This is a genomic window from Pseudomonas sp. Y39-6 (assembly GCF_023651955.1).
Lineage (GTDB): Bacteria > Pseudomonadota > Gammaproteobacteria > Pseudomonadales > Pseudomonadaceae > Aquipseudomonas > Aquipseudomonas veronii.
The window spans coordinates 970,682-1,026,108 of the sequence record NZ_CP069594.1; the positions used below are offsets into that span (position 1 = coordinate 970,682).

The window sequence follows — 55,427 nt, forward strand, 5'->3', positions numbered from 1 at the left end:
GTTATCCTGAACGAAAACGGCTAAACGTCCGCTGCTCTTCAAGGCAGTTATCGCGCCAGAGCCAGTAGCGGATGTCGGATCGGGTGAAATTTGGATGACTTTTTCATTAGGGTAGAGGCGTGCAAAGGCCTGGTCATATGCTCTTTGGTAAGCAAGTTCTTTATCAATACGCTGTCGTTCGGCCTGCACCTGCATTTCTGCGTAGCGTCGACGCTCTTCAGCCGATTTGGCTTCGATGCCAAGTGCGGTCAACGGATCCAGGCCTGGCGAATAGATCCCGCGAGGGCCATCCATCACTGTTTTATAGCGGGTCCACTCTTGGGGGGTTAACCCCCACTCGCGGGCGAGTTCTGTTTGGCTGGCACCTTGAGAGGGATTCTGGATGCCGAGTTCGTTGAATTGAGTGTTTGTAGTTGACGCAGCGCGATCAGGAGCAGCATGGCAGCCAAAGGCAAAAGCAAAGATAGCCAAGCCACTAGTGAACCGCGAGATACTCGGGGATCTCAGCTTTTTTGAGATGTAAGTTGGGGAATACATAAATAGGTCCTATTGAGCCACGGTTACGGTTTGCGGTGTCCCTGCCACGTCAAAGCGTGCGGATCTACCTTCCAGAGTGTTGAGGCGCCAGGCGGTGCCCGCCACGGCGTCACCAGGTCGGATTAGGTAGATCTGGTTTAACTGTGTGCTGCCAGGCGGGGCTACGGACAAAAAGCGTTCACCGCCCCGGTACTCGATGCCTATCACTGTGAAGGGTGGCGTTTTCGGCGTAACGACGCTGGTACTGGGCTTCTGAGTGGGATGTGGTTTGCGGGCTATTGTTTTGGGCTTGGAGGGAGCTGCTGCAGGTTGCTTGATCTGGGATTGGCTTAGTTCGTGAACACGGCTATCGAGTGTTTCGACGCTGGCTTTGAGTACTACCAGTTCCCCAGTAGACGCGGCATTTAGCGAGAGTTCCTTGGCTGTTTCGGTCGCTTGCTTAGCGTAGGCCTGCGCTGCGTCGATGCGGTTCGACAATGCCTGCTGACCGGAGCGGAAGTCCTCGTTGGTCACCAGGTGCTTACGGTCTACCGTGTCCAGCCGCTCGTCGACTTTGCCCAGCCGTGCGAGCAGTGCATCGAGTGAGTCCTTATCGGCGGTCGCAGCCAGGCCGTTGCTGAGCTGAGAGAGCTGATAGTGCTGATAGCCCAGCATTCCAGCCAGAACTACTAGACAGAAGCTGAGTATTACAGTGGTTCGAGTAGGGCTTGGTAGTTTCATGGGGGTCCTCGCGCAAAAGCGAGGACACCTTCTCAAACCGGTCCATCAGGTGCAGCAGGAAATAGGTTTTACAGCTCCTACGGTTTTTAGAGTTTTCCTCCTGGCCTGCATGCAAGATGTACCAACAGGTAAATTGAGAGAAAAACCTGATGAGTCAAACCTATTTTATGACCCCGCTGAACAATCCTCTCAACTGCTCGTTACCAGCATCGACGAGATGGTTGTCATCGAAATACAGTGGAATGCCATCCTTGGATCCCATGCAATTTCCATTAGGGCACAGGTATGGGGTCGGATCCACTACGGTCGCGTTGCAACGTTTTGCCGCTGCTTTGATCGCGGTAATTGCAATATCTCGCATCAAAAGTATTTGATCTGAGAGTGTGTAGGGGGGAGCAGATTCTGACATCAGACGTCGGCTACAAGGGCCGTCGATTTTTCAGCCCTTGCTTTTCCAGGGGCAAAAAAAACCGCCCTGGCCGAAGCCAGAACGGTTTTTCCCTCAGTTCAAACCCTTACAGCAGTTCGTCCCAATGGTCCCGCAGAAGTTCATAGAGGCGATAAGCCCCCAATCCGTTCCGAACGAGACCCCAAGCACGCTTAATAAACTTAAACATACTTTTGGCCCTCCGTAGGTTGGGCCAAACCTCCAACAGCTTATCCGGCTTACCACTGTCTTCGGGAGTACACGCGAATGTATCCACCAAGGCGGCCGAGTGTGAACCCCTCAGCAACACCGGTACGGCTCTCACCCCGTCTTGAAAGGCATAGAAAACCGTTTCTGCACCGGCCACACCTAGCGAATACCTCACCTGTAGAGGTCTCGTCTGAGGGCATAGTAGCGTAATTTTGCGAGCGCGAAAGGCCCAAAAGCCAGCATTTATCTGGCAACCTGGCGCACCGCGAATAACGGCCCTGAGAAATTTTATAAAACGTTAATTCCCATGGGCTGTGGCTCCCTGTGCCGAAACGCGACAAACGCACTGGAGGCGCATCAGGCGACGAATAACGCGGTTTGTCTGTATTTCTGCAATTGCGCAAATGCACAAGCGTGCGTAATATGAATCTCACGCGAATGTATCCACTGAGGTAAAGCAAGCACTGGCCTCACCAGCGCCTGCAACGAAAAAACCGCCTACTCAAGGCGGTTTTTTTTCGTCTGGACCTTTCCCCGTTATGCGTAACGCCGTCGAGGTAGCCGGATGCAGATCACCCTGGACCTTTCCCCCTTCGAAGTGCAAACCCTGCAGGACTTCCGCCAGATGCATGCCGAGTACCAGCGCACCGCGTCGAGCACGCCGGAACTGGAGCTGACCCGCCGCTACAGTGCGCTCAGCACGGCCGCGCAGATCCTGGCCGGAGCCCTGGACAAAGCCGCCCGCGCCCAAGGCGTGTAGTCACAGCCTCCAAGGTGAAGCCGCGCAGGCCTACCGCGTCGGCAAACCGCCCTACCGCTGTCGGGCTCGCCCAGGTACGCAACGGTTTACGCCGGGAGCGTATCGGCATTAGGCGCGCCGTTGGCCCGCCCAGGCGAATCGATAGCGTCTACTTAGCATCATTCCCGGTAACCCGGCCCACCACCGCCTCCCGGATGGCGTGCTGGCTCACCAGGGCTTTCAGCGTGTCCGACTGGATGGCCTCGCCGATCATGGCGCCAGTTTCTGGCGGCGCTCAGTGGCGGCCACGTCGACCGCAATAAACAGCGTCTCGATGGTGGCCGGGGTCAGTGCACGCGCCGCCTCCACGCCTTCCACAAAGCCTTCCGCGCGTTCCTGGGTCAGCTCCAGGGCGTGCAGATCCTCGACACGCTCCAGGCGCGCCAGGTGGTTGGCCAACTTCGTTCGGATCAGATCCGGCAGGCTGATCCCGCTCAGCGAAAATATACCGCTCACAGCTTCACCGGGTGCAGTTCGCGCAGCAGCTCGGCCAGCTCGCGCCAAGGGTATTGCGTGAAGTCGCTCGCCTGCGGGCAGCCGGCGACGTGGCGAAACGGTTCGTCCGCGCTGCGCGCCGGTTGTCCGGCACTGCACCCGGCGCAATACACCGCGTTACCGTCCAGCACCCATTTTGTGGACCAGGCATTCAGGCTGTCATCGAGCCGGTACAGGGCCACGTTACGGTCACGCGCGCTCATGGCACGCCGACCATGGCGGCCAGGGTTGCGGGGAGTTGCCCATGGATATACAGGCGCAGAACCTCGGCGTCGGCCGCGCTGATTTCTTCCATCATTCTCAGGGTCAACAGCACGCCTTCCAGCTGGTACACGTAGCGCGCGGCCACACCTTCGTCGGCAGCCTGGCGCATTAGGTGCAATTGCCCTTCGATCAATTCGTAGTGACCTGGGCGTAACTGCACACCGCTCAGCTCAAAGCGCCGCGATGCATCACCGTCATCGGTGAAGCTGTAGTGTTCTGAACCTGCCAGGCCGGTATCAATCATGGGGAAACTCCTTTTCGAGTGAGGCGTGTCAGTGCGTAAAACAACTGTAGGGGGTGTCGGTATACCAGTCCAGGGGGTGGAGGCTTCCGTGGGCACAAAAAAGGCCACCCGGAGGTGGCCTTGAGGTCATACAGCGATCAATTGTCTAGCAAGTGCCATCTCGACCGAATCCCCATCCTGGTTCAACGAATCGAGACCTGACTCCGGTACGTCTCCCGACGTGCTCTGAGCCACCGCGATCTTTTTGGCCATCAACTGCAAGCAGGTAATCTGCGAGCTTTGTGCGTAGCCAAAAAAAACTACCCGTACCGGATGTTTCTGCCCGATCCTCCATGACCGTCGTGCCGCCTGCTGCAGGGTATAGACGTTGTACCCGGTTTGCATGAACGCAATGGTCGGGAAGTCGAGCAGATCCAGTCCGGTTTTAACCAGCTCCGGGTTGGTGATCAGCACGTCGACGCCGCGATCAACCTGATCGAGGATCCAGTCCTCGCGCCTGGCCGTGTCGACCGAGGCTCGAAGGACTGCCACTTTTAAGCCTGCTTGTTCCAACAGCCGCTTGAGTCTGCTGGTGGTGTCTCTCGTCCCGGTGTACACGGAGTAAGCCAAAACCTTCCGATTTTGTGCTTTCTCCGATAGGCACAGGTCCAACAGCGCCTTCTCCTTAGGCATCAGTTCCTCGTCTGCGAAAATCGAAGGAACAAATGCCAGGGTTTCCTTGGAGCGGGGGTGTTTGACCACCTCAGGTCGGAAACAGCAGTCAGGCCATGCCAGCAGCACGTTGAGTACCACCCCCAAAAGCGTGGTATCCCGGCGAGCAAGTGCTTGGCGAAGTTCAGCAGCCAATGTTCCGGCTAGCTTCTGGTAGGCAGATGCCTGATCCAGTGCCATGGGCACGTCGACCAGTTCCTCCTGATAGTCGGGCAAGATGTTTCCACCGATGTCTTTGAGTTTCAGAAAGACGGTGAACGGCAATACGAAACGGTGAATCCCTTTCGGGCCAAAACCCGGAGCTTTCACCGTACGCACTGAGAGTTTTTTCCCCTTGGCGGTTTTGTGCGACTGGTTGTCCCGCTCGCTGTAAATATCCTTCAGCACTCCATGGTCGCGCATGAACGACATGGCGGCAGGCGCCATGCTGCCGCGCGAGTTTGGTCGGTAACCGTCCTCAATCATGCGGCGAGTGAGGATGCGGAACAGTAGGTAGAACAGATCGTCGGCATATCCCCCCATGAGTGTGCCCGTCAGCAGCACGGTTTTACGTGACTTTGCTGCCAGTACCCCCATGGCTTGACCCTGGGCAGAGCCGCTGTTCTTGTACTCGTGCCCTTCGTCCACCACCAGCAGGTCAAAATATCCATCAGGCAAATAGCGCTTGATGAATTCCGTGGGTTGATAGCCGCCTTCACCAAAGCCAAACTCAATGTTGGCCATGGCACGTTCCATGCGTTTGGCCTGCCGGTCGCTGAAGATGAAGTTGCCCTTGGCGTCCATTAGGTTGATGAATTCGCTGACGTTATCGATCAGCATCGAGGCGAGAAAATCCTCCCCGAAGTCATTCAGCAATCTGTCTGCACGTATTGGGCCGATGGTCGGAATTCGGCACATCGACTTCAGTATGGTTGCCCGGCGCGTTCCGTTTTCGGCCTTGCCTGGACGCATCAGCGTCCAGAGTTGGCCATGACATTGAGGGCAGCTTTGACGGCGTTCCTCTCGGTGAAACTCTTCGACAGTGATCCGGTTGCCTTCTAGATCCTCCAGAAGGTGGCCGCAGTCTGGGCAGCCTGCAAAGCGGTGTCCGCCGGCAGAGCGACGTTGCCAACACGCCGGACGCCAGTGAAACCCCATCCGCATACGCACGCGCCCTAGGATGAAGAACTCTTGCCGACCATCGTAGGGATCTCCCAGTTGATCACGCAGTTTGAGCAGCTTGACCAGGGTATCGGGGCCGTTGAGCACCCAAACGCGAGCATCTGGAATGGTTTCAAGGATCTCTCGCCGCCATTTGTAGACCAGGTGAGGAGGTGAAACCACCATGGTGCGACGGTAGCCAGCGCCGTGCATGACGGCCGCAACAGCAATGGCCATCATGGTTTTACCTGTGCCCATTTCGGCATTGATGACGGCGGCCTGCTCGTTGCGGTCCAGCAGCAATGCGGTTACGGCCTGGACAACCTCGGCTTGCGCCGGGAACGGTTGGCGTTTGAGTGTGTTCATGACCCGTTGACGGGTTTCGTTGATGTTGCCAGCGTAAACCGGTGGGTTAGAGCGGTTGAGCGAATCCAGCAACTCATCACCGAACTCGTCGATGAATTCGGTAAGGCCGATGGTCAACGGTGGGCATGCGGTGTGTGATAGGTCGTTCATGTTTGTTTCTCCGTTAGGAGTGAAACAGGGCATGCACGACACCCCGACGGGTATTGTGAATACCCTGCGGGTTGATTGATGAGGAAGTCAGTAGTCCGAAGGCAGCAACACTGTCGTGCAGCTCCGGTCCGCCTCCGTGATGATCCACAACCGTGTTTCATCGCCGGCGTCGACGTTGTAGCTGGAGAACAAACGCTCCCCCGTGGTCAAGGCGCGTTTATTGCTGTTGCAGTCTTCTTCGGGCAGTTCTCCCCAATCACCGGAGAAATGTCGTCGTAAGTAAGGGCTTGGGTCGAGATGTCCGTGCTCTACCAGGTAGTGCACCGACTGGGTCATAACTAAGCGTCCGGGTTCAAATATCATCCGGGGTGCTTGGTTAGGAGCAGGTAATGCTTCTGGTTCTACAAGCCCAGTCTGTGAATCCGCCGACGAACTGATGGTGATGACCTTGCCGAAGTTGGTAGAGCCTGGCGTCATGTCCCATGCCCGAATGATGGGCACGAAACGATCTGTCAGAATCCGTACCTCGGACACGTTGCCATCTTGGTCCTCGGTGAACTCGGTCTTGCGGACCTTATCTTTGTAGGTATCGCCCTTGAGAACCAATACACGACCGGTCTTGGATGTCACCACGCCGGATATCGCGCCGGCAGCCAAGGCCAACGCTAAGTGCCAACGCGAGAGTTCCCTTACGGGAGGGCGTGGCTGTGCGCCGGTTTGACCAAAATGCAGTGTGAAGTCAGGCCACATGCCACGAAGGCGTTTGACCTCATCGCAGAGCTGCTCAGGTTCAAGACTGATACGGTAGAAGTGTTCCAGGTCGGTGGATGCCGGGAGAACCCTGTAGGGCTCCCATGGCCAACTGGTTGGTAACGCTTCGGCACTCAATGTGCCGGCGCCGATCGCCTGAAGGCGTGCGCGTACGTATTTGACCTCTTGCGGTCGAGCCAGGTCCTGGCGGCGGATTCGTATACCGAAGATCACCACCTGCTTGAAGGTTGGATCAGTGGCATTGTAGATCCGCAGTTCAGTGAAGTGATTGCATAACCAACCGCACAGCTCATCGTCCAGCACGTAGTGCGGAATAATCAGTACCATGATCCCGCCGTACTGCAGCAGTGGAAGCGCCCGTTGATAGAACATCTTCTCCAGACGCCGACGGCCGTTACCTTGGTACTGTGAGGCACCTGCATGGTCAGCGACCAGGTCACCGTAGGGCGGGTTGAGCCAGAGCAAGCCAAAGGCCTGTCGGCTGATCATGGTGTCCATCAGATCGCTATGCAGCACACGATCCAGCAATGTCTTGCAGTGATTGGCACGTTCCTGGTCATACTCGACTGCGTAGGTTTCTACGCGGTCACGCCCGAGCGCATGAGCTGTTTCAGCCAGTGCAACACCCTCACCAGCACAGGGATCAAAGATCCGTATCTTGCCGGTTGGAGAGGGGGCCAACGCCTGCAGGGTCCGTTCCAGCGTCGTTTCGTCAGTGGGGTAGTAGCCATTGCGAGCGAAGTTGCGCGCCAAGCGTGGGAACATCAAGGCCATGATGAGGCTCCTGGATCAAGGCTCAAAAGTGAGCGTGGGTTGAGAGTTGCCCTTGGCGAATGAGATCGCCCAAAGCAGGTTCGAGGACATCGAGTTGCAACGACAAACGCCATGCCGCAACAGCGCCGGATGTTCCGGGCAAGAGCTGCAACATGTCGTGTTGAGTGAGCCAGTCCATCACCGGCTTCTGCCAATGCGGCAGTAGCGGTAAAGGGCAGGTGTCCTGGATCAACGGCCAAAGCCTTTGATGAGGTGACTGCCCGTTCTCAAGAAGGGCATAGGCGAAGTGGTTGGCTCGATCCGGTTGCACGCAGCGTCGGTCGAACAACCAGAGGTGAATCAAGCTACCGAACAACGTCCCGCGCATTTGCCGCGTGGTGCGCTTTTCCAACAGATCGATGTTGGGAAAAACAGGGAGACTTCGGCCGTCCACAACGATGTGAAACTGACTCAGACCATCCTCGGCAGCGCCGAGGGTCAGCCTGGCCAGAAACTCCTGCAGTGCCGTATCGCGACCCCATGCAGAGAGAAAAACTAGGTTGCGTTGCTCGTCACACGCGCAAGCGTCGACGAATAGGTCATTGCACTCCTCGATTGGGAAGAGTGGGGTAGGGCTGGGCATGGGAACCTCCATTGTGAAGAGGGAACCCGCCCGGAGGGGCGGTGAGCCCCTCGGGGGTGTTAGCAGTGAGTGTTATTGCTTGGGAAACAGCACTCCGTCTGATTTGAAGGTTTTATCGTTCGGGTCGAACGAAACCGTCTCGTTATGAAACAGAGGGCTGTGCCCAGTCAGAAAGATTTTTCCCAGGTACTGGGAGCGGAGTGCCACGGCGGCATCAGCTTGTTCTGCCGTCATGTCGAGTTCTTCTATAAAGAAGTCCCACAGCTCTCCATCCGTCGATACTTCGTTGTTGGCAAGTTGATCGTCGATATTGTTCAGAACTGCTGCGGTCAGGTTGCTGAAAATTGGGTTCATATAATGCTCCGTAAATGCAAAGGAGCGTCCATGAGGGAGCCCCTCAAGGGTGGGTGTTGGACCAATCAGAAATTGGAGAGCGTCCAGACTTGTAATTTGAAATCCAGCACGTAGCCGAGCTCGCCTAGGCGAGTGCATTGCTGGCGTAAGCGCTGACGGTCGACGGTGGTGTCAAGCTTGACTGTATCGCTCAGGGGCCAGATCGTGCCGAACAGGTCGGCGTCTTGTTCGGCACCGCTGGCCGAGCTAGGAGGAGGCATCCCAAAGGGGGCATCCTCTGTTGCAGACGGTTCGCCAGTTCTGCTTGCCCCCTTAGACGACGCCAGTTTTTTACGCTGCTGGAGAGGCTTTGGCAGAGCTGAAGATGACTCTTCGTCAATGGGGTCCTGCTCACTCGCAGAGAGTGTGGCAGCGTCTTCCGCTGTCAACTTGTCCACATCGTCCAGGCTCATGCTTTCGAGCTTTGCACGAATTTCGACCACTAGCCGACCCGATGTTGAGTAGTACGAAGGGCGAATTTCTGTAATAAGGAAGTCGCCTCGGTATTTACCTTCGCTGTACTGATCGAGGATCGCGTCTTTGATGACAAACTCACCGATGGAAGTTGAAAGCCGTCCGACGTTGAAGTCGCCATTACGGCCGCTGATGGTGCGGATGGCCAGTTGGCCTGGAATGTTGATCATGTGCAGCTCCACACTGCTATGAATAAAAAAGCCCGACAAATGTCGGGCTTGGGGTAGTGCTGTGAATTCAGAGGGGGTTATGGGCAAGAAGTGTTCATTTCTTCTTTAAGTGAGATGTAGAGGTAGAAAACGCCAGGCGGCGATTCAATACGGTCAAGTTTCAGGTCCAACCAGACTCGATCTGAGCTGTTACCGTCAGGCGGCAGTCGATAGAGGCCGAAATGGATCAGATCGCTGTCAGGTTGCAAATGCAGCTCTCGATAGGCCTCAAGGACAACATCGCCCAGTCGGTTACTGATAGCACTTGCATCCTGTCGGTTTTCAATATGCACCGCTTCTTGCCAGGCCCTAGGGGTCAGTACGACCGGTAGCTTGAGCAAATCAGACGATACGAGATGAGTAGGATTATTCATGGTCAGCTCCAGGTGTGAAAACCACCTGGCCCATTCGGGAGGTGGTTTCCCTTTGGGTGTGTAGGTCTGTATAAAAGTGATTATTTAGCCAGGCCAACGGCTCAGAATACGTCGTCTCGGTTAAGTGGCGGGTCCAAATGAAAGGCACCCGAAGGGTGCCTTGCAACAGAGTGAATCAAGATGCCCTACGCTGCTGCTTAGCAGGCGTTGGTTGGGGTTTTTCCTCCGCAACTGGCTCAATTGCTTCTTCGCTTTCGAGTGGTGCTTCAGATTGCGCTTCGCCTTGTTCAGCAACTGGTTCTACTTCACGAGGCTTGGCTTCATAAACGGTTTGGCCGTCGACCTTGATCCAACCGATAAACAGAAGTCGTCCTTTGAGGCTTGCTCCAGGTTGACCCTTTTTATCGCCTTTCTCATAGGTAAAAGCATCGGTCCAGATATCGCCGATACGGAAGCTCACAAGGACCTTCTTTCCTGCTTCAACGGCCGCATGGCTGCGACGAATCAGCTTTTCAGCTTCGGCGCCGACAATGTTGCAGTCGATGTAGGAGTACTCGGCTTCATCTGTAGAACCGCGCAGTGCCGCAACGGTGACCGCCATGAATGGCTTACCTTTGCCGCGAGGTTTCACTTCACGGATACGGTTGAGGTAACCGATACCAGTGGTGTGAAGATCGAAGAATTTTGCTTCGTTGGTTTGAGTAGTGCTCATGATGATTCTCCAATTTCGAAATAACAGAAAGCGGAGAAACACTTCGCCCTTGGGGGAAAGTATTCCCCGCGAGGGTGGTAGAGCTAAAGGGTTCGTCTAGTGTAGGAACTTCAACGAAGCAATCACTACACCAACAGCAGCTGACAACATAAAACCCATGCGGATCGTGATCCTGGAATCGAGTTGCGCGATTCGTGTATCAAGATGGGCAATTTCGGTTTTGAGTTCAGCAGTTGCAGCTGTGAGATCCGCTTTGGTAGCCAAACGTGAAAGCATGTCGGTCTCCAAAGCTTCAATGACAGCGTTAGCTTTCTGTTCCGGGACGTTGATCGAGATCAGCGCTTGGTAGAGAGCCAGTTCAGTTTTCATCAGACCTCCAAAAATTGAGAGGCCTGCCCTGACGGGGTAGGCCCGTCATGGGTGAGAAAGGTGCTTCCATCGACTGAGTCGACTGATCGCGCTACCGGAAGCTATGGCGATCTTGGGAAAGGATCAATGCGGTAAACCGCATCGTAGTCTCTCGGATCCAGACTACTTGGGCATGTTGCTGACGACGTCAGCGATACATGTGCAGATCATGAAAATACGAATGTCGCTTGTCAAGCCCCTCCCGTAAAAACTCTCAGGAAACCTTCCCGATGGGAAGGCTCCTTACAGAAAGAGTAGGACTGGTTTAGCACGTTGCAGGCGTCAATGCGTGCGCAGGTATCTTCTTACGCGATCTGCGAGCGGGCTTTTCGGCCACTCGTGTGTTAGCCGCGTACCAGAAGTTCAGATCGACACCTTTACGAGCTAATGCCGGCACATGATCCAGCTCATGCACCAGGCGATCAGGTACGCAGGGTGGTGGAAGCAATGGAGCTGCTTTGGGGTAGAAAGCAGTAGGCGCAGCGCTGGTTTTTTTCACCGCACGCAGAAACTGCCGCGTGATAGTGCCGAGCGCGAAACCGAGGTTATAAGCGAGTTTGGACATGGTCATTCTCCTGCAGGTTAAATGCGGAGAACACACTGGCCCTGTTGGGGAAGTGATTCCCCGCGAGGTGAGTTGCATAAGGTGCTTCTATCGACAGATGCCGACCGACCGCGCTACCAGAAGCTCAGCGGTCTTGGGCGGATCAGACACCAACATCGTGTCGCAGTCTTAAAGATCCTGACTGCCTGGGCATGATGCTGACGACGTCAGCAAAACACGCTCATATCATCGAAGGGGGAAAGTGATGTGTCAAGCGGGAGGGGTAATTCGGGGAGGGCAAAAGCAGATTTAACTTAACAGGAGAAGCTACCGAGAGCAGCTGGGTCAACAGTTACCCTCGGTTGTAGATAAGACACGTCTTTCAGAAAAAAATACCACCTGTGAGAGATTGAGGCGTCATCGATCCCTGGGCTGTGATCTGAACGTCTCATTTCCTACACCTGGCCGATTATCGTGGCTGAGGCCAGCAAACATAAGGCACGCATCCGCGCACAAAGGGAGCCCTGCGTTTCGCCGGCGGGCCACCGGCAGGGAAAAGTGGCTACCAATGGGTAGCCTGATCATCCTTTGCAAGATGATCAGGCTACCCATTGTGTGAGCTTTAAAAAGTATGGGCCACAACACCAGTGTGGCCCTTAGACTACGGTGCTTCGAACCTCAACAAAGCCCTATGTGCCTATGAACTCGCAATTCACGAGTTAGACGGCTGCGTGTCTGGCTTGAACAGGGAGACACAGGGAGAGCTTTGAACCAGGTCCGCACGCCCTTCCCGGAGCTATGCGTGCTTTGGGGTTGGTGATGAAGCAAGCTGCATCACCGGGCGCTACTGATGACCGCCAGTAGCCAACGGGGTGGAAACATTGTTGCGTGCATTATGTTGATAGGCCTGGGGATATGCAACATAGCGACCGCTGAACGGTGATTTGGTCAGTTGACCGCGACGATTGCACCCTCGGGCACAGCAGATGGAATGGAAATCCCGGTCGCTCCGGCTTTGGGGGAAACAAGAATCCCTGCGCGGTTCACTCCGACGGTTGTCGACTGGGTCAGGTCGACCAGCGACGAGGGCATGCCCGATGGCGCGACCCCGTTAAAATACGTATAGGATCTACCAGTCAATATGTAAGACCCAACACCTAGAGGTTTGTTAAACCACGCAGGCAGGTTGAGCAACGAGTCGCCAGGAACCCCACTGAAGCCTGGGTTGGACTGAGCAAATGCAGCTGTTGCGGATCGATAAATCAGAAAGTTGCGGCTCAATGAGTCGAGTGATGCGTAGTCGGAGACGCGCTGGGCCTCATGTTGGTTATCTAGAAAAATGCCTGTACCAATGATAAGTATCGTGAGTACTAGCCATTGCATTGTCATAGTCTGGTCTCTATCAGATTTTGGACTGCCATAGCTAGCTCAAGACCTATGACAGAGATAAGCCATGCTTGGCGGCGTACAGGGCGATGAAAACTCCAAACAGACAAAACGCCAGAAAACAATATTTGGAGATACGTTTAAGAGTGGCTAAGTTAGTAGTGGGATTAATGAGCTCTGATGTCTTGATGCATTTAACCAAATAGCGTTCAGGTGAGGCCGGATTTATTTTATAAGTGTAATCGCCCACTTCGAATACCTCTTTTCCCTCCAGAGCTCGACGCCATAGAGGAGTTGAACAAATCCTACTTCGGGTTTCGAGCCATGCATGTAATTCTTCACGACTATACTCGATTCCATTCTCCAGTCTTTCCGACATCGTCCTATCCAAGTCAAAAAATTCAAGTGGTGGCATTTTGCCGCTTTTGTGATTTTCATTCAAGTTCCTTGAACAAAAATTCCGAACCTCGATGTACATGAAATTACCTTTACGGTGAGATGGCTCGTGTACAGCTACTTAAAGCAGCTCCAGTAAAAAAGACCCGGCCAAGTTAGCCGTGAGGTAGAGAGATACCAGCCGCTCGTATTTCTAAAAATGTAACCTGCCTCGCTATCACCAACGCCAAAGGCGCCAGTTAGAGAACATGATTTCCAGGTGGTATCTCCGAGGGAACAGGTCACACTTCCTCTGTAGGGGGCCTGGCATGTTCCCTGGATGAGTTGAAACTCCCATCCCCCCGGTTTTTTCCACTTACCCTCTCCACAGAATAAAGGTCCATTTGCATCTCTGGCCCACATGCCGTTGGGAGAGCAATCGTTTCCTTCCACTGCGGCGCCATCGAGCTGTAGATACTCTCCAACTTGAGTACGTCCGCTCGATGAGAGTTTTCCGGCGCGTATCTCACCACCGGTTGAGAAGTTTTTGTTTCCATATACTTGGACCCAGTCTGGGCTGTTCTGGTATATGCCTCCTCCCCACTTCTCGCTGTACCACCCTGTGTCACCACGTGTTCTAAACCAGCCACCGGTATAGGTATCACCGGTAATGTTGGCGGTTACTGCGTTGACGTTGGCGGTAGCGGTGACATTACGGGCTGTAACGTCCCCCCCAGTGGCGACGTTCCCTGAGGCAGTAAGGCTTCCCACGTTGTTAATGTTGTGATTACCCATCCCGAGGTCAGTATTCATTGCGTTGTATTCAGGATGATTGGGCACGGCGTTTCGATATAGGTAGTCATTTGCCAAAGCACCGTCCATGAGGAAGAGGGCGCTTGCTGTGTGCCCTGGACCGGGGGCGATGGCGTAGTTACTAAGTGCTACTTGCCATCCTCCACGTACACCCTGAACAATGTTCGGATTAGTTGTTGAAATGAAGCCACCAGGGCCGCCGAGGTTTTCAGCGATGGCGCGAATACCCATTTCAGGAATCGTCTGCCCACCTGTGGTGACGACGATCACCTCCAGCTGGTTGGGATTGGGCTTTCGGGCGAGGCCGAGAATGGTCTGCCCGAATGAATTGGTGGAGCTAAAACCTGCAGGAAGATAGTGGGTGTTGATTAACATCGGAACGGTAATTTGCACCGGCACGGTCGCTGTAGCGTTGTTCAATACGGCGTTGAAATTGTCCTTCAGGTATTTTGCTTGTGCTTCAGAGATGGTTCTCTGCTGGTCAGCAGCAATGCGGTAATCCTGAGCGTCCATTTGCCTAATTTGCCAAATAATCGCCATGGTTACGACGACGGAAAACACGATCAATCCGAACGCCATGTCCAGGCTCAGAAAGCCACGTTGCTTTCTTTTACTGGTCATTCCAGAGGCTCCTAGATGATTGGGCGGCAATATCTTGATCAAGCAAGGTGATCTTTCCTGCATGGACTTTTTCACGAATGCCTGGACCGTCATCACCGGTGAACAACAGGCTCTGCAGTGTCAGTCGACTGCTCCCATCAGCAGCTTTCGACAAAGACTGATGAATGACAGCTACTAGGCCCCTGGAAAGCAGCTCGCGAGCGTTTTTCAGCAGTGGCTGAGCCATGGCTGGTATCCGCTCAATGGCTTGAATGACGCTGCCGGCATGGCCCGTGCAGATAATCAGGTGGCCGTTGATTGAGGCCTGGATGACTTGTGCCGCCGTCGCGCTGTCGCGAATTTCTCCGACAAACAGCAAATCAGCTCTTGTGCGTAGTGCCAGGATCAACGCTTCCTCGTAGCCTCCCAGGCGGCGAGAAACAGGAACTTGAATGCAGCGCCCTTCACCGTGTCTTCCGTTCAGATACGGTTCTGGAGGATCCTCTACCGCCACACAAATGCCGCCCCAAGCTTCAAGGCGAGCCTTAACCAAAGAGGCAGCGCTCGAGGTTTTACCTGTGCCCATTTCGCCGCAAATGAAGATAAGTCCGCGTACTGTGTCACTCATCAATGCGTCCTGGAGATAATCGGGTAGACCCAACATATCCAAGGGGCGAATCTGAACCGATGACTTACTTAGAACGAATACGGGCTTTCCATTCAAGTCCAGTAATTGGGTAACGCGCAGGACTACGCCATCTTCAATCAAAGCGAATTCCGGGTCCTGGGTAGCCGCGTGTTTTTCCTCACACTGCAGCCGCAAGCGCTCAAGGTCTGCTCGCCATTCAGCCGGAGCTTCAACCCTTCGCGCTTGCCCTGGGAGACCTTTGGCGTCGGCAAATCCGTCGCCCAGGTACAGGTCGACGAATTCAGCTTCAGAGATCACGCTCACACTGGACTCCTTAGTACGAGGTCCAGGCGATTGTATTGGCGTCTGAAGAGCAGCTGGTCGCAGCGGCCACTGCAGTGATTTCGCCGGCAATAGCAGTACCACCGTTGATCGCCGTCGTCGTCTGTTTGTCCTTGGCCATGTTAGAAGCGAGGGTGATGCAGGCATTCTTCGGGAGGTTGGATTCCGTGATGGTGAAGGTCATGCCGTTGCTCACCACGGTCACAGCGCCGTTCCAGCGGTTGGACAAGGTAGTGCCGTTGATGCTCATGCCGCCGGTAGCTTCGAGGTTGATCAAGGATGGCGCTAAGTTGGTGCCGGCAGTGGCGTAACCCGTGGTGCTTTTCAGCCTTTTGGTATTGCTCAGCAACGTGCCGAGATTGCTCTGTTCAATAGTGACGTCTGAGCTACCGAATGTTCTGTATCCCATAAACACGATGAAACCGAGCGCCACCGCGATCAGCATGAGCCAGAACATCCCGTCCAGAGAAAGGAATCCACCTTGGTTTTTGGGGGTCTTTAATGGCATTTCCGGTACCTCATTTGAGTTTGAGTTAAAGCGTTTCAGTGACTTTGCCGGCCAATTGGAAGATCCCGATCACCACCAGAATCATCATGATCCCCATGGCCATGGAGGACACACCGATGAGAGATTTGGCGATGGCCTCGACCCGCTGAAGTGTTTGTTCCAGCCAGCGGTTGGAGAACCGTTCCATCGACTCGGCGAAGCCTTTGCGTATGGCGAGTACTTCGAGAAAGTGCATGGCCATCGGGTCGGGAAATTGGTGACCCGCGAGCTTCAGTGCAGTGCCGAAGTTTTTGCCGGCACTGACGCCGTAATGAATGGCAGTCAGTCGCTCCTTCAACCATGGGGAGGCATTGCGCTGAAGAGAGGTAAGCGCATCGAGCTGGTTGATGCCTGAGCGCAACATCACTGCCATGTTGAGCAAAAAGATGGACCCGTGAAGCGCCTTGTAGACCGACCAAGGGGGTAGACGCTCGGCGCGGACTCTCAGGATTTGGAGCAGCTTGTTCAACTTCAGCTTCCACGACGGGCTGGCAGCCGTGATCTGAAGTCCGCAAAACACCGGTAGGGTGATGATCGATAAGAGGATGAATATGACCACCGCGATCAGGGTCACCAGTCCGTAGTGCGTCACGAAGTTCGATAGGGCGTAGAGAAAAGCCGGTACACCCGTCCAAGCCTCGGGGTTAGACCGACGTGTCATGGCGGGCACCATCCAAACCGCAATCACATACAGCAGCGCCGCCATGACGCTCCACACCACGGAGGGGAACACGGTGGCCGAGGCTACGAGTTTGCTGATCCGTTGGCGTACTTCAATAATCCTCACGCAGTCCCGAAAAGCCTGCACCAGGTTGCCCGTGTCTTCCCCGGAAGCGATCAGTGAATTTTCGTCATAGGGAACCCAGCCTTCGCAGGAAATGCTAAGGGATTTCCCGCCCTTCACCGATTGTGCGATATCCCTGCAGGCAAGAGAGACTGGATGCAATTTCTGGCCGTTATCGCTGAACGCTCTGGCGACCGTGTGCAGTGCGTCCTCAAGCGAGACACCATCCTCAAGGATGCCCATCAGGCTCTCGTAGAACTGGATTCTTTCGTTTTTGCCGAACTGCTTGGCGTAGAAGGTCTCCGCCCAGCCATTTAGCATTCCTCTGACGTCACTGAGCATGAGCGAGCTCCAGGGTTTGTCGATCAAAGTCCAGCGGTCCTACCATCATTTCCGCATGACGTGGATCTACCAGTCCTTGTTTGAGCTTGATGATCGTGTGAGCAGTTTTGGTGATGCCGCCCATTTCCTTAACCCAATGGCGACGTGCTGCACTTGCACCCTGTTCATTGAAAACGCGCATGAACTTGAGGTCGGTGAGCAGAGTTTCCGCAACCACAGTGCGGCCAATGACGCCACGGCGTTTGCAGTGTGGGCACCCAGGGCCTTTGAGATAGGTCAGATCGATCGCCTGCAGGTCGCGCAAGCGCTGTGTCAGCGCAGCATTGAGCTGGTCCAGATGAGCAACTGCAGGTACTCGACAGTGAGGACATAGCACAGGCAGCAGTGACTGATTCACGACGCTCGTCATCAAGGCCGGGTCGGTGACTAGGTAGCGGTCTACGCCCATGTCTATCAGCCGCTGTAGGGCTGCTACGGCGTTGTTAGTGTGCAGTGTCGAAAGTACCAAGTGCCCGGTCATTCCCCCACGGAACGCCGCTTGAGCTGACGCAAGATCCCGGATCTCCCCGTACATCAGGATGTCGGGGTCCAGTCGCATGGTATTGGTGATACCTTCGTTCCAAGTTTCGCCCGCACCCAGTGGTGACTGGTTGGCCAGGATTGGATATTCAGGAGGGTCCTCCATCGTCAAAATGTGTTTTGTGCCACCACATTCCTGATAAAGCAGGTTCAGATTGACCTGTTGGGACTTGGACTTCCCGGAGCCTGTGGGGCCGGTTATCAGGTTTACTCCATAAGGCATGCTACGAATGCGGCTGAATGCCTCGATTTGCTGGGGAAGAAAACCGAGGTCCTCCAGTGTCATTTTGTTTTTGTCGTCGTACAGCAGGCGGAGAACCATGAGAGGGCCATCAACGAGCGGCCGTGTGGCGACCCGGGCGCCGAACAGGCCGAGTTGTTCGACATAGGCTCGTTTAACCCTGGCGTCCTGGCTCACTTGCGGTTGGTAGTGCTCTTTCGCTACGTCACACATGCTGTTGTAGAGCGAAGAGCAGAGCTCCATGCCAACTTTGCTCTGATGCTGCTCTGCCTCCCACAAGAGCCCATCGATGCGAAAGAAGATCCGAGTGATGTCGTGGCCCACCACAAAATGAACGTCGCTTGCATTATTCCGATGGGCTTCTCCAAGCAGTTGCACCACCTGGGCCTGGCGTTTTGTTTCGGTGGCCGACAGGGCTTTACCATTAGCATCGTCATTAGCCTGGTAGAGCGCCTTGATTGTGCTCATGGAGCAGATCTTGACTTCAAAAGGATGATTTTCGTGCTCTAGCTGATCCTCGAATGCCATGACATAGGCATCCGTTTGGTGTTGGGCTGACACGTACAAAATCCCGTCGCTAGTCAGCGCACACAGTTGACGCAATTCCGGTTTCAGCTCAAACGGCCCTCCAGCAGCGGTCAGCAATGTTTCGTGAGATATCAGAATTTCCGTAATGGGTTCTTCGGCGCCAAGCTCAATTACTTTGGGATTTCCAGCCGGGGTCGTCATAGCACAGTCTTCTCAATGTTGGCCTGGGAACAATCCGGGCAGCACGGGGACAGCCCCGGTGTTGCTAGGCGCGGGGTAACTGGCGTTGCCTGGAACGACTGGAGGCGTATTGGAAAAACCGAGGGGATAGCGCTTGCCGTTTCGCTCAAGTGTCACGTTGTCGAAGGTGAGGATTGCCACACGGTAGCCCCCAGGCAGTTCCCGTGAGGAGGCATCAGCGTCGATCTCAACCCCGCCGCTGTAGAGCAGGGTGGCGCGCAGACGCTTTGCTGAGCCGAAGACGGCTTTGACAACAGGTAACTCAGGCTGTGCATCAGCGCTGCGGGTCGAGGCTGAAGTCGGTTGCGTAAAGTTGCCTTGTGAAAAAAGCAAAGGCGAAGACTGCGACGTTGCGCTGTGGTCTTCACCGTTAATGGATCTTTCGGCTTTGGCCTTTTCGGCCTTGGCGTTCAACAAAATCGTCTGGCTTTGAATGATGGCCAGCTCGCCGACGTTTACCCCGGAAGGCGTGTTTTCGCTCGCCCAACAGATGGGGGCGCCGAAGGCAAGAATTGAACACCACAAGCGCAGCGTCTTATTTCGCATAAAGGTCACCTATTACTGACCAGACAAGGTGGCCAGCCTCATATTTGGTTTCGATTTCACGCAGCCGAAGCCCCTGAGTTGGTGCGCCGGATAAAGAGTCCAATGGGGTAATCCCGGTGCTGTAGCGCAGCTCAAACAGCTTCCATTGAGGAGGTGGCGGCGGTGGAGCAGGCTGACCAGGAATGGCCGGTTGAACGGGCACAACGACCGGTACTTCTTTAAGGACTGGTTTTTGGTTGAAGCTATGCAACCAGGAAGACAAATTCGCCAGCATCACGATTGCTTCTTTGAGTGGCTCATCACCAGATGCCGGCAACGAAATGTCGAGCTTCAACGTGGCCGAATTACCCTCGTCAAAGAACGCCGGCCGATCAGAATAGTGGCCTTGAGTGGCCTGTATCAGTTCGTCGGCGGTGCTATTGCCCGAACGTGTGTAAGAGGACAGGACCTGTACGCCATCGCACACGGCACTCGTGAACAGCCATCCCTTAATAGACAGGGGCGATTGATAAATACCGCTGCTACAACCCCCTAAAAAATCTTCAACAGAGGGACGTTTGGCCCAGGGATGTTCAAGCGCTTGGGGAGGTTGTTCCACACCCGATTCTTTTTGCAGCCTGGCCAACTCAGCTAGACGTTGTTGTTCAGCCTGGAACGCTGCCTCCTTGGCTATTTGCGCCTGATGGCTCTGCCATTGCGCCCAGCCAATGACGCCGACTGCGATCAGCGCTGCAAGAATCGAGAGCTGCACCAGTTCGGTCTTGGAGAGTCCAAATACGAGCGGTCGAAGTCGATATTCACGTTTCAGTTTCTCGGGTTGAAGCAGATCCTCGAGGTCCAGAGGATGCCCGCCCATCTCAAACTCAGGAGGCAGGTACTCATGGCTGAATTGAATGCCGCGACTGCGTTGTTGCACGACCCTGCGCTGCACCTCGGCGCCTGTACCGATCATGTCACAGCCTGAAATCACACCACCTTGATACACCGCAACCAAGGCGTATTGGTCAAGATCCGGGGCCGTCCGCCACGCAGCAATCCACGAGTCGCCCAACTGTCCAGCCAGAGTCGCTGCAAGCGAATACATGCCTTTGGTGACGCTGTCGCTGTGCGCCACAAAACCTGCCTGAATGATCGCCGGTGTCCTGCGGATTGCAACGATGTCCAGTTGGTGTTCACGGCCATACTGGCGCGCTTCTTTCATGTGACCGGTGACGCTGCCAAGCGGATGCCAGCGCAGTCCAGTCACAAACGATTTCCCTCTGTGCTGCAAGACCTGGACGCGCGCAGAGCGTGTGCTTTTCGTTATTTCCGCGACCATGGTTTACCCCTTAAAACCTGCGCAATTCAGCACTGGGCTAGGACAAGAACCCCATGGATCGTTGGCAGCAGGTGTATTCAGGGTACTAGGGCTTACGCTGTCGCTATCGACAACGGGTGTAATCAGTACGACCAATACGTTGTGGTCTGTACTGCGAATTCGACTGCCACCCAAACCGAAGAACCCTGGGTCATCTACACCGGACTTGGTCGCGTTTTCGCTGTTCTCCTCGAAGCCGGTCAATACCAGTGTTTGACCGCTGCGAAGTCGAACTTTGGGAGAGAGGTTCCTGGTGTCGTAATCGGTTGTCTGAACGCTGGAGCCATTGCTGTTGAAGGGGGTGAAAGTGGGTTTGCTGCTCATGCTCAAAGTGATCATCAGCAGCAGGTTGTCTTGGTCGATAATCCGAGGAAGCAACATCATGTTGAAACCGCTGGTGATCGTCGCGGGATTTAGTGATGTGGACGATCCGACGGAGGCCGTTGTGGTTGTGGAACTCGATGCGATATAGCTTTTTACGTTGCCGACCTGGATAGGGGCAGGCTGTAAATTCAAAGTTGTGACTGAGGGAGAACGGACGTTTGAGACGCGGTACTGTTCAGAAAGCGCTTTAATAATCAGATTGGAGCCGGCCCAGGGGGACTTTGAAGTATCTAAAATACTGAACGAGCCCGAGACCGCGCCGGTGCTAATTCCTGTTGTGGCATTTTTGAGGGAAAAGCCCCACTTGTTGCTCAGGTTGGTAAAGACCGCCTTCCAGTCCAGCCCAGTCTGATCTTTGTCGGTTAGGGTCACTTCGAAGACTTTGACATTGAACAGCACCTGACGTGTGATGCTGCGGTTGATTGAGTTCAAGTATTTGGCGACGTTTGAAAGGACTTCTGGTCGATCACTCACCGTCAGGGAGCCAGTGGATCGAGAAAGGAACATACGACCTTGCGGTTGCAGGCTCAGCATCGCCTCGACGTTTTTTTCAATGTCCCCGATCAGTGATGTCTTGATGGTGACGGTGGTGCTCTGGTTGCTGCCGGACTCACCCGAGGCACCTGTTGACGAGGATCCTCCACCTCCACCGGAGCTGCTTCCACTGCCTGTGGTGGTCAGCAAGCCTGACTTCACTGTGCTTTCAATGACCTGGTCATCGCCAAATGCCCAAACATCGAACGTCTTGGTGTCGAAGTAAGTGATATGTACGCTGCGGTCGTCGGAGGAATAGCTCCACGCTAAGCCCAACTGGGCGGTCGCTTGATTCAGCAACCCTGACAGTTTGCCGCTGTATTTGATGGGAAATGTGCGGAGAGCAATCTGTCCGATCATATTCATGGAGCGGGCATTGGTAGGCACGTTGCCAATGACGCCTGCAGGCATGAAGTTGGACAGGTTGTCGGGTTGATTCAAACCTGGGGAAGCACTGGGGCCCGAGCTACCTTGCGTCGTACTGGACAGGACGCTTGGATCGATGGCATCAGGCGCTACGATGACCGGAACGCCGCATTCGCTGGTGATGTAACGCGCGATCTCTGTGATGCCAACGGAATACGAAGGACGATAGGTGATGTCGCAATCCATGGTCAGCGGTAAACCGCGCTTGGCGACCATCGGTTGTTTTGAAACCCAGGGTTTGTCGCTGAACACCACCGTAGCGCGCGCGGGCTCTTGCTGCTGATTTCTCAGAAACCGGCTGTATTGAGAGGCTGTCGCAGCGTCATTTTCAGCTCGGCTGGCCGATTCATTCACACGCTGCAGCGAACAGGAACTCACCAGCGCGACCATAAGTGACAAGGCTGTGCCTTTGATCCAGAGACGAGCAGTCATCATTTGTTCCTCTCTGTAATCAAAATCAGCCGCTGTGATGAGTTACTGTCGACCACATCGACCAGAAAGGACCGTGGAGCCGAGTCGTACAGAGGGAAAATCGACCCAATGGCTTCTTGGAAACTGCCCTCAAATCGAAGTGGAGCGTCAATTGAGTAATCCAAATCATCGACCTGCCACATCAGTTTCCAGCCCGCTTTTTCAGCCCAGCCTTCGACGGTTTGACGAAGAGTTGAGCCAGTTGAAGCCGTCCATATCTGGGCCAGCGGCTTCGGCGTGGCAATGGCTGGAGTAACCGGAGTGGTTGTAGCAATGGCTTGAGTCAATGGAGTCGCAGTTGCAGCTGCCTTGGCAGTGGGACTATTGGTCTTGCTCGAGGCAGGAGTTGAAGTCGGCAAGGTAGACGTATGTTTGGCAGAGCCATCCTTCGCAATTGCTGCAGGAGGGGCCACGGTTTTGGCTGGTGTAGGATTCGTTACAGCCGTAGCGGCTGCTGCAGTTGCTGTGAAGGGTGCCGTTTGCGGCACCGCGGCGACTACTACTCGACTGCCCGAATCGTCTTTGGTTGGGGCTGCGGGAGCCGGCTTAGCAGTGGTGGGTGCATTGAGTTGAGCAACCTGCGTCGATCCAGGCCGTGCAGTATCAGGTAGCTGATAGCCAGGGCGCAGCACGTAGCAAACCTGGCGATTTACTTCGTCGACCTTCACCTGCCAGGCCGGACCCGCAAGTACTTGCAGAGTGTTGCGCAGTGTCATTGGGCCGAGCTTGTATTGGGCTGCCGGCAGAGGACGGGTGTAAAGGATATTGACGTGGCCAGTGTCTGCCGAGCAAAGCGTATAACCTGATCGGTCAACCACGTACTGCATGGCATCGCGCACGTTTGGGTGCATGTTGGGAGGGATGCTGACGTCAATGATTTGAGCCATCAGGTCACGTTGACCAGAGTCCGGCAAGGTGCTGACCAGGGTGTAACGGCCGTAGCGCACGACGGGCTCTTTTTCAGCAACGGCGCCGCCGGGGTAGAGGTCCGGCGTCAACATGTCCGGGTTTCGACTGCTGTCGTACGCGGGCTTGATTGTCTGCGCCGTTTGGGTAGTGCAACTGGCGATAAACGCGAGCAGCGAAAGCGTGGTGACGTGCCTGATCATGTGCCGAGAGGCCCCCTTTGGTGATGGGGGAACGGTGACAGGCTGCTATTTACTGCGCAGTAGGAAATAGAAAACCGCGTCTCCAGGTATTTATCATGGCATCCAGTTCAGCCGAAATTAAAGAATGTGAGGGGGGCTATCAGATGCCGTTCACAAGCTGGCCGATAACTCGGCCCTAGCGTTGGCGGCTGCATCTGGTTCAATGAGGTCACTTGCCAACTGGCGCTTATCCAGCAGCATTTGCCAGAGCATCTGGTCGATGGTGTTTTCCACCAGCGGGATTTTCACTACGACCATTCGCAACTGCCCATTTCGGTAGGCTCTGTCCTCTGCCTGGTCCTGCAGTCCAGGCGTCCAGGGCAGTCCCAGGAACATGACATAGTTGGCCGCTGTGAGATTGTTGCCTGTTCCAGCCGCAGATGTCGTGGCCGCGAAAACGCGGGTGTTCGGGTCGCTTTGAAATTGGTCGATTGCCTTCTGACGTTTGCCCACCGAGTCGCTGCCGACTACTGTGACGCACCCATACTCAGCTTGCTCGCACCGAGTTCGCAATGTTCCTACCGTGTCTTTGAACTCGCAGAACAAAATAACTTTGTCCTCCGCGTCCAGTTCGCACAGCAGATCCATAACGACCCGAACCTTCACTTGTTCAAGCAACTGACGCAGTGATCCCAGCCTGGCCAGGCTAGGCCTGTCTTCAAGTCGAATCTGATCGTATTGCTTGCGCTCTTCAGTGGTGAGTTCGACGGGGAGCGTTTGGCGCTGTTTGCCTTTGAGTCCGGGTAACACATCCTTGCGTCGCCGAAGCATCCAATCGCCAATCGCATCGCGCAGATTCTTGCGAAAATCCTGACTGCCGGCGAACTGCTCGCAGAACTCTTTGAGGGGCAGTTTCCCGACAGGATGGCCGGACAGTCGTAGCAGCGTGTGCAGTTCTGATTCTCGATTGAGCACCGGTGTGCCAGTCAGCAGGTATCGATTAGGCACCTTGGCGGCAATGTCGAACCCATGACGTGTCCACGCGGCAGTAGGCTCTTTCAGGCGGTGAGCCTCATCGATGATCATCACTTCAAAGTGGGCTGCATGCAGCACGTAATCGCCAAGGCGTTCGTAGTTGGTGATCATCCACTGCGAAGAGGGATCAAAGACCTGCTGGCCGATTGCGGCGTTGGGATACACCATCTGGATTTCTCGTTGCCAGTTGATGATCAGCGTCGACAAGGTGATGACCAAAATAGGTCTTTCAGAGGCTCTGACAGCGGCGGCAATGATTGCCTGACGTGTTTTCCCAAGACCCATATCATCTGCAAGTAATGCACTGGTCCGCTGTAGCAAGTGCCGGATACCCGCAGGTTGATGGTCCAGTAAAGAATAACCTGCCAAGGCCTGATTAATTTGCTCGGTGGTGAACTCGGTGCGCTCGATTGAGGGCACGGCGGCGAGATACACATCGGTTGACGTGCTGTCGTCAGTCGCTTGTGCTGCACGCTCTTGTGGTGGTCCTCCAAGACTGATGCGGGTGATTTCATCAGTAGGAACAATGGATCCGTCGGTCAGCAGCTCCTGCACGGTGTCCAGGATCTCGAACTGATCCTCTGACACTCCAAGCTCCAGAATCAGGTTGCTTCGCACCACCTCCGCGCTGGCGTCTATGCGCCAAGATTTGGAATGCCCAAGAAACACGCCGTGCATACGCCGAGCAACGGCGACTGCGCCAGGGTGGTAGTCACCCGACAGAAGGATCCCCCCCTGAACGAGTGGAGCGACCCGAAAGGTCAGACCCCAAGTAAATGCCTGCCGATCTGGAGCGTGTTGTGCGACCGTGATTTTATGTGAAAACGTCTCCCAGCTTTCATTGAAACGGTCCTCGGACAACTCCATCAACCGGTGGAAGAACACATCCAGGTCATCCAGCAACTTGCCTTTGGGCAAACGCCAATAGCGATGCTGAGGATGCTCGGCACGTCGGATGTAGAAACCATCACGTTCGAGAAACAGCCGATTGGCTCCGTCGACGTACTGCAACAAAATGCCGAAGTCATAGCCGTCAAAAATGACCTTTTCTACCAGGTCCTGCCGGCGGTTCATGAGGCGCGGACGGCTCATGTTCTGCTCAGGTGCAGGTTGATCCATTCCGCGCACGCTTGAGCATGCAGTTTTTTCCGGTTTCGATTTGTATAGCGAGACATGGATAGGGTTTGGTCTGGCCATTTCAGGTTGATGGCGAGTTCACCCGATTTGATCTTTGCCCAAAACCATTGATAGGCCCGGGCAACCCTGGACCCCGATTTAGGTGTGCGATTGTGGAGCCCTCTCAATTGTGTCGTCACCAGGTGTTTGGGAGTCAATTTTTCTAGCGTTTCGCCCCAGGCACTCTCATTCATCTGGATTTCGGCAGAGGCCAACGATTGCCCGTTTTCGCGAACCGAAATAAGACGGCAGTTACCCCGATAAGCGCTGTAGTCGTAACCATCAATGCAATGGCCCAGCGCTCGATGTTCCGCATCCAGATCGGCTGGGCACTTCAGTTCGACAATTTGCAGTCCATTCGGGCTTACGAGGGATGTGTCGTTTGAATTAAGCAGCGGCCTCCAGGGCGTAAATGAGTCTGTTTTTGTTTGGGGATCTGCGGCATCCAGAGCTTCACGTATCTCTATCATTGCTAGGTGAAAGCTATCCACCAAGCTGGCGATCTGGTGATAGGTAGCAGTACCAATGAAGTTTTTGAGTTTTTGCAGTGCTTCACGGGCATCGGGTCCGTAGCTCTCATCTATGTTGTTGAAGAGCTCGTTTAGGTCTCGCAAGTCGTCGGCGATTTTGGACCAACTGGGATCCGACCAATCAGTAGGACATCCGGACAGCAGCCTGTTCCAGTCCTGCGTCTGCTCCCGCAGTTGATACGGGATTTTATCCAGCAGGGCGAAGAAAGTGATCCAGTGAGCTTTTTTAAAGGGACGGCGATTGCCCAGTGAGGCTCCTAGCAGCAGTCGATGCCAGGTCCCTTCTGGCCCCTCACGATTGATACAGGTCAATGCACTGCCGGTGTCGAATACCCGTTGTTGCCCTAAGTAGCGCACTGCAGCGCGCGGCGCCTGTAGCAGCCACGCCAGTGTGTCGATAAGGGGCAGACACGCGTCAGCAATGCGACCTATCAGGCACTCTTGAGCTGAAAACAAATAGTCGTATTCGCTCCAAATTGGGCGATACGCCTGAAGCTCATCCCACGGGCAGTTCATGTATACGTGCTGCTGACCATCCCACGGCCACGTCGATTGACCTACAAGTAACAGAAGTGGAATCAGTACCGGTTGGGCTTTCAATGCCTGGAGGCGGCGTTTGCGGTCGCCTTGAGCCAGCCAGTTATAGAGCTTGGGGGAGGGGCATTGCGCTGAACGGATGGCGAACAGTAGTTCCTGATCGAGGCACTGGCAAAACTGCTTCAGCGTGCTGCCAATCTGCTTCAGGTAAAACCTGTTTCGAGGATTGAAGTACCGATTGTTGCTCACCATTGAATCGTAGCCTCTGCGATTAAAGCATCCGATATCTTCAATCGATAGGGCTTGCGCCCTCTCTCCAGCCGACTTGCAGAAAGAGGTCAGTAGGACTTCTGCATACCAGCGTTTTTCAAACCTGAGCATTAGCTGCTGGGCCACCAGTGCGGTGGGTTTTTTCTTGTGGACGCGGTCCTTGCTGGTGATTTTGCAGGCCTTAACCTGATGACCATCGAAGTACTGGAGGTGATCGCCGATTCTGGCCAAAACTGGCCGTTTTTGATCACTTGTTGAAGGCAGGGTGACGCACCAGCACCGAGTGTGGACGGTTGAACTCAGATAGTTTTCGATGAAGGAGGTCAGTCGGGAGGGCGGTACGCTAAAATGCAAAGCCCAGGTCTGGGCGACTTCAATTTGCCGGTCAGAGAACTTCTCCAGCTTCGGCGCTAAGATGCGCAGTCCCAACACCGATTGCCTCTTCTGTACGCTCACCCATGACCTCCTCTGCAATATCGCAGAGGAATGTCAGGTATAGGGGGGCGGGCTTCCAGGATTAATGCGTAACGGCGTTGACGGTGATTTATATCGGCAATGGCTGAGGTCACACCCCTCTGGGTTTATTGAGATCTGGTTTGCCATTCAAGTTTGGAAAACTCACCTTGCATCCATTCGACTTGAAGCCTGTACACCCCCAAAAGTCATAGCCACCGTCCCCTTTCTTCTGTCGCCTTGCAAGGGGCTGATTGCACTTGGGACAGTTGAAAGCGCCACCTGCTGTGGCTGGGCGTGGAGCTGACGCCATCGGCACACTCGGCATTCCACGTTGCTGAGACAGTTCCTCTTCCAAGCGCCTATGCAGACGTGCAACGACAGCTCCATAGGTGTCTTGGCCCTGGGCGATTTTGTCCAAATCGCGCTCCAGCTCACTCGTAAAATCGAGCTCCACGAAACTGAAGAACCCTTCCAACTTCGCGATTGTTTCCTCCCCCAGCGGCGCCGGTACCAGCTTGCGGCTTTTTTCCTCGATCATTCCTTTGCTGGTGATGTTCTTCAAGATCGAGGCGAACGTACTGGGACGACCAATACCGCGGCGCTCCATTTCCTTGATTAGACTGGCCTTGGTGTAGCGGGATGGCGGCTGGGTTTTCTTCTTCAGCAGTTCTCCGTTATGCACAGAGAGGATCTGTTTTGGTGAGAGTGCAGGAACTGGGTTGCTCGCTGCTGCATCTTCCTCATCGTCTGTGTCATCGCCCTTGAGCAGTTTCCGCCACCCAGGATGAAAAAGGGTTTCACCAGTTGCATTGAATCGCAGAGCCTTACCATTTGGGCCAACCGCGAGCAGTTTTACAGCACGCACGTCGAATACCGCCGCTTCGATCTGGCTGGCCAGCGCCCGGACCCAAATCAACTTGTACAGGGCGAGCTCCTCGTCGTTCTCACCAGCTTTTGCATCAGCCCAATGCGTCGGGGTAATAGCGGGGTGGCCTTCCTGCGCCCCTTCGGCGGCCTTGAATGTACGTCGCACGTCGACGGTCTTCAACCCGATAGATCTAGCTACGGTTCTAATATCCTCCATGGCCTCGTCTGGTACGTTGGGATTATCCGTCCTGTGGTAGGTAATGACGCCTTGTTCATACAATCGCTGGGCGACTTGCATGGTCTTGTCCGGGTCCCATTTCAAGGCGTTGCTGGCTGCTTGTTGAAGTGTGGAAGAGATGAAGGGCGCGGGTGGGTGACGCTCGGCCTTGCGGTCTTCACAGGACTCGACGACGACATTACGTGTGCCGGCGACGAGTTGGGCCAGGTTGGCGTCTTGAACGTAAGGAAAGTCTTTGCTCGCGAAATCCGGTACCGGTTGCCAATCTGCATACCAGGTGGTGCCCTGATTCATATCCACAAAGTTCAGACGCACACCGAAGTGGTTGACTACCTGAAAGTTGCGGATCTCGCGCTCGCGCAAAACCACCAGGTATACGGCAGGCGATTGCACGCGGCCTGCAGACGTGGGCTTGCCCATCAGTCGGCGTAGCTCCTGAGTCACCAGGTAACCCACCAAGCGATCAAGTACACGCCGGCATTCTTGTGACGCGACTCTGTTCAAATCGATTTGGCGAGGATTGGCTAGAGCCTCTGCGACGCGCTTGAGGGTGATTTCATTGAAGGTGATGCGTTTGTAGGATTTGACCGCCAGTACCTGCTGGATGTGCCAGCTGATGCTTTCACCTTCGCGATCCGGGTCGGTTGCGAGGTAGATTTCATCGGCCTGTTTAGCTGCGGCCTTGATGGTCCGCACGGCCTTGGCGCTCTTATCCAAGATCTCGTACACCGGTGTGTAATTTTTGCGGACGCCTGTGGTGATCATGCTGTCGTCCTGCCCTCTGGCCGGCAAGTCACGTATGTGCCCACCACTGGCGACAACCAACCAGTCTTCGCCTGGGCGCAGCTTCTTCATCATTGGCTGAAGCTTTTTCAGCTTCCCAGGTGCCTCGATGATCAATAGCTTCACGGTGTGCCCCTTCTCAATTATGCAGAGAGGGACTGTCACGTCATGGCAGGTAGGGCATCAATGGGAAATGGTCAATGCATAACGGGAGGCTTTTAGCGGCTAGAGGTTCAGCGTCAGCTGCTGTTCCTGGGCAAAGCCCTTTAGCCACGACGCGCGCATCGCAGGATGGTGGTAAGGGCAGTCATACACCCGTAGCCCTTTTCGGGCGGCGTCAGCACCGGCTGTTTGAACGGCAGTATGAGGGTTGTTGAATTGCCGCCTATCTGCTGGTTTCAAAGAAGTTCGAGATTGCGCCATTGGCTATCGGTCCCCGAAGAACAGATCTATCAGACTGTAACATCACGAATAGGGCATTTTTTGCCTCAAAAACGGAAGTTTTAAACTTCTGTGCTTGAGATAGCCGAATGGAAGTATGACTCAACCTGAAAGTTAACGAATGGCGCGATTTTTTGCCAACCAATTGGCGGGCTTTATGTCAATTCGTAGCCGGCTCGTCCGTCCAGTTCGCAGCTCTGATCCACGCGATGAAGTCCTGAGTGGATTGTCCGCTTTGAACACGTAGTTGTTCCAGCTTACCGTACAAGTGTTCAGTCATTTCGTCGTCAGAGTCGACGTAGTATTCAGTGTCTAAGCGGAATTCATCTAGCAAGGTGTTGAGAAATCGGCGGGCTTGCCAGGTATCAAGGTCGGTTTCTCCACGGCCCCCCATCAGATACTCTCCCGTTCGCCACCCAACTGGAGCCCATGATGCTCGGTTTAGGTCCAGGGTGAGCCCGTAGTAGTCCGGAGCATTCACCTCGCTTTCATCAAAGTAAGCCCAGTAAACGCGGCCTAAAGCTGGGTGCTCTGCGCCAATGACAACGTACCCTGTTGGGTCCCTCAAAACTTCATCCATCGGCACGTCCGAATTGATAGTGGTTCCATAATGAGGTTGGGGGGGAGCGATGAGCTGTTTCCCCCAACACCGACAGCTACACGAATGGGCCGAAAAATTAAGCCCCTGTTTTCAGAATTGCGGTGGATCGGTATCTGGATATTCATCCGGCCCTGGAGCTGGCTGCGGCCGCGATTCGGGTCTGTTGGCCTGTTGCGAATTCTGGTTTTGCGAAGGCGCCAGATTCACCATGGTCACGCGGTGCGGCAGCATGCCGACCCGGCTGGCTTGAATTTTCAAAGCTTCGAATTCGCCTTCGTCGTTCTTCCAACGGTCCATAACGGCGCGACCGGAAACCAGCACTCGCATACCTTTCTGGAACAGTTGCGAGTAGTGCTCGGCGTCCTTGTGCCACCACTCCACATTCGCCCAAAAACCGCCACGATCTTCGTAGCCGCCTTTGCCATCCGGAATCGAATTGTCGAAGTAAACGTTGGCTCGCATGAGTCGACGTGGGTCTTTATTGCCGTTGGGGAATTCTTTGAATTCCGGTGCAGAACCGATATTGCCTTCCCAGCCTTGTACGGGCGTGCCCATGGGTATTCTCCGAGGTTATTGATGTAGCGTTGGGTTGTTGAGCTGCTGCAGTCGAGCGATGTACACGGCCTCTGCCTGGCCCATTTTTTCGGCGCACTCGGCGGCCTGCTTGGCGATTGAGTGCATCAAGCTCATCTGCATGTTCAAGGTGATCCGCTGCAGTTCCATCGCGTACAGGTCCTGCAGCATGGATTCCGGTGTTCTGGGTGAGCCCATCATGTCCGCCCAAACCCCTACACCCATTCGGCGGTCGGTCACTTGCTGCCATCTCAGGAACTGGGTTCCGGCCTGGGTGTTTTGCTCGGTCAGTCGTACTGGCACAAGGGTGAATGGATATCGACGGGCCTGGTTCAGCACTTCCTGGGCAAGTGCTTTCAAACCCGACTCCTGATCTCGGCATAGCGCGGCAAACTGGGTCAGATCCCCCTTACCTTTAAAAGGCTTTAAAAGGCCTTTTAGTGAGGCGGCCTGTTGCAGGCTCTGAAAGGCTGCCTGTTGCAGTGGTCGGAAGGAGGTCTGTTGCAGCGACCCATCATTGGAAGAGGTCTGGCCCATGTTCATCATTCCTGAATGGGCTCTTCAAAGTGGTCATCCACCTCGGCACGCTGTTGCCCGCGAATGATGGGGGGGGCGAAGTTCGAACGGCGGGTGCCTTCCAGGATGTCCTGTGGCAGATCTCCCCAGCGCTCGTACATTCTGCGGGCTGCATCAGCTTTGGCATTGTTTGCAGCGAAGTCATCTCGTGCTGCGCCGGAGTACTTGTAGATCTGGGCCAGGCTAAACAGTCTTCTCAGTACAGCCGCACCTTCATCAATCCAAGCTTCCATGTCGTGACGCCCGACAAGGCCAACGTGCTGGGCCAGCAGAATGCGCCTGACAATTTCGTCGTAGTTAGTGAGCAGGTAAACGGCCTGGAAACCGAGTGGGTTGGCAATGTACAGCGGTAGGCTGACAGGCTGGATTGACAGGTTTTCGCTGATGGTGATGGCCGGGGGGAGGGAGGCCATCGCTGTGTCTAGGCGCTCTTCGATAGCTTTCAGCGCTTCCTTTGACTCGCTGATTTTTTCTTCTAGTTGGATCATCCACCAATCGGAGTAGGGATCATCCTGTTGGGCTCCACGAGACATGCGATTGACGACAGTGCAGAACCCTGACAAACCGATGATGCCGACTTTGAGATCATTTTTTGGGCGTCCCATCCAGATACGGGCTGCATGGTGCGTGTGAAGGGTTAGCTTCACATCGCTGCGCAGTGAACCGATGTTGAGCCGGAAGTTATCAGCCATGGTGCAGTGATTCCTTGGGGAGAGGATTGACGTGCCCATGCTGCAATTTGGCGGTTGTAGGTGCAGCAATAAATCCATAGTCCAGCGGAAGGGGATTTGTTGATGCACCTATATATAGAAGGAGCCGAGATTCACCATTTGGTTGATCGTTTTCTGAGCCACACATCTCAGGGCTGTAGGGCTGTAGGGCTGTAGGGCTGTAGGGTTTTAGGGCTGTGGTTGGGTGCTGCGGACCGCAACACTCGGTATGCGGCCAGTGTCGGTGCCGGAGCCTGGCAAAGTGTTGCGGGCCGCAACACTCGGTATGCGGCCAGTGTCGTTGCCGGAGCCTGGCAAAGTGTTGCGGGCCGCAACACTCGGTATGCGGCCAGTGTCGGTGCCGGAGCCTGGCAAAGTGTTGCGGGCCGCAACACTCGGTTCGCTGCCAGTGTCGGTGGCTGAACCTGCCAGGGTGTTGTGGGCCGCGACACTCGGTTTGCGGCCAGTGTCGGTGCCGGAGCCTGGCAAAGTGTTGCGGGCCACATCACTTGGCTTGTAATGGTCACCGATGCAGAATCCTGACAGATTGATTCGGCCCGAATTACTCGCAAGGCTATCCGCGTCATCCACAGAGTTTGACGTCATGGATGAGTACCCCGATTGGGCTTCAGCAGATGCAGCATCCCGCTGAGTGTTTGTTTCGCGTTTTGTATCGACTCAGGGCTGCGTGTGACAGCCACTGTTTTCGTTGGTTGATCTGCGATGACTAGCGGACCTGCAGCTTCTTGGTGCCCTGGGCTCGATCTTGCCTTGTCATCAGGGTTCCAGTGGCTGTTGAAGTCGCCACGAACTGCCATGCCGACAAGCGTCATCAGGTATCCCAGCGGGTTTCGTATCCCCCCCGTGTCACAACGGTGCACCCATTGCTTGATGAGCGCTGGTTTCAATTCTGTCGGGACTTTTTGTAGCGCCACGACCGCGCTCTGTTTTTGATCAACCGGTAGCCTATGCAGTGCATCAAGTAGATCCGCCGCTGTGTCGGTCGAGGTGAGCGGAACATGTACAGGGCTTTTACAAACAGCTTTGTGTGTATCTGTATACGTACTATATGAGTTCGGATGCCGAACTAAGTCCGAACCCTGTGATTTACGACTGAGTTCGGCATCCGAACTCGGCTCAAAAGCGGTTCGCTCTCCGTCGTTTTTACTGAGTTCGGTATCCGAACTCAGTGCCGACGGGGCTAAATTTTGCAGAGTTCGGATTCCGAACTCAGGCGCTTTGACGGCAACTTGAGCCTGCGCTTTTGTCCAGGCCTGGCTGTTCAACCGGTTTTCGATAATGTTCAATCGGCTGGGCAGGCGCTGACCAACGTCAGGGTCGGAAGCGAATTCGTTCCAGGCGATCTCCGCGACTTCGCGGATCACCTTGGTCTGGTGCTCCATGGACTGCGCAAGTAGCTGTAAATAATCCTTATCGAACTCTATGGCTTCGGCCGGTGTGACCGGTTCGTCATGAAGCAAGTAGACGTTGCCTTGAACTTGTCCACTCAGATCATTGCGCACACGTCGGCCCAGGCTAAGCCATCGAGTAAGGCGTAGAGTGACTAATGCTTTTGATACGGTTTCTCGTGATGCTGGTCTGCCAGGTTGCATGCCCAGATATGGCCGTAGTTGGTCATAGGTGGGGAACGCCGTAAGGCCGTCGTCATTGATCAGTAGCCGGAATACCTGCCAGGTGTTTCTTTCAAGCGGGGTCAGTCGGTCATCCAGAAGCAATCGGCGAGGCACCGTCTCGTGTGGGTTCCCGCTGAATATTATTCCGGAGTAGGGGGCAGAGCCTTCGATCCCCGGAGGCGCCGACTCTTTTTTCTGAAGCAAGTGAGCTTCAAGGTGGCCCGAGGCCGAGTCTAAAAGCGTCGACAATGGGAGCCGAGACAACCTCATAGCACGGGGTCACCTTCCGCCGATGTCGCTGCAGGCTGAGCCGGTCGATGAGAAGACACCAGCTGTAGCTTTCTCTGGATACCCGTGCTTGCAGGGGGATAAAGCCCCTCCTTTATCCAGGACTGAATGCGATGCCAGATGATTGCTAGACTGAGGTTCTCGGAGCTTTCATCTGCATGGGTGTCCTGTGGAGTATTGAGCTCCTCGGCGACCAGCATGGCGATATCCAACAATGCGAGGCTGTCCTCAAGCTCAACCTGATGTTCATGCATCAGGTGCGTCCATCTGTACCAAAGGTGAGCATCCATCTCCTCACTGAATTCTCGCCACCGGCCGCGACGTGCCGTTACACCGATCATTAGGCGTTGAAGGGCTACGTCCTGGGGGGATAGCCCGAAGAACTGTTGCAACATTTGAGTCGTCGCGCCAAGTCGTAAGGCGCGCTCGATCATGCGTACTTCTTCGTCAGAACGCTGCGCCCCTGACAGTAGTTTTTTCACCATTTCCCCATCAATGGTGACGTTGCACCAAGAGACAGGAGTGTTGAGTAACAAACTTAGTACTGAGGGCTGTTGTAGCTGGGCCAATATTTCGGGCTCTAGGCCCATCTCGATGCAGCGCCGGAGTTGGCCGTTGCGCATGTGATGAAGTACCTGTGACAGGATCGCTTCATTTATAGGTGTCTTGGACATGACGACTCCCCCTTGTAGAGTCCGGTGTTAGCTGGCTGAGTTCGGACCGTTGTTGGCGACTGACTGGATCTCCAGGTCAATCAAGCGTCTAGCGAGACGAATAATTCGAAATAGCTTCACTAGAGCGCCGTCGCTGAGACGGCCCTCATTTTCTGGGAGCTGATCTTTTGTGTGAGGTTGGCCCAGTAGAATCTGGCCCAGCCCAGCTGCAAACTCGAAGTCGGCCAACGCATCGGCTTGAAGATCTGGTTGCTGCTTAATCATTTTCATCACGATGGCCATTGAGCCGCTCAAGGACTGCAGCAGCGTCAAGGTGTGTTGGGCTGTGGCAGTGACCTCAACGTCCACTTCTGGGTGTCGGTAACTGAAACCAACACCGCCATCGACATCGAGGAACTCTCCAGGAGCTTTCACTGCACTTGCCACTTCGCGTGCCAATTGAGCAATGTGCTGACGCAGGGTCGAGGCAGTATCGATTTCGCGTTCGATGTACCAGAGGTCTGAAATAGGATTCAGGCCGCCGGCTTGAACTGGGATGGCCACCAACGCGTTGGCAGCAAAGTCAGGCAAGATTTCGCCGTCAAGCGCTGCGAGCTCCCGCTTCATCTTGTCGACTCTGGGAGATGTTTTTACTGGGCTCGCAATGTGCCCATCAATGCGTGCTTGGCGTTCTTCCTGGCTCATCTGCTCTTTCGGAGGAGGGACGAGCTGCTGCTGGCCTGCTGGTTGTGAAGGGGGCTCTGTGGTGGGCGTAGATGTTTTATACGTAGGAGTGGGGAGAGGTTGTTTAGAGGGCTGATTCGTCTCAATTCCATTGTTTTTGGGACTCGACTGAGGCAACCCCTCAAGTTGCGAGTCAGGGTACTGAGCCATTTCAAGTACCGGCGTTGAGCGGCGCAACTGGTCCTGGTTCTGAGTGATTTCCAGCAGTATTTTCTCGTAACCGAGATTTAACGGTTTTTTGAGCTGATCAATCAGCTCGTCTTGAAAGCGCTGGAACAGAAACTCCTCGGCGTCTCCCTCAAATTGGGAAAGGACATCTTGATATATCATGTCGAAGTCTAGGAGCTGCTCTTGCTCTACGTAATTGCGATCCCAGCACTGAAGGGCTGTCTTGCGCAGTGCAAGTAGTTTCGAAATCCGATCTACGCCGAGTCCTGAGTAAAGCACTGCAGGAATTGCAGGGAGGAGATAACGGATGGTGTCATTCATACGACTCAAGTGAGATGCAGAGACCGGGTATCCATCCGCTGAGAGGCGCCGGGAAAGCTCACGCAACGAGATAGACTCTCCGGCTTCTGTTTCATACAGGACTCTTGCTTTGTCGACGCCAATAGCCCGCTCAATGAAAAGGAGTTGACCCTGCAGATCGTTTTCGGCCAAGTGCCCGGTGAGAGAGATGATCTCCCCCCGAACAGTGTCCCAGGGGCGGAATAGGCAATGGAACTTGAAGAACCTATCGTCCCCGGTCTCACGGTACAGCTCGTTTAGAATGGCCAGGCGCGTGTTGCCGCCGTTTCGGATCCGGTACTTCTCCTCACCAGGCTTGCGGGTGACGGGAGGAGGCGTATCGAGTCCCCGATTTCGTATCGACTCTTTAATTTCATCGTATTTAGGGTTACGAGTCGTCCGTGGGTTTTCGTCATACGGCAGCGTTTCATCGAGCGTAAGCAGCATGGGGGTATCGACGATCGGATCACTCATGCGCGCTGCAGTCGGCGACTTTGATTCAAAGGCTGGCAACTGCAGCTTTTCTTTCATCGTCTGGGCCAAAGACTGCTTCATGCTGTTACTCCTGGCTGCGCAGAAGCCGGTGCTGCTGCCAAAAGTTGATCAATGATTTTGTGCGCTCGATCCAGGGCAGCCTCAAGCTCGACTGTATTTTCTAGGCGATGGACGATTTCTGAGTTCATTGAACGGGTGTTTTCACGTGCTCGCAGCGCGATTCGCTCGCGCATCCCATCGGGAAGGCGGACGACGAATTTTTCTTCAAGCTGACGTTTTGATTGGTTGCTCATAGCGTGCTCCGATGCCTAGGGTTGAATATTTGTATTCAGCGACGTTTAAGCTGATCGCGTAGCTGAGTCGGCAGGCCCTTGATGGTTAATGTCCCGGACGCCTCGTCGTACTCGATCTTGTCGCCCAGAAGGTGAGCCTCGAAGCTGATGGATAAGCCTTCGGCCCGGCCGGTGAAACGTCGGAATTGGTTGAGAGTGCGTTTATCCAGGGGGATTTCCGGCGACAGGCCGTAGTCCTTGTTGCGGATATGGTCGTAGAAGGCCTTAGGCCGATCTTCATCGATCAAGCCCGACAGTTCCTCCAGGCCCATGGGTTCGCCCAGCTTGGCCTGGCTGCTGGCGTAATCCACCAGAGTCTTGGTTTTTTCGCGGGCGGATTCATCCGGCAGGTCTTCGCTTTCAACGAAGTCACTGAAGGCTTTGAGCAGCGTGCGGGTCTCGCCCGGGCCGTCGACGCCTTCCTGGCAGCCGATGAAGTCGTGGAAGTACTCCGAGACCTTCTTGCCGTTCTTGCCTTTGATGAGCGAGATGTACTGCTTGGACTGTTTGTTGTTTTGCCACTCGGAAACATTGATACGCGCCGCCAGGTGCAATTGGCTCAGGTCCAGATAGCGCGACGGGGTCACGTCCAGCTCGTCGGTTATCGCCACGCCTTCGCTGTGGTGCAGCAGGGCAATGACCATGTAGTCGGTCATGCCTTGTTGGTAGTGGGCAAACAGCACGTGGCCACCAGTGGAAAGGTTGGACTCTTCCATCAGCTTTTGTAGGTGCTCCACCGCCGTGTGGCTGAAGGTGGTGAAATCCTGGCTACCGTCGAAATACTCTTTCAACCAGCCGCTGAACGGGTGCGCGCCGGACTCGGCATGGAAGAAACCCCACGTCTTGCCTTGTTTGGCGTTGTAGCTCTCATTGAGGTCGGCAAGCATGTTCTCGATGGCGGCCGATTCGGACAACTCCGAATCACGGGGGTGGAGAACTGCCGGTGTGCCGTCGGTTTTTTTGTCGATCAGGTGGACGATGCAATGACGGATAGGCATTAGATTGCCTCCTGCGTGTGTTGGGTTAGGGCTCGATCGGCACGACGAATGCGAGCTTTGGCGTTGAGTGCAGAGCGGTAATCGCTTGCGGTCGACGAGGTGTAGATTGTTCCAAGGCCTGGCTTGGTGAACTGGATGTGGCCACCTTGAGTCCGCGACACTGTCCAACCATTGGCCCTGGCAAATTCCATAAGGTGGCGAAGGTTCTCGTGCTTTCCGCGTATGAGGCTGGTCGTCATAGCGCTATGTCCTGCTCTGCCATCGCATTACCGGCTTGAATCGCGATGATTTCGGCCTGGTCGCCAGGGAACTTGGTTCCCAGCTCATGCAAAAACTGACGTGTTGCCTCGCGCGAACCAGGCACGCGGAACACCACAGTGCAGTGCTGCACCTGCGCTGGGTGTTGCAGATGAGACATCACGGCAACTTTGAGTGAGCAGCTCTGCAGATGACGGGGCACCCATACCGACCAGAAGTAGCTTGATAGCAAAGCGCCTGCACACAGCAATTCGACGGTGATCGTTGCGCTGAGCGTTTCGTTCAGCGCGACGTAGCTGAGCTGCTCAAATTCCTGTAGATCCTCGCGCATGCTCACGGGGACCACTGTGCTGTGGTCACGAACGAGACGGCCGATTGCTTGAGCGATGGCGTCAAGCTCCACTGGGTTGATCCCAGTTTTATGAGCATGGACCACGGCCGAGTCGTCGAACACCGCACCGGCATGAATACATGGAAATAGCTGCGCGCTACTGTGCATCTGACACCTCCTGAAGTTCCTCGATGTCATAGCTGCTGCATTTAGGGCAAATCAGCACGCCGACTTCGCTATCGGGAGAGACCGGGGCAGGGACGATGCGGCACACACGATGCGTCGGGTAGTGGCTATCGCATTGCCGGCACCAGTGAGTGATTGGGGCGAAGGTATTCACGGGCGCTTTTTGAGCCGAACCATTAATAGCTCTCATGGATGGTCTCCTTGCCAGCTGGTGTTGGCACTGAGGTTGGCAAATCGGGTCTGGTTGGCGATAAAGGCTGTTCGGACGGTCCCTGTTGGACCGTTACGCGCCTTGCCGAGGATGATTTCTGCAATGCCTTTGTGCTCGGTCTGCGGGTGGTATACCTCGTCCCGGTAGACGAACATGATCAGATCTGCGTCCTGTTCGATGGCTCCGCTATCACGCAAGTCTGCGTTGATCGGACGTTTGTTTGGGCGGCGTTCCAGCTCTCGATTGAGCTGGGAGAGTGCGACCACTGGACAATTCATCTCTTTGGCCAGGGCCTTGAGGGCTTGGGATATAGCGCTGATCTCATTGGCCCTATTTTCCTGACCTGGGCAGCGCATGAGCTGCAGGTAATCGATCAGGATCAGACTCGGGTGCCCGAAGCGACGGGCGGCGCGACGAGATTTAGCCCTAATTACGGAAGGTGTGAGCGCTGATGAGTCGTCGATGACCAGCCGCTCGCCATATGCATTGATACGCGAAACGGCTGCAGTCAGCTTTGGCCAGTCTTCGTCATCGAGCTTGCCCTTCAATAGCTTCCCAAGATCGATATGGCCTAGGATTGCCATCAACCGATAGAGCAATGCGTTGGCAGGCATTTCCATGCTGAAGACTTGAACCGTACGATCATGCTTTGCCTGCAGAGCCGTATCGATGAAGTTCAAGGCCAGAGACGTCTTACCCATCGATGGACGTGCCCCGAGAATGATCAGGTCGGCTTCTTGAAAACCCGACGTCAACTCGTCCAAATCGTCCAGGCCTGAAGGCACGCCGGTAACGCTCACATTGCCGTTGAAATGTTCGTCAATTCGCTCGACGACAGTCGTCAGGCAGTGGTTTATGTCGACGAATTCAGATGCGCCCTTGCCGTCGCCAAGCGCGAACAGCTGTTGTTCAATTGCCTCTTGAACATCCTCTGCGTTCGCCAACGGATCCGCGGCATCGCGAGAGCATTGATAGCCAAGGGACATGAGTTGTCTGAGCCGGGAGCGATTACGCACGATGGACGCGTAATGCTCTATGTTGGCCACAGACGGCGTATTCTTGGCCAGCTCGCCCAGATAGCTCAGCCCACCGGCTTCGTCTGGATCCTCCAGCGCGTTGAAGACGATGACGATATCGAATGGAGCGGACTTGTCAGCAAGTCCGGCAATTGCCCGAAACAGCAACCGGTGGTCATGCCGAAAAAAGTCAGACGCATCCAGTTTGTCCGCGACGAGATCCCAGGTGTTGTTGTCGAGCAGCAGCCCACCTAAAACCCCTTGTTCGGCCTCTACGGAGTAGGGTGGTGATAGGTCCAGGTGGTTCATTTCACCGACTCCTGGCCAATCTGCAGAAAACCACTGCCGTTGCGAGCGCCCAGGGCTTTGACCATGTCAACTTCGACCTTGGCTGAATTGATCATCACCTGAGCAACCTCGGCAACCGCTTTGGCCCGGTCGATTTCCATCGGCTTTTCTGAATCCAAGAGGCTCTCGATAGTGACGAACAGGTGATTACGTAGATCTTCAATCTTGTTCTTCATTTTCAACCTCCCGGATGGTGCGCTTGAGTTTGCCGATGGCTCGTATTGCGGATTTGAGCTCCTCTGGATAGCGATGGATGGTGTTCCGCCGCATGCGCTCCGCTCGCGTGATCAGTTCCAGATTGCCGATTGAGATGTTGGATTTGTTTTCATCCTTGAAGCACACGCAATGATTTGTGGGGATTGGGCCAAAGTGTTCTTCCCAGAGCAGCACGTGCACACCTTTCCAATCGACAGGGGGGTAGCCGGTGTCGGTGATTTTTCTCTGGAGATAGCCGTCGGGTGTAAGGCGAGTACTACCGATAGGGAGCCAATTCCCCGGCTTGTTGCCTTTCTTGAATTGCGTTTCAACGGCGCGCCCGCTGGCGGGGCGTCCCTTGAGTCCTTTGTTCCAGGGAGTTGATCCTTTGGAGAATCGGTACTGCGAGCCAAGCGTTCCGTCCAGTCGCCCGGATTGCGCGCTGAGAAGAAACGCTTCGCTCTTTTTCAGCCCAAGCCGAGAGGCTTTGGCGTAGACCTGATAAACCGATATTTTCAGTTCGCAGGCGATCTGTTCAGTTCTTTCGTTTGGATAGCGATCAATAAGCGAGCTCTCTTCTTCCTCGCTCCAGACATGGTGCTTATGACCCTGATCAAGGCCCAATTGGGAACGTGCTTGTTCCAGTGCCACCATTGCCAACGGGGATAGTCTCAACTTGCTCATCGGCCACCCCCATGACCTAGGGCTCCATGTGCTTGCTGACCAACACCGCGATGCAGCTTGGCGTGCTTCCCCTGTTCCCAACCCGCTTGCAAAGAGCGAGTGTCGTGACCTTTGGCTTCGATGGGGTTGATACTGAATTGCTTGAGGTTTGGGTGATGCCATTCCAGGTAGGCTTGGATCACCTGCGCTGTGGTGTCGTCTATCCCGCCTGCAAACTGGTTCACTTTAGAGGCGACGGCATTCAGCCAGCCCTCGGCAAAGACTTGGCCACGGCGACGTTTTGTTTTCAGTTGGCAACGCTTCTGCTGAGCAACGTGAGCTCGACGGGCTACGACAAGTTGGTGATGCAGCGTTGAATAGGTGTGTGCGGCCAACTCGGGCGAAATACCCTTCCCCAAGAACTTGAAGGACCAGCCTACAAGCGGATGAAAGTAGGCCAGGTGGGTGCAATCGAACGCTTGTGCGCAGATTGTGGCAAGGTTGTGCAGCCAATCCTGCGGCGCCCGCCGGGTTTTGGTGCCTACACTGGCCTCTTCGATTGATTGAGCAGCAACTTCGGTGTGTTCCAGGTTGTACTGCTTCATCAAATGGCGCGCTTGGCGAAGTGCAATTTCCACTTCGTTTGGTGCAGCGCCTTGCGATTTGGCCAGCGCCATGAGCTTGGCAACCTTGCTGAGGACTTTTTGCTTGTCCATCATTCACCCCCTTCCGCTTGGGTACGGGGGGACAGCGCCTCCGACCAAAGGCGCAATGTTTCCTCTTCATCAGCAGAGAGGTGAACCCGGGAGAGACAGTCTTCAACCTTCTGTTTCAGGGCATCAAGACGATCCTGCACACTTGAGCCATCGTCGTAAGCAATCTCGTGCTCAACAGTTTGCAAAACTTCATTACGCAGAGAGAGAACCGTGCTTATCCAGAAAGCACTTGGACTGGTCCAGCCAATTAGCTTTCGAGTTCGGGCAGGCGATAGGTAATCACGAAGCTTAAGATTGAATTCCCTAGGGGAGTAACCATTCCTGAAAACATCTGCGCGGTTGAGCGTCAACGCTGTTTTAAGAATATCTAGGAGAGGTTCCAGAGCCGCTGGTTCAGGGACATAAGGTTCTAGATATGTTTCAGCTACCAGACGCTTGGCTTCAGCATATCGAGCTTGCTGACGGTGTTTGGCTTTGCTTTCGTCGCGGCCGCGCTTTTCCTTTGCATGCTTTAGGTTCGAGTTCACTGAATTGATGAGCTTCGTAGCGTCCTGCAAAAGCTGTCGCTGTTCAAAGCTCAAATGAGAGCCAATTCGACCAGGTAAGTGGCTACCGCTTGTGAGGGAATGGATTTCCCGTGCGGCTCTACTGAGCTTTGCTTGCAAGCTGCGCAATTGCTGAGCGCTGTAGTACTTGCCAACCTCTAGGATGACATCGGCAGTAATACTGCGGGCGTCGGTGATGGGGGGCTTAGCCATATCAACGAGCCTCCTTCACCAACTTGGCGACCTTTTCCTCCGTCATGGCCTCGAAGCGATCGCACCATTCAGGGAAGAGCTCAATGGCCAATTGACGGATAACGACAAGGGCAGCAGGGGATTTGCGGTTGGAAGGCTGCCGGTATTCCAGGCGGTGTGCCGGGACGCCCAGGGATGCAGCGCTACGAAACACCACTGCTGTGGGAATGATGCTGTCCAGAACGCTGATTTCGTCATTGTCCTGAAATATTTCGCGGACTGACTGCTCGATCATTTGCGCGTCGGTGGTTTGATCGAGGTTGTTTATTGCGATCCGGACGGGAGGGATTTTCATACCCAGGCGCCCGTAGGCGCGCAGGCCATCCAACATCTGCATGGTTCCACGGCTGAATTCGCGTGCGGCGAGCATGTTGGGAAGAAGAGGGGATATGACCAGGTCAGAAGCTAGGACTACCATCTCCAGCATGGCCGATCTGGCACCCTGGGTATCAATCAGCACCAGGTCGAATTGTTCTTCGAATGCCGGCATCAGGTTGGCTAGTCGCAACCGCCCGTCGGGTGCTTGCAGGAGAAGGCTGTTCAGTTGGTTGTTGATATCGTTGGAGATGATCAGCGACAGGTTTGGGATCGTGGTGCTGGATATGATCCTGCCCGAGTCGGTGATATTGAACGCGAGTAGGTCGTAGATGCCGCCTTGGGCCTCTTCGACCAATTGGTAGTACGAGGAGAGAGAGGGCTGGGCGGGATCCAGGTCGATAAGGAGGGTGCGAATGCCTGCGTCCGCGCAGAATGCGCCGAGGTTCGCCTCAATAGTGGTTTTGCCTACGCCGCCTTTGGTCGAAACGACCGCAGAGATTTTCATGGTTTGGAGCCTCTAATGTGGGTTCATTAGAGGCTGCGAGGCCACGGAAACAGCTATGTGTAGCGAACACGATCCTGAGCTTTGAAGCACTAAAACCAATTGTCTTTTAACCAATTGGTCGTAGGTTCGAATCCCACACGACCCACCATTTTTGAAACCAGTTAACGCTGGAATCAGATCTTAAGATCAGCGGCCAAAAGCCCTGATCGAAGAAGGCGGCTGAGAGGTCGCCTTTGTTTTACCGGGGTATAGCGCAGTCCGGTAGCGCGCCTGCTTTGGGAGCAGGATGTCAGGAGTTCGAATCCCCTTACCCCGACCATATTAAAAATCCTCGTATCGAAAGATACGGGGATTTTTTTTGCCTGAAATTATCCCAAATCCAACACAACACCAATGTGGGAGGGGGCTTGCTCCCGATAGCAGTGTGTCAGCCACTCATTATTTAGCTGACTCACCGTCATCGGGAGCAAGCCCCGTCCCACATTGACCGCGTGTTTAGTGAAGTTTGAGACGTGGCTCAGTTCCGCGCCCAATCCGGCTGCCCAGCATCAGCATCGCCGTGCGGAAGACGCCATACAGCGCCATCTGGTGCATGCGGTACAGCGACACATAGAACATCCGCGCCAACCAGCCTTCCAACATCACGCTGCCTGTGAGGTTGCCCATCAGGTTACCCACCGCCGAGAAGCGCGACAGCGAGATCAGCGAGCCGTAGTCGGTGTACTTGTACGATGGCAGGTCCTTGCCTTCGATCCGCAGCTTCAACGATTTGGCCAACAATGAAGCCTGCTGGTGCGCGGCCTGGGCGCGTGGCGGTACGTTGCGGTCGGTGCCGGGTTGCGGGCAGGCGGCGCAGTCACCGAAGGCGAAGATGTTTTCATCGCGGGTGGTTTGCAGTGTCGGCAGCACCTGCAGTTGATTGATGCGGTTGGTTTCCAGGCCGTCGATGTCCTTGAGGAAGGCGGGCGCACGGATGCCGGCGGCCCACACTTTCAGGCTGGCCGGAATCACTTGGCCGCTGCTGGTGATCAGCGCGTCGGCCGTCACTTCGCTGACCGCCGAGTTGGTCAGCACCGTCACGCCGAGCTTCTCCAGGGTTTTATGCACCGGCCCGCCGATCCGCTCCGGCAGGGCAGGCAGGACCCGTGGGCCGGCTTCGATCAGGGTGATGTGCATGTTTTCCGGTTTGATCCGGTCCAGCCCGTAGGCTGCCAGTTCATGGGCGGCGTTATGCAGTTCGGCCGCCAGTTCAACCCCGGTGGCGCCAGCGCCGACGATGGCCACGCTGATCTTTTCCACCACGTCGGTTTGCCCGGCATGGGCACGCAGGTAGTGGTTGAGCAACTGCTGATGGAAGCGCTCCGCCTGTTTGCGCGTGTCGAGGAACAGGCAGTGTTGCGCCGCGCCTTCGGTGCCGAAGTCATTGGTGGTACTGCCGACCGCGATCACCAGGCTGTCGTAGCCCAGTACGCGCGCAGGCACCAGTTCGCGGCCTTCTTCGTCGAGGGTCGCGGCCAGTTGGATTTTCTTCTGTTCACGGTCGAGCCCGCTCATGCGCCCCAGCTGGAATTCGAAGTGGTTCCATTTGGCCTGGGCGACATAATTGAGTTCGTCTTCCGAAGAGTTCAGCGAGCCGGCGGCCACTTCGTGCAGCAGCGGTTTCCAGATATGGGTCAGGTTGGTGTCCACCAGCGTGATGCTGGCGGTGCCGCGCTTGCCCAGAGTCTTACCCAGGCGGGTAGCCAACTCCAGGCCGCCGGCGCCGCCGCCGACGATAATAATACGATGGGTCATGGGGATATCTCGCAAGGCTAAAAGAAATCGAAGCGGTTACCCCCGCGAGCGCCAGGCAGCTCATAGCGTCAGGTAACTCAAAAGGCGGCTCAGCAGGCCGAGCCCGATCACCACCACCAGCACCACACCAAGGAGCAGCCACGGCCGGAAAGGCTTGCGCTCGACTCGGTTCTGGGAGAGTTGCAGGTACTCTTCGACATGCTGTTGGTCGTCGGGGTTCAGGCGGCTGGTCATATAAGGCCTCGTCAGGTAGACGTTGCAAAAGGGCGCCACGTTACAGTCAGGGGGTTGGCGGTATCGCCATAAGCGTAGCCTGTGCTCGCGTCACAGGCTGATGCCCACGTCGAACACGATGCTGCGCCCCAGATTGTTGCGCAAGAAATCCGGCGCGTCCGGGTGGGCGAACAGTACCCGGGCAAACGTCGGCCCCACCAGCGACAGCGAGCGCCAGCCCTGGCGCAAGTATTCGGTGGGCGGCGGGAAATGACTGTTGAGGTCCAGCACCTCGCGCTTGAGGCTGGCGAAGGCGACGATATCCAGCTCGCCCAGGTCCATCCCGCGTTCTTTGTAGTTGTGCGCTTTTTTACGCAGGGTCGGCGCCAGGCGCAGCAGGAATTCATGGGCCGGAATCCGCCGCGGCTTGGCTTCGCGCCTGACCAGTTGGCTGAGGGAAAACGCACTGCGTCGACGCAGCAATTCGTCGCGCCATTCATCGTTCAGACGGCGTCCTTCGTCCAGCACGAAAAACACTTCGAAACTGGCGTCACGAAACAGCACGTCCGGCGGTTCTTGCCCGGCGGCATGAAACTCTTCGGCGCGGTACGGCACGTTCAAGCCTTGCAGCAGGCGCTGGCAGACCCAACGCTCACGCTCCCATTTACGGGCATTGGAAAGGAACGCATTGGCTTGTTCGGCTGCCACGGTGAGCAGGCGCAAATAATCTGAGTCATCCATGCGTGCAGCTTAGCGCCCAAATGTGATCTTAAAAACATACTCCGTCGCGAAAAAATAAAGTCTGTCGTTCGCCATTTTGTATTTTGTTATCGCAGGGAACAATCATGCTAAGCTGATGTGCGAATTTCAGAGCGCGCGCGGTTCATCGATGCCAGCGGTGCTCTCTAGATCCCATCATTTTTTGGCAGGATGCCCTGATGAGTTTTGAGTCGGCCCACTTCGTCCAGGTGCCTCCAGAGAAATTGCGCGGCTTCTTCGCGGCGACCGGACTCGATGAGGTTGAGCAAATGGATGTGCTCCTGGCATTGCGTCACAAGGCGACTGCGATCGACGTTCGCTTTGTAGCTCATGAAGCGCCGGAGCTGGTTCTGCTGGCGGAGAGCATCAATGAAAAAGACATTCCCCGAGCACTGCACGATCAGTTCGTGGAACTGGGCGCCGATTTGGAACAGTTGGGCGCGGGACAGCGTGTTGATGCCCCCGTCGATCAGGGCCTGTTGTTGCTGCCTGGCTTGGGCAAATGCGGTTTGGTTGACCTGATAGCCGGGCTCGAGCAGGGCCGCCGGCTCGATAGCCATGCGGAAACGGTAGCTCTGGATGTGAGCCGTCGTGCTATGCACGAAGTCTTTGAGCTCCCATCCTTGCCCCGGTTTGCGCTCCACCATGGCTTCGCCAGCCAGTCGGTTCAATACCTTGAGCAATTGCCCTCGAGGCACGTCGTAACGCCGCAACAGCTGGGCTTCGAAAAACTGGGCGGGTATTTCACCAGCCAAAATATCGTCGACTACGCGAAGATAAAAGTCTTCGAAAGGGTCGCTGGCCAGAGGGAATGCGGACTCCTGGATATCCCCAGCGTCTTGCTTCAGAAAGTAGCCGCGATTGGGTTCTTGAGTCGCAAGATCCCACTCGGCAAGCAAGGCAAACACTCGTCGGATAGGCGAGCGCGAAACGCCCAGCGCTTGAGCGAACGTCTGCTCGCGCAATGGCTCGCCGGCCCGCATCGAGCGGGCGCGAACCATGCCGATGACCTTCGGTGCCAGCTGCAAGGCAAGGTCTTTCTTGATCACAGGCTCTCTCTTGAATGGTCGGCGTCAGTCCGTGCCTGTCGGGGCAGGGCCACATCGAACTGGGGTGGGAAAATACCATACCCGGCAGTGCCGAGTATCTGCGCCGAAGACGCAGGAACTTGTGGAACAACTTTTTAAAGCTCCTTTCCTGGACGGATACCTGCCTTATGCTGAAATTCAACGCTCACCTTGGCTTTCAATTCAATGAATTGCCATTCCTGCAACGCATCGAAGCCGCCGCCGCCGCTGGTTTTCGTGCGGTTGAGTTCCCGTCGCCTTATGAGTTCGACGCAAGTCTGCTTGCAGATCATTTGGCTCAACACAACTTGCCGTTGATTCAATTTTCCGCTCCGGCGGGCCTGACCAAAGGCATCGCGGCCTTGCATGGCAAGGAAGGCGATTTTCGCAGTGGCTTGCTCCAGGCCGCCAACTATGCAAAGGCGCTGGGCTGTTCGGACGTCCACATCATGTCGGGCATTACCACTCGGGATGACGCGGCGCTCATCTACGAGAGCAACCTGGAATACACCGTCAAGTATTTTGAAGACCAGGGTTTGCGGCCATTGATCGAAGTCATCTGCGCGCAGGAAATGCCGGGCTATTACATGTCCGACTTCAGCAAGGCGCAGCACGTTCTGGAGACGTTCCCGAGTGTCGGGCTGATTCTTGATCTGTACCACGCTCAGCGCCTGACTGGAGACGCGGCGGATGTCCTGGCGCGGTTTTACGAACGAACCGCGCATGTGCAAATCGCCGACTGTCCGGGGCGTCATCAGCCGGGCACGGGGAGCATGGATTTCTGCGCGCTGTTCACCACATTAGAACAGCGCGGTTATCAGGGATGGATCGGCTGTGAATACCGCCCGACCGGCGTCACGGTTGAAAGCTTGGATTGGATCAAGCCGTTCACTGCTTAGTTGGCGATGCGTCGGAGGCGCAACCAGGGGCGGCGAGAGCATCCTGAGGCTCAGTGTTCTCCTGCTGCCCGCGCTGTGGTTTTTCCGCATTCGTTCAGACTGCAGGAGGTCCCAGGGAGAAAGCCCGGTGTAGACTGTCGACTCGGTTTTTTCCCAAGCATGAGGTGTGCAGTGAAGTTTTTCGCCGTGCTGTTGTTGAGCCTGTTGCCCGTGTGGGCCCAGGCGGTTGAAGTGGGTGAGCGCGTGGCGCCCTGGACGCTGCTGGATCAGTTCGATCAGGCCTACACCCTGGATGACCAGGCACAGGTCCTGTTGGTGGCCCGCAGCATGGATGCCGCCAAGCTGGTGGACGCCGCCCTGCAAGGCCAGCCCAAAGGCTATCTCGAAGCGCGGCATGGGGTGTTTGTCGCGGATATCCAGCGCATGCCTCGGCTGGTTGCCAAGCTGTTCGCGGTGCCGGCCATGCAGTCCTACAACTACCGGGTCATGCTGGACCGGGACGCACGCATCGCTCCGCGTTATCCCGCGCCTGTGGATAAGGTGCTGTGGCTGCAACTGAATAACGGCAAGCTGACAGCGCGCCACGAGTACGGCTCTGCGGCTGAACTGCGCGAGGCCCTGGAGCAGGTGAAACCGTGATCAGTGCCGCGGTGCTGGCGCCGGGAACCCTCGGCATCGGCTGGCTGTTGTACGCGCCGGTGCTGTTGTGGGCGATCTTGCGTTCGCCGTGGGTCGAGCTGTTTACTGACCGGCGGCGCCAGCATTTGCTGTTCGGTACGGTGTTCGCGTTATTCATGTTGTGGTTGGTGAGGCGGGACTTCGATACCGGGGTCTCCTACCACTTTATCGGCATGACGGCCGTGACCCTGCTGCTCGACTGGCCGCTGGCAATCGTCGGCGGTTTCGCCGCGCAGTTGGGCTTGCTGTTGCTGGGTCGCCAGGACCTGGCGGCCGTGGGCCTCAACGGCCTGCTGCTGGTCGTGCTGCCGGTGCTGGTCACTGAAACCTGCGCGGTGCTTGTCGAGCGGGCACAACCGCGTAACCCGTTCGTCTACATCTTCTGTTCTGGCTTTTTTGCCGCCGCTTTGTCGGCGTTGCTCTGCCTATTGGCCGGGCTGGGGGTGTTGTGGTTCGACGGGCGTTTCGCGATGCCGGAATGGCTGGAGGATTTTGTCGGTTACCTGTGGCTGATCATCTTCCCCGAGGCCTTCATCAACGGCATGGTCATCAGCGCCCTGGTGGTGTTTTGCCCGGAATGGCTGGAGACATTCAACCGCACGCGCTACCTCTCGGCGCCCTGGAAAGACGACAATTCGCAGACTTGACTCAGATCAAATCGCGCCCAGCGTGGCGGGCCCATGCTTTGCGAAACTTTTCCTGAGCAAGATGGGAGCACGGATCATGAGTGTGTATGAATGGGCACGTCAGGAGTTGCGCAGAAGCCAGGACGCGGCACAAGAAATCGGCTTTGATCCAGGCTTGACCTTGCGCGCGATGCTCAGCGCGGTGGTGCAGCAGAGCAAGGGCGTGCGCAGTTTCGAAGACCTGGCCGACGAGTTGCAATACCTGGCAGAGAACCTCGACGACCAGCAGGAATATGCCTTTATGCGGCCTTAATGGCGCGGTGGCAGGTCTTCGGAAAACAGCTCGTCTTCGGCGTCCGGCGCCACGGGGATCTTATGTTCCTCAGCGGCCCAGGCACCCAGGTCGATGAGCTTGCAACGGTCCGAGCAGAACGGCCGGTTGAGGTTGGTCGCTTTCCATTCCACGGGTGCGCCGCAGGTTGGGCATTCGACGGTCAAGGGTTGGCTCATGATCGGCCTCCACGCAAAGTAAGGTAAAAGTGGTGCAGTCGTTCGACCTCGCTGTGCAACCAGGCGAGGTCGCGGTCATTGACCAGCACGTCATCGGCATGGCTCAGGCGCTCTTCGCGGCTGGACTGGGCCTTGAGTATCGCCTGCACCTGTTGTTCGCTGATGCCGTCGCGCTGCAGGGTACGCTGAATCTGCAGGGATTGCGGCACGTCGATCACCAGGATGCGTTGGGTCATGCTGTGCTGGCCGGATTCGATCAGCAGCGGCGACACTAGGATCGCGTAAGGCGAGCGCGCACGCGCCAGGTGGTTGCGAATCTCTTCGCCAATCAACGGGTGCAGCAAGGCTTCCAGCCAGCGGCGTTCTTGCGGCACTTCAAAGATCAACTTGCGCAATGCGGCGCGGTCCAGCTGGCCGTCGGGCTGCAGCACGCCGGCACCGAAGTGTTCGACAATGCTGGCGAGCGCCGGCCGGCCGGGTTCGACCACCCAGCGCGCGGCGTGATCGGCGTCTACCAGGTCTACGCCGAGGTCGCTGAAGTGCTGGGCCGCGGCGCTCTTGCCGCTGCCGATGCCGCCCGTAAGGCCAAGAATCCAGGGTGTTGCAACAGGAGTGGTCATTTGAAACCGACAGACTGCAAATAGAAGTCGGTTATTTGACCACCCCAGAGCACGGCAATCCAGCCGGCAATTGCCAGATAGGGACCAAACGGCATCGGCGTGGCCGCCTGGATCTTGCTCCGACGCAGCAGGATCAGCCCGCCGCACACGCCCACCAGCGATGACATCAGCAGCGTCATCGGCAGGATTTGCCAGCCACCCCAGGCGCCGAGCAGCGCCAACAACTTGAAGTCGCCGTAGCCCATGCCGTCCTTGCCGGTGGCCAGCTTGAACAGCCAGAACACCGTCCACAGGCTCATGTAGCCGATCACCGCACCCCACAGTGCATCGGGCAGGGGCACCAGCAGCTCGACGCTGTTAAGCATCAGCCCCAGCCACAACAGCGGCAGGACCAGCACGTCGGGCAGCAGTTGGTGGTCGACGTCGATCAGGCTCATCGCCAACAAGCCCCAGCTCAACAGCATCACTGCGCCCGCTTGCCAGCCAAAGCCGAAATGCCAGGCCACCACGGCCGAGATCAACCCGCACGCCAGTTCGGTCAAGGGATAACGCGCACTGATCGCTTCGCGGCAATGGGCACAGCGGCCCCGGAGCATCAGGTAGCTGAGCAGCGGGATGTTTTCCCACGGCCGAATCGGCTGATTGCAGTGTGGGCAGCAGGAATTGGGCTGCATCAGGTTGTATCTCGGCCCGACGGGGTCGCCGGGCAAACCGAGCACTTCATGGGCCTGTGCGCGCCATTCCCGTTCAAGCATTTTCGGCAGGCGCCACACCAGCACGTTGAGGAAACTGCCCACGATCAAGCCCAGCACCATTGCCATGGCGACAAAGGCCCACGGCTGCTGGCTCAACAGCAGGCTCAAAATGCCGTACCGAGTTGGAAGACCGGCAGGTACAGGGCGATTACCAAAGCGCCGACAATCCCGCCGAGCACCACCATGATCAGCGGTTCCATCAGGCTGGTGAGTTGGTCGACCAGCGTGTCGACGTCCGACTCATAGTGGCTCGCGACTTTTTCCAGCATGTGCTCCAGGGTGCCGGATTCTTCACCAATCGCCGTCATCTGGATCGCCATGCCAGGGAACAGGCCGCTGGTAGCCATGGCCCGATTCAACGACATGCCTGTGGATACATCGTGACGCATATGTTCGATAGCCTGTTTGAATAGCTGGTTGCCGGCAGCGGCGGCCACTGAATCCAGGGCCTGCACCAAAGGCACTCCGGCCGCGAACGTAGTCGAAAGCGTGCGTGCGTAGCGGGCGACCGCCGACTTTTTCAGCAGTGTGCCTGCCAGGGGCGCTTTCAACAAACTGGCATCCAGCCAATGACGAAAACCGGGCGATACGCGATAGGCCCGGCGCAACCCCAGACCTCCCGCGCCCAGGCTGAGCGCCAGCATCCACCAGGCTTGTTGCAGGAACTCGGACAAGGCAATCACGTACAGAGTAAAACCGGGCAACTCGCTGTCCACGCTGGCGAACAGGTTCTGGAATTGCGGCACCACATGGATCAGCAAGAGACTGCTGACAAGGCTGGCGACCACGATGACCGCGATGGGGTAGGTCATGGCCTTCTTGATCCGGGCCTTGAGCCGTTCGCTCTTTTCCAGGTGATCCGCCACCCGCTCCAGAAGGGTTTCCAGGGCGCCGGCCTGCTCACCCGCCGCCACCAGGTTGCAGTACAGGTCATCGAAGTAGCGCGGCTGTTTGCGCAGGGCCGACGCCAGGGTATTCCCGGCGCCGATCTCCTGTTTCAGGCCTTTTACCAGCCTGTACATGTGACGGTTGTCGAAGCCTTCGCTGATCACGTCGAAGGCTTGCAGCAACGCAATGCCGGCCTTTAGCAGTGTCGCCAGTTGGCGGGTGAACAGGGCAATGTCCGCCGGTTTGATCGGCGCAGCGAGGCTTGGCAGGCCGGCGGATTGTTTGCGCACGCGGCCAGGGCAAATCCCTTGCTGGCGCAGTTGTGCCTTGACCCGCGCGAGGTCGTGGCTGACGGTTTGCCCGGACACCCTGCGTCCCTGGCGGTTGATGCCTTCCCAAGCGTATGTCGTGGCAGCGTTGGTCATGTCTCTGTTCCGCACACAGGTCGTCGAATCTTTATAGCGTAGCCAGGTGACGGATTCGGATTGCTCGGCGTTCAACGATAAAATGTCAGATTGTGCGTCTTGGACGCGATTGGCCGCTCGCGGGTGAGTACACTGGCGCGGCTGCACGATACGGGGCGCAGGACGCGCCTTGTCATGGGTTCTGTTCTGGAGAGGAATGTGATGCGTCAGAAAGGTTTTACTTTGATCGAGTTGTTGATCGTCGTGGCAATCATCGGCATTTTGGCCACCATTGGCTTGCCCATGTACACCACGCATCAGGCCAAGGCCAAGTTCACGGCCGGGCTGGCTGAAATCACCGCGTTGAAAGCCGGCTACGAGGATGTATTCAACCAAGGCACAGTGCCAACCGTGGCATTGATCGGTGGCACCAGCCCGACCGCCAATTGCAAGATCGATGTGGCAGGGGATGTCGCCACCGGCGCCGGTTCCATCAGTTGCGAAATCCTCGACGCCCCGGCACCGGTACTGGGCAAGACCATTACCCTGACGCGCAGCGCCACCGCCGGCTGGAAATGCGCCACGACGGCAGAGGCCAAGTACGCCGCCAAAGGGTGTGGCGCCGACGGGGCATGACTGCCAAACCCTGCGCACGGACGTAAAGGTGGCCGATGTCGTTATCCCCGCAGCAGCGCGACAAGACGTTCCTGGTGATTGCAGCGTGCTTGCTCGCGCTGGGTATCTGCGCACCGTTCAGCGGGCATGACTGGCAACGCGCAATGCAGGTGGCCATGGGCCTGGGCGCGGTGGTGTATGGGTTGACGGTCGTTCCCGTCGAGCGTCTGGTGGACCGGCCGACGGCCCTGGGCCTGGTGCTGATCGTTGGGCTGGGCCTGGTGTCATCGGCACTGGCCCATCAGCCGCTCTGGGCCTTCACCGAGGTCGCGCTGTTCATCAGCTGTGGGGCGATCGCCGTCGCGGTTGCCCTGCTGCGCCGTCATGCAGGTGAGCCGTTGGACCGCGTGCTGATCCTGATGGTGGTGCTGCTGTGCCTGATCAAGTCGATCCAATACCTGTATGCCGGCGCGCTCGCCTTCGCCAGTGGCGCGCGGGTTCTTGATCCGGACGCGTTGCTGTCCGGGTTTTCCAACAAGCGCTTCTACGGTCAATTCCAGACCTTCACCCTGCCATTGCTGGCGCTGCCCTTGCTGATGCCCAAGGTCTCCCGCTCCGTGCGCGGTGCGGTGTTTGCGTTGCTGTGTGTGTGGTGGTTGATCGCGATCAGTGGCGGCACCCGCGGCACCTGGCTCGGCATGGCGGTGGCCGGGGTGGCGTTGACGCTGCTCGGGCCGTGGGGGCGACGCTGGTTGGCCTGGCAATTGGCTGCGGTGTGCGGCGGTTTGTTGCTGTATACGGCGTTGTTCACGCTGTTGACGGGTGCGCTGGGTGTCGAGGTCGGCAGTGGCGTCAGCGATCGCCTCACCACTTCGCTGTCGGGGCGTGGCCCGATCTGGTGGCAGGCCTGGCACATGATCGTCGAGCGTCCGTGGCTGGGGTTCGGGCCGATGCATTTCGCGGATATCGCCAACCCGATCGCCGCGCACCCGCACCAGGCAATCCTGCAATGGGCCAGCGAGTGGGGCGTTCCCTCGGCCTTGTGCGTGGCTGCCTTGGCGTGGCGCGGTGGCTGGGCCACCCTCCGCGTGTTGCGGACGCGGGCTTGTTCTACAGAGCGCGTGGACTTGCTGCGCGGGTGCCTGTTTGCGGCATTGCTGGGCGCGCTCACGCAAGCAATGGTCGACGGCGTCATCGTGATGCCCAACTCGCAGGTCTGGTTGGCGCTGGTGGTGGGCTGGTTGATGGCGCTGCACGTGTGGCGCGCCGCTCCTGGCGCGTCGCTGCCGTGGGCCTGGGCAGGGTGGCGGGTGGCGGCGGTGCTGTCCGTTGGCCTGCTGGTGTGGGTCGTGATGCGTGATGCCCCGCACATCGAGCAAGCCCAGCAAGACTATCTTGAAGGTGGCAACCAACACCTGCAGCCGCGCTTCTGGGCCCAAGGGGTGATTGCCCTGCGACGTCAGTGAGTTGCCGGACGCCCGATGCGGTGCTAGCTTTAGCCCACCGCCCGTGTAGCTCAGCCGGTAGAGCAGCGCACTCGTAACGCGAAGGTCGCAGGTTCGATTCCTGTCTCGGGCACCAAAGCAACACCGTTTTCAGATGATCCCAGAATGGTTCTGAAGGCCAGGCGAGTCGGCATTCATGCCCGCTCTTTTGTATCTGCGCAACCTTGATGACCCAGATGCATCCCCATTCCTCGATCTAAGAGAACAACATGACCACGACTGAAATGACCCAGGAAGTTCGGCACCAAGCAGCCCTCGACAAATACCTCGGGGAATCGCCGCAGCTTAAAGAAGAGATCAAGGACCTGAGCGCTGACGATCAGCGCGACCAGATCCAGTGGGCATTCGAGGACGAGGCCGAGAGCCAGGGCCTCCAGCCATGGGAGCTGAGCCTCAAGTACACCTCGTCAGCGGACGAGTTCGAAGCCGCACGGCTGGCCTTGCACCAAGAGGCGGCTGAAGTGCTCGGTGTCGAATGGGAAGAGTATTGCGAGATGAATAACCTGGTGGTCTGAACCGCTGTTGCAGGAGCCGGCAACCCGGCTCCTGCA

The 55,427-nt window shown here is 56.1% G+C and carries 62 protein-coding genes and 2 tRNA genes (1 of these 64 cut by a window edge); 10 read left to right on the forward strand and 54 right to left on the reverse strand.

Annotated features, from left to right (window positions below; genetic code table 11):
- From JN756_RS04325 to JN756_RS04335, 3 genes are all read right to left on the reverse strand, one after another.
- Positions 1–537: the 5' portion of a TIGR03759 family integrating conjugative element protein gene (locus JN756_RS04325; protein ID WP_201021846.1), read on the reverse strand. It extends 252 nt beyond the left edge of the window; only the first 537 of its 789 coding nucleotides appear in the window; it begins with the start codon at positions 535–537; its stop codon lies off the left edge, out of view.
- 9 nt (positions 538–546) lie between these two features.
- Positions 547–1,257, reverse strand: coding sequence for a methyl-accepting chemotaxis protein (locus JN756_RS04330; protein ID WP_201021847.1), 711 nt, complete (start codon positions 1,255–1,257; stop codon positions 547–549).
- Positions 1,258–1,417: 160 nt separating this feature from the next.
- The gene (locus tag JN756_RS04335) at positions 1,418–1,666 is read right to left on the reverse strand and encodes an SGNH hydrolase domain-containing protein (protein WP_328804535.1); all 249 of its coding nucleotides are present in this window, start codon (positions 1,664–1,666) and stop codon (positions 1,418–1,420) included.
- Positions 1,667–2,459: 793 nt separating this feature from the next.
- On the opposite strand from JN756_RS04335, the gene JN756_RS04340 reads away from it, so the two are divergent.
- The gene (locus JN756_RS04340) at positions 2,460–2,654 is read left to right on the forward strand and encodes a hypothetical protein (RefSeq protein ID WP_201021848.1); all 195 of its coding nucleotides are present in this window, start codon (positions 2,460–2,462) and stop codon (positions 2,652–2,654) included.
- Between the two features lie 249 nt (positions 2,655–2,903).
- Here the strand turns inward: JN756_RS04340 and JN756_RS04345 are convergent, their stop codons facing one another.
- The 43 genes from JN756_RS04345 to JN756_RS04555 all read right to left on the reverse strand — a co-directional run bounded on the left by JN756_RS04345 (position 2,904) and on the right by JN756_RS04555 (position 43,543).
- Positions 2,904–3,149: a hypothetical protein gene (locus JN756_RS04345; RefSeq protein ID WP_201021849.1), complete on the reverse strand. Its 246-nt coding sequence runs from the start codon at positions 3,147–3,149 to the stop codon at positions 2,904–2,906.
- Positions 3,146–3,391, reverse strand: a complete 246-nt coding sequence (locus tag JN756_RS04350; protein ID WP_201021850.1) for a hypothetical protein — start codon at positions 3,389–3,391, stop codon at positions 3,146–3,148. The genes JN756_RS04345 and JN756_RS04350 overlap by 4 nt, the downstream gene beginning before the upstream one ends.
- On the reverse strand, positions 3,388–3,696 hold the full coding sequence (locus tag JN756_RS04355) for a hypothetical protein (protein WP_201021851.1): 309 nt from the start codon (positions 3,694–3,696) through the stop codon (positions 3,388–3,390). Before JN756_RS04355 ends, JN756_RS04350 begins: the two co-directional genes overlap by 4 nt.
- A 126-nt stretch (positions 3,697–3,822) precedes the next feature.
- Positions 3,823–6,063 (reverse strand): DEAD/DEAH box helicase family protein, encoded by a 2,241-nt coding sequence (locus JN756_RS04360; protein ID WP_201021852.1) that lies wholly within the window; start codon positions 6,061–6,063, stop codon positions 3,823–3,825.
- Positions 6,064–6,150: 87 nt separating this feature from the next.
- Positions 6,151–7,608 (reverse strand): DUF6094 domain-containing protein, encoded by a 1,458-nt coding sequence (locus JN756_RS04365; RefSeq protein ID WP_201021853.1) that lies wholly within the window; start codon positions 7,606–7,608, stop codon positions 6,151–6,153.
- 22 nt (positions 7,609–7,630) lie between these two features.
- Positions 7,631–8,230 (reverse strand): hypothetical protein, encoded by a 600-nt coding sequence (locus tag JN756_RS04370; protein WP_201021854.1) that lies wholly within the window; start codon positions 8,228–8,230, stop codon positions 7,631–7,633.
- A gap of 72 nt (positions 8,231–8,302) precedes the next feature.
- A complete protein-coding gene (locus JN756_RS04375) occupies positions 8,303–8,584 on the reverse strand; it encodes a hypothetical protein (protein ID WP_201021855.1) in 282 nt (93 codons plus the stop codon).
- Positions 8,585–8,649: 65 nt separating this feature from the next.
- Positions 8,650–9,267 carry a DUF3275 family protein gene (locus JN756_RS04380; protein ID WP_201021856.1) on the reverse strand — a complete coding sequence of 206 codons (618 nt, stop codon included), beginning with the start codon at positions 9,265–9,267 and terminating at the stop codon, positions 8,650–8,652.
- 77 nt (positions 9,268–9,344) lie between these two features.
- Complete coding sequence (locus JN756_RS04385; RefSeq protein WP_201021857.1) at positions 9,345–9,680, reverse strand: hypothetical protein; 336 nt, start codon at positions 9,678–9,680, stop codon at positions 9,345–9,347.
- 175 nt (positions 9,681–9,855) lie between these two features.
- Entirely contained in the window at positions 9,856–10,392 is a 537-nt protein-coding gene (locus JN756_RS04390; protein ID WP_201021858.1) for an STY4534 family ICE replication protein, read from the reverse strand.
- Between the two features lie 96 nt (positions 10,393–10,488).
- Positions 10,489–10,761: a hypothetical protein gene (locus tag JN756_RS04395; RefSeq protein WP_201021859.1), complete on the reverse strand. Its 273-nt coding sequence runs from the start codon at positions 10,759–10,761 to the stop codon at positions 10,489–10,491.
- Positions 10,762–11,065: 304 nt separating this feature from the next.
- The gene (locus JN756_RS04400; RefSeq protein ID WP_201021860.1) at positions 11,066–11,365 is read right to left on the reverse strand and encodes a hypothetical protein; all 300 of its coding nucleotides are present in this window, start codon (positions 11,363–11,365) and stop codon (positions 11,066–11,068) included.
- A 927-nt stretch (positions 11,366–12,292) separates the two neighbouring features.
- Positions 12,293–12,733: a type IV pilus biogenesis protein PilM gene (gene pilM / locus JN756_RS04405; protein ID WP_201021861.1), complete on the reverse strand. Its 441-nt coding sequence runs from the start codon at positions 12,731–12,733 to the stop codon at positions 12,293–12,295.
- A 510-nt stretch (positions 12,734–13,243) separates the two neighbouring features.
- Entirely contained in the window at positions 13,244–14,539 is a 1,296-nt protein-coding gene (gene pilV, locus JN756_RS04410; RefSeq protein ID WP_201021862.1) for a shufflon system plasmid conjugative transfer pilus tip adhesin PilV, read from the reverse strand.
- The gene (locus JN756_RS04415) at positions 14,529–15,470 is read right to left on the reverse strand and encodes an ATPase, T2SS/T4P/T4SS family (protein WP_201021863.1); all 942 of its coding nucleotides are present in this window, start codon (positions 15,468–15,470) and stop codon (positions 14,529–14,531) included. Before JN756_RS04415 ends, pilV begins: the two co-directional genes overlap by 11 nt.
- Before the next feature lie 10 nt (positions 15,471–15,480).
- A complete protein-coding gene (locus JN756_RS04420; protein ID WP_236255078.1) occupies positions 15,481–15,996 on the reverse strand; it encodes a type 4 pilus major pilin in 516 nt (171 codons plus the stop codon).
- A gap of 25 nt (positions 15,997–16,021) precedes the next feature.
- Positions 16,022–17,161, reverse strand: a complete 1,140-nt coding sequence (locus JN756_RS04425; protein ID WP_201021864.1) for a type II secretion system F family protein — start codon at positions 17,159–17,161, stop codon at positions 16,022–16,024.
- Complete coding sequence (locus tag JN756_RS04430) at positions 17,151–18,710, reverse strand: GspE/PulE family protein (RefSeq protein ID WP_236255079.1); 1,560 nt, start codon at positions 18,708–18,710, stop codon at positions 17,151–17,153. Before JN756_RS04430 ends, JN756_RS04425 begins: the two co-directional genes overlap by 11 nt.
- Before the next feature lie 12 nt (positions 18,711–18,722).
- Positions 18,723–19,295: a type IV pilus biogenesis protein PilP gene (gene pilP, locus JN756_RS04435; protein WP_201021865.1), complete on the reverse strand. Its 573-nt coding sequence runs from the start codon at positions 19,293–19,295 to the stop codon at positions 18,723–18,725.
- Positions 19,285–20,613, reverse strand: a complete 1,329-nt coding sequence (pilO2, locus tag JN756_RS04440; protein ID WP_201021866.1) for a type 4b pilus protein PilO2 — start codon at positions 20,611–20,613, stop codon at positions 19,285–19,287. Before pilO2 ends, pilP begins: the two co-directional genes overlap by 11 nt.
- A 3-nt stretch (positions 20,614–20,616) precedes the next feature.
- Positions 20,617–22,428, reverse strand: coding sequence for a PilN family type IVB pilus formation outer membrane protein (pilN, locus tag JN756_RS04445; protein WP_201021867.1), 1,812 nt, complete (start codon positions 22,426–22,428; stop codon positions 20,617–20,619).
- On the reverse strand, positions 22,428–23,576 hold the full coding sequence (pilL2, locus tag JN756_RS04450) for a PFGI-1 class ICE element type IV pilus protein PilL2 (protein WP_201021868.1): 1,149 nt from the start codon (positions 23,574–23,576) through the stop codon (positions 22,428–22,430). The genes pilN and pilL2 overlap by 1 nt, the downstream gene beginning before the upstream one ends.
- Positions 23,577–23,726: 150 nt before the next feature.
- Entirely contained in the window at positions 23,727–25,682 is a 1,956-nt protein-coding gene (locus JN756_RS04455; protein ID WP_201021869.1) for a DEAD/DEAH box helicase, read from the reverse strand.
- A complete protein-coding gene (locus tag JN756_RS04460) occupies positions 25,679–27,559 on the reverse strand; it encodes a hypothetical protein (RefSeq protein WP_201021870.1) in 1,881 nt (626 codons plus the stop codon). Before JN756_RS04460 ends, JN756_RS04455 begins: the two co-directional genes overlap by 4 nt.
- A 109-nt stretch (positions 27,560–27,668) precedes the next feature.
- Entirely contained in the window at positions 27,669–29,573 is a 1,905-nt protein-coding gene (gene topA, locus JN756_RS04465; protein WP_201021871.1) for a type I DNA topoisomerase, read from the reverse strand.
- Positions 29,574–29,672: 99 nt separating this feature from the next.
- The gene (locus JN756_RS04470; RefSeq protein WP_153838938.1) at positions 29,673–29,870 is read right to left on the reverse strand and encodes a CrpP family ICE-associated protein; all 198 of its coding nucleotides are present in this window, start codon (positions 29,868–29,870) and stop codon (positions 29,673–29,675) included.
- 178 nt (positions 29,871–30,048) lie between these two features.
- Positions 30,049–30,468 (reverse strand): hypothetical protein, encoded by a 420-nt coding sequence (locus JN756_RS04475; protein ID WP_201021872.1) that lies wholly within the window; start codon positions 30,466–30,468, stop codon positions 30,049–30,051.
- A 111-nt stretch (positions 30,469–30,579) separates the two neighbouring features.
- The gene (locus JN756_RS04480) at positions 30,580–31,044 is read right to left on the reverse strand and encodes a single-stranded DNA-binding protein (protein ID WP_201021873.1); all 465 of its coding nucleotides are present in this window, start codon (positions 31,042–31,044) and stop codon (positions 30,580–30,582) included.
- Positions 31,045–31,059: 15 nt separating this feature from the next.
- Positions 31,060–31,599: a DUF3158 family protein gene (locus JN756_RS04485; RefSeq protein WP_201021874.1), complete on the reverse strand. Its 540-nt coding sequence runs from the start codon at positions 31,597–31,599 to the stop codon at positions 31,060–31,062.
- A gap of 5 nt (positions 31,600–31,604) precedes the next feature.
- Complete coding sequence (locus JN756_RS04490; protein ID WP_201021875.1) at positions 31,605–32,330, reverse strand: PFL_4669 family integrating conjugative element protein; 726 nt, start codon at positions 32,328–32,330, stop codon at positions 31,605–31,607.
- Between the two features lie 620 nt (positions 32,331–32,950).
- Positions 32,951–34,252, reverse strand: coding sequence for an STY4528 family pathogenicity island replication protein (locus JN756_RS04495; RefSeq protein ID WP_201021877.1), 1,302 nt, complete (start codon positions 34,250–34,252; stop codon positions 32,951–32,953).
- Positions 34,249–34,944: a DUF2857 domain-containing protein gene (locus JN756_RS04500; protein ID WP_201021878.1), complete on the reverse strand. Its 696-nt coding sequence runs from the start codon at positions 34,942–34,944 to the stop codon at positions 34,249–34,251. Before JN756_RS04500 ends, JN756_RS04495 begins: the two co-directional genes overlap by 4 nt.
- 27 nt (positions 34,945–34,971) lie before the next feature.
- The gene (locus JN756_RS04505) at positions 34,972–36,729 is read right to left on the reverse strand and encodes a ParB family protein (RefSeq protein ID WP_201021879.1); all 1,758 of its coding nucleotides are present in this window, start codon (positions 36,727–36,729) and stop codon (positions 34,972–34,974) included.
- Complete coding sequence (locus JN756_RS04510) at positions 36,726–36,962, reverse strand: Arc family DNA-binding protein (RefSeq protein WP_201021880.1); 237 nt, start codon at positions 36,960–36,962, stop codon at positions 36,726–36,728. The genes JN756_RS04505 and JN756_RS04510 overlap by 4 nt, the downstream gene beginning before the upstream one ends.
- 35 nt (positions 36,963–36,997) lie before the next feature.
- Complete coding sequence (yejK, locus tag JN756_RS04515) at positions 36,998–37,999, reverse strand: nucleoid-associated protein YejK (RefSeq protein ID WP_201021881.1); 1,002 nt, start codon at positions 37,997–37,999, stop codon at positions 36,998–37,000.
- The gene (locus JN756_RS04520) at positions 37,999–38,238 is read right to left on the reverse strand and encodes a type II toxin-antitoxin system HicA family toxin (protein WP_236255080.1); all 240 of its coding nucleotides are present in this window, start codon (positions 38,236–38,238) and stop codon (positions 37,999–38,001) included. Before JN756_RS04520 ends, yejK begins: the two co-directional genes overlap by 1 nt.
- Positions 38,235–38,756 carry a hypothetical protein gene (locus JN756_RS04525; protein ID WP_201021882.1) on the reverse strand — a complete coding sequence of 174 codons (522 nt, stop codon included), beginning with the start codon at positions 38,754–38,756 and terminating at the stop codon, positions 38,235–38,237. The genes JN756_RS04520 and JN756_RS04525 overlap by 4 nt, the downstream gene beginning before the upstream one ends.
- Positions 38,757–38,960: 204 nt before the next feature.
- Positions 38,961–40,310 (reverse strand): replicative DNA helicase, encoded by a 1,350-nt coding sequence (gene dnaB, locus JN756_RS04530; protein ID WP_201021884.1) that lies wholly within the window; start codon positions 40,308–40,310, stop codon positions 38,961–38,963.
- Entirely contained in the window at positions 40,307–40,525 is a 219-nt protein-coding gene (locus tag JN756_RS04535; RefSeq protein WP_201021885.1) for a hypothetical protein, read from the reverse strand. Before JN756_RS04535 ends, dnaB begins: the two co-directional genes overlap by 4 nt.
- Positions 40,509–41,228, reverse strand: a complete 720-nt coding sequence (locus JN756_RS04540; protein ID WP_201021886.1) for an HNH endonuclease signature motif containing protein — start codon at positions 41,226–41,228, stop codon at positions 40,509–40,511. Before JN756_RS04540 ends, JN756_RS04535 begins: the two co-directional genes overlap by 17 nt.
- Positions 41,225–41,923: a DUF2786 domain-containing protein gene (locus JN756_RS04545; RefSeq protein WP_201021887.1), complete on the reverse strand. Its 699-nt coding sequence runs from the start codon at positions 41,921–41,923 to the stop codon at positions 41,225–41,227. Before JN756_RS04545 ends, JN756_RS04540 begins: the two co-directional genes overlap by 4 nt.
- Entirely contained in the window at positions 41,923–42,681 is a 759-nt protein-coding gene (locus JN756_RS04550) for a hypothetical protein (RefSeq protein WP_201021888.1), read from the reverse strand. Before JN756_RS04550 ends, JN756_RS04545 begins: the two co-directional genes overlap by 1 nt.
- 1 nt (position 42,682) lies before the next feature.
- The gene (locus JN756_RS04555) at positions 42,683–43,543 is read right to left on the reverse strand and encodes a ParA family protein (protein WP_201021889.1); all 861 of its coding nucleotides are present in this window, start codon (positions 43,541–43,543) and stop codon (positions 42,683–42,685) included.
- 242 nt (positions 43,544–43,785) lie between these two features.
- Between JN756_RS04555 and JN756_RS04560 the strand changes: the two genes are divergently transcribed.
- Positions 43,786–43,862: transfer RNA gene (locus tag JN756_RS04560), tRNA-Pro, on the forward strand.
- 176 nt (positions 43,863–44,038) lie between these two features.
- Here the strand turns inward: JN756_RS04560 and JN756_RS04565 are convergent.
- The 4 genes from JN756_RS04565 to JN756_RS04580 form a co-directional block, all read right to left on the reverse strand.
- Positions 44,039–45,337 (reverse strand): NAD(P)/FAD-dependent oxidoreductase, encoded by a 1,299-nt coding sequence (locus JN756_RS04565; protein WP_017845476.1) that lies wholly within the window; start codon positions 45,335–45,337, stop codon positions 44,039–44,041.
- Between the two features lie 60 nt (positions 45,338–45,397).
- Positions 45,398–45,571, reverse strand: coding sequence for a DUF3094 family protein (locus tag JN756_RS04570; RefSeq protein WP_016976295.1), 174 nt, complete (start codon positions 45,569–45,571; stop codon positions 45,398–45,400).
- A gap of 90 nt (positions 45,572–45,661) precedes the next feature.
- Positions 45,662–46,291 (reverse strand): DUF1780 domain-containing protein, encoded by a 630-nt coding sequence (locus tag JN756_RS04575; RefSeq protein ID WP_017845475.1) that lies wholly within the window; start codon positions 46,289–46,291, stop codon positions 45,662–45,664.
- A gap of 164 nt (positions 46,292–46,455) precedes the next feature.
- Entirely contained in the window at positions 46,456–47,358 is a 903-nt protein-coding gene (locus tag JN756_RS04580) for a GntR family transcriptional regulator (RefSeq protein ID WP_126587497.1), read from the reverse strand.
- Positions 47,359–47,525: 167 nt separating this feature from the next.
- Between JN756_RS04580 and JN756_RS04585 the strand changes: the two genes are divergently transcribed.
- From JN756_RS04585 to JN756_RS04600, 4 genes are all read left to right on the forward strand, one after another.
- The gene (locus JN756_RS04585) at positions 47,526–48,275 is read left to right on the forward strand and encodes a hydroxypyruvate isomerase family protein (protein WP_102617159.1); all 750 of its coding nucleotides are present in this window, start codon (positions 47,526–47,528) and stop codon (positions 48,273–48,275) included.
- Between the two features lie 171 nt (positions 48,276–48,446).
- Positions 48,447–48,914, forward strand: a complete 468-nt coding sequence (locus tag JN756_RS04590; protein ID WP_057005137.1) for a hypothetical protein — start codon at positions 48,447–48,449, stop codon at positions 48,912–48,914.
- Positions 48,911–49,600, forward strand: a complete 690-nt coding sequence (locus JN756_RS04595; protein ID WP_126587498.1) for an energy-coupling factor ABC transporter permease — start codon at positions 48,911–48,913, stop codon at positions 49,598–49,600. The genes JN756_RS04590 and JN756_RS04595 overlap by 4 nt, the downstream gene beginning before the upstream one ends.
- A 76-nt stretch (positions 49,601–49,676) precedes the next feature.
- A complete protein-coding gene (locus tag JN756_RS04600) occupies positions 49,677–49,892 on the forward strand; it encodes a hypothetical protein (protein WP_003171680.1) in 216 nt (71 codons plus the stop codon).
- Here the strand turns inward: JN756_RS04600 and yacG are convergent.
- The 4 genes from yacG to JN756_RS04620 are packed head-to-tail and all read right to left on the reverse strand — an operon-like array spanning position 49,889 to position 52,777.
- Complete coding sequence (yacG, locus tag JN756_RS04605) at positions 49,889–50,089, reverse strand: DNA gyrase inhibitor YacG (protein ID WP_017845472.1); 201 nt, start codon at positions 50,087–50,089, stop codon at positions 49,889–49,891. The genes JN756_RS04600 and yacG overlap by 4 nt on opposite strands.
- On the reverse strand, positions 50,086–50,709 hold the full coding sequence (gene coaE / locus JN756_RS04610) for a dephospho-CoA kinase (protein ID WP_046384731.1): 624 nt from the start codon (positions 50,707–50,709) through the stop codon (positions 50,086–50,088). The genes yacG and coaE overlap by 4 nt, the downstream gene beginning before the upstream one ends.
- Positions 50,706–51,572, reverse strand: coding sequence for a prepilin peptidase (locus JN756_RS04615; RefSeq protein WP_046384730.1), 867 nt, complete (start codon positions 51,570–51,572; stop codon positions 50,706–50,708). Before JN756_RS04615 ends, coaE begins: the two co-directional genes overlap by 4 nt.
- Positions 51,569–52,777, reverse strand: coding sequence for a type II secretion system F family protein (locus JN756_RS04620; RefSeq protein WP_201021890.1), 1,209 nt, complete (start codon positions 52,775–52,777; stop codon positions 51,569–51,571). Before JN756_RS04620 ends, JN756_RS04615 begins: the two co-directional genes overlap by 4 nt.
- 201 nt (positions 52,778–52,978) lie before the next feature.
- Here JN756_RS04620 and JN756_RS04625 point away from each other — a divergent pair, with 201 nt between their 5' ends.
- From JN756_RS04625 to JN756_RS04640, 4 genes are all read left to right on the forward strand, one after another.
- The gene (locus tag JN756_RS04625) at positions 52,979–53,392 is read left to right on the forward strand and encodes a pilin (protein WP_017845468.1); all 414 of its coding nucleotides are present in this window, start codon (positions 52,979–52,981) and stop codon (positions 53,390–53,392) included.
- A 35-nt stretch (positions 53,393–53,427) separates the two neighbouring features.
- Entirely contained in the window at positions 53,428–54,837 is a 1,410-nt protein-coding gene (locus JN756_RS04630; RefSeq protein WP_201021891.1) for an O-antigen ligase family protein, read from the forward strand.
- Positions 54,838–54,876: 39 nt separating this feature from the next.
- Positions 54,877–54,952 (forward strand) — tRNA-Thr (locus JN756_RS04635).
- A gap of 133 nt (positions 54,953–55,085) precedes the next feature.
- Positions 55,086–55,391 (forward strand): DUF6388 family protein, encoded by a 306-nt coding sequence (locus JN756_RS04640; protein WP_017845466.1) that lies wholly within the window; start codon positions 55,086–55,088, stop codon positions 55,389–55,391.
- Positions 55,392–55,427 lie beyond the last annotated feature (36 nt).

Excerpts from the sequence above, each read along its gene's own strand:
- pilN (WP_201021867.1), bottom strand. The coding sequence starts at position 22,428 with ATGACTGCTCGTCTCTGGATCAAAGGCACAGCCTTGTCACTTATGGTC.
- JN756_RS04480 (WP_201021873.1), bottom strand. The coding sequence starts at position 31,044 with ATGGGCACGCCCGTACAAGGCTGGGAAGGCAATATCGGTTCTGCACCG.
- JN756_RS04565 (WP_017845476.1), bottom strand. The coding sequence starts at position 45,337 with ATGACCCATCGTATTATTATCGTCGGCGGCGGCGCCGGCGGCCTGGAG.
- JN756_RS04555 (WP_201021889.1), bottom strand. The coding sequence starts at position 43,543 with ATGAAAATCTCTGCGGTCGTTTCGACCAAAGGCGGCGTAGGCAAAACC.
- JN756_RS04360 (WP_201021852.1), bottom strand. The coding sequence starts at position 6,063 with ATGAACGACCTATCACACACCGCATGCCCACCGTTGACCATCGGCCTT.
- JN756_RS04395 (WP_201021859.1), bottom strand. The coding sequence starts at position 10,761 with ATGAAAACTGAACTGGCTCTCTACCAAGCGCTGATCTCGATCAACGTC.
- JN756_RS04505 (WP_201021879.1), bottom strand. The coding sequence starts at position 36,729 with ATGAAGCAGTCTTTGGCCCAGACGATGAAAGAAAAGCTGCAGTTGCCA.
- JN756_RS04575 (WP_017845475.1), bottom strand. The coding sequence starts at position 46,291 with ATGGATGACTCAGATTATTTGCGCCTGCTCACCGTGGCAGCCGAACAA.
- JN756_RS04570 (WP_016976295.1), bottom strand. The coding sequence starts at position 45,571 with ATGACCAGCCGCCTGAACCCCGACGACCAACAGCATGTCGAAGAGTAC.
- pilM (WP_201021861.1), bottom strand. The coding sequence starts at position 12,733 with ATGACAATGCAATGGCTAGTACTCACGATACTTATCATTGGTACAGGC.
- JN756_RS04545 (WP_201021887.1), bottom strand. The coding sequence starts at position 41,923 with ATGGACAAGCAAAAAGTCCTCAGCAAGGTTGCCAAGCTCATGGCGCTG.
- yejK (WP_201021881.1), bottom strand. The coding sequence starts at position 37,999 with ATGCCTATCCGTCATTGCATCGTCCACCTGATCGACAAAAAAACCGAC.
- JN756_RS04340 (WP_201021848.1), top strand. The coding sequence starts at position 2,460 with ATGCAGATCACCCTGGACCTTTCCCCCTTCGAAGTGCAAACCCTGCAG.
- JN756_RS04625 (WP_017845468.1), top strand. The coding sequence starts at position 52,979 with ATGCGTCAGAAAGGTTTTACTTTGATCGAGTTGTTGATCGTCGTGGCA.
- coaE (WP_046384731.1), bottom strand. The coding sequence starts at position 50,709 with ATGACCACTCCTGTTGCAACACCCTGGATTCTTGGCCTTACGGGCGGC.
- JN756_RS04630 (WP_201021891.1), top strand. The coding sequence starts at position 53,428 with ATGTCGTTATCCCCGCAGCAGCGCGACAAGACGTTCCTGGTGATTGCA.
- JN756_RS04370 (WP_201021854.1), bottom strand. The coding sequence starts at position 8,230 with ATGCCCAGCCCTACCCCACTCTTCCCAATCGAGGAGTGCAATGACCTA.
- JN756_RS04500 (WP_201021878.1), bottom strand. The coding sequence starts at position 34,944 with ATGTCCAAGACACCTATAAATGAAGCGATCCTGTCACAGGTACTTCAT.
- JN756_RS04540 (WP_201021886.1), bottom strand. The coding sequence starts at position 41,228 with ATGAGCAAGTTGAGACTATCCCCGTTGGCAATGGTGGCACTGGAACAA.
- pilV (WP_201021862.1), bottom strand. The coding sequence starts at position 14,539 with ATGACCAGTAAAAGAAAGCAACGTGGCTTTCTGAGCCTGGACATGGCG.
- JN756_RS04350 (WP_201021850.1), bottom strand. The coding sequence starts at position 3,391 with ATGAGCGCGCGTGACCGTAACGTGGCCCTGTACCGGCTCGATGACAGC.
- JN756_RS04490 (WP_201021875.1), bottom strand. The coding sequence starts at position 32,330 with ATGGCTGATAACTTCCGGCTCAACATCGGTTCACTGCGCAGCGATGTG.
- pilP (WP_201021865.1), bottom strand. The coding sequence starts at position 19,295 with ATGCGAAATAAGACGCTGCGCTTGTGGTGTTCAATTCTTGCCTTCGGC.
- JN756_RS04330 (WP_201021847.1), bottom strand. The coding sequence starts at position 1,257 with ATGAAACTACCAAGCCCTACTCGAACCACTGTAATACTCAGCTTCTGT.
- JN756_RS04485 (WP_201021874.1), bottom strand. The coding sequence starts at position 31,599 with ATGGGCCAGACCTCTTCCAATGATGGGTCGCTGCAACAGACCTCCTTC.
- pilL2 (WP_201021868.1), bottom strand. The coding sequence starts at position 23,576 with ATGATCAGGCACGTCACCACGCTTTCGCTGCTCGCGTTTATCGCCAGT.
- yacG (WP_017845472.1), bottom strand. The coding sequence starts at position 50,089 with ATGAGCCAACCCTTGACCGTCGAATGCCCAACCTGCGGCGCACCCGTG.
- JN756_RS04400 (WP_201021860.1), bottom strand. The coding sequence starts at position 11,365 with ATGTCCAAACTCGCTTATAACCTCGGTTTCGCGCTCGGCACTATCACG.
- JN756_RS04385 (WP_201021857.1), bottom strand. The coding sequence starts at position 9,680 with ATGAATAATCCTACTCATCTCGTATCGTCTGATTTGCTCAAGCTACCG.
- JN756_RS04640 (WP_017845466.1), top strand. The coding sequence starts at position 55,086 with ATGACCACGACTGAAATGACCCAGGAAGTTCGGCACCAAGCAGCCCTC.
- JN756_RS04380 (WP_201021856.1), bottom strand. The coding sequence starts at position 9,267 with ATGATCAACATTCCAGGCCAACTGGCCATCCGCACCATCAGCGGCCGT.
- JN756_RS04335 (WP_328804535.1), bottom strand. The coding sequence starts at position 1,666 with ATGTCAGAATCTGCTCCCCCCTACACACTCTCAGATCAAATACTTTTG.
- JN756_RS04495 (WP_201021877.1), bottom strand. The coding sequence starts at position 34,252 with ATGAGGTTGTCTCGGCTCCCATTGTCGACGCTTTTAGACTCGGCCTCG.
- JN756_RS04390 (WP_201021858.1), bottom strand. The coding sequence starts at position 10,392 with ATGAGCACTACTCAAACCAACGAAGCAAAATTCTTCGATCTTCACACC.
- JN756_RS04535 (WP_201021885.1), bottom strand. The coding sequence starts at position 40,525 with ATGAAGAACAAGATTGAAGATCTACGTAATCACCTGTTCGTCACTATC.
- JN756_RS04520 (WP_236255080.1), bottom strand. The coding sequence starts at position 38,238 with ATGACGACCAGCCTCATACGCGGAAAGCACGAGAACCTTCGCCACCTT.
- JN756_RS04430 (WP_236255079.1), bottom strand. The coding sequence starts at position 18,710 with ATGACGACCCCGGCTGGAAATCCCAAAGTAATTGAGCTTGGCGCCGAA.
- JN756_RS04420 (WP_236255078.1), bottom strand. The coding sequence starts at position 15,996 with ATGCCATTAAAGACCCCCAAAAACCAAGGTGGATTCCTTTCTCTGGAC.
- dnaB (WP_201021884.1), bottom strand. The coding sequence starts at position 40,310 with ATGAACCACCTGGACCTATCACCACCCTACTCCGTAGAGGCCGAACAA.
- JN756_RS04475 (WP_201021872.1), bottom strand. The coding sequence starts at position 30,468 with ATGGATGAAGTTTTGAGGGACCCAACAGGGTACGTTGTCATTGGCGCA.
- JN756_RS04550 (WP_201021888.1), bottom strand. The coding sequence starts at position 42,681 with ATGGCTAAGCCCCCCATCACCGACGCCCGCAGTATTACTGCCGATGTC.
- JN756_RS04585 (WP_102617159.1), top strand. The coding sequence starts at position 47,526 with ATGCTGAAATTCAACGCTCACCTTGGCTTTCAATTCAATGAATTGCCA.
- JN756_RS04525 (WP_201021882.1), bottom strand. The coding sequence starts at position 38,756 with ATGCACAGTAGCGCGCAGCTATTTCCATGTATTCATGCCGGTGCGGTG.
- JN756_RS04355 (WP_201021851.1), bottom strand. The coding sequence starts at position 3,696 with ATGATTGATACCGGCCTGGCAGGTTCAGAACACTACAGCTTCACCGAT.
- JN756_RS04425 (WP_201021864.1), bottom strand. The coding sequence starts at position 17,161 with ATGCTCAGTGACGTCAGAGGAATGCTAAATGGCTGGGCGGAGACCTTC.
- JN756_RS04375 (WP_201021855.1), bottom strand. The coding sequence starts at position 8,584 with ATGAACCCAATTTTCAGCAACCTGACCGCAGCAGTTCTGAACAATATC.
- JN756_RS04365 (WP_201021853.1), bottom strand. The coding sequence starts at position 7,608 with ATGGCCTTGATGTTCCCACGCTTGGCGCGCAACTTCGCTCGCAATGGC.
- JN756_RS04470 (WP_153838938.1), bottom strand. The coding sequence starts at position 29,870 with ATGGCGCAATCTCGAACTTCTTTGAAACCAGCAGATAGGCGGCAATTC.
- pilO2 (WP_201021866.1), bottom strand. The coding sequence starts at position 20,613 with ATGGTCGCGGAAATAACGAAAAGCACACGCTCTGCGCGCGTCCAGGTC.
- JN756_RS04455 (WP_201021869.1), bottom strand. The coding sequence starts at position 25,682 with ATGAGCCGTCCGCGCCTCATGAACCGCCGGCAGGACCTGGTAGAAAAG.
- JN756_RS04620 (WP_201021890.1), bottom strand. The coding sequence starts at position 52,777 with ATGACCAACGCTGCCACGACATACGCTTGGGAAGGCATCAACCGCCAG.
- JN756_RS04600 (WP_003171680.1), top strand. The coding sequence starts at position 49,677 with ATGAGTGTGTATGAATGGGCACGTCAGGAGTTGCGCAGAAGCCAGGAC.
- JN756_RS04510 (WP_201021880.1), bottom strand. The coding sequence starts at position 36,962 with ATGAGCAACCAATCAAAACGTCAGCTTGAAGAAAAATTCGTCGTCCGC.